This is a genomic window from Streptomyces javensis (genome assembly GCF_039525925.1).
GTDB classification, from domain to species: Bacteria; Actinomycetota; Actinomycetes; order Streptomycetales; family Streptomycetaceae; genus Streptomyces; species Streptomyces asiaticus.
On record NZ_BAAAIF010000022.1, the window covers coordinates 1 to 57671 of the forward strand.

Here is a 57671-nt window from a genome sequence, read left to right on the forward strand (position 1 = left end):
TCGACACCGGCCACGGTGTGTTCATCGAGGTGAGCCCGCATCCGGTGCTCACCCTTCCCGTTCAGCAGACCGTGGAGGCCGCCGAGGCCCAGGCCGTCGTCATCGGCACGCTGCGCCGTGACGAGGGCGGCCTGGAGCGGTTCCTGACCTCGATCGCCGAGCTGCATGTCCATGGGGCCGACGTCGACTGGCGGAAGGTGTTCGCCGGGCACGGCGCCCGCCAGGTGGATCTGCCGACGTACGCCTTCCAGCGGCAGCGGTACTGGCCGCAGGCGGCCGAGGACGGCGGGCTCGGCAACGGCCCCGTGTCCGAGGCCGACGCGGTGGACGCCAAGTTCTGGGAGGCCGTCGAGCGCGAGGACCTCGAAGGACTGGCGCGGACGCTGGAGCTGGACGGGGAGGCGCCGCTGAGCGCGGTGCTGCCCGCCCTGTCGTCGTACCGGCGGGGCAGGCGTGACCGCTCGACGGTCGACAACTGGCGCTACCGGATCAACTGGAAGCCCGTCATCGACCAGCCGTCGTCCGGCTCCGAGCAGGGGCAGGGCGCCCCGATCACCGGTACGTGGATGGTCGTCGTCCCGCCGGTCGACGCCGCTCGCGCACTGGCCGAGCGCATCGCGCGGGACGTGGAGCGCCACGGTGCCCGCATGGTGCGGGTCGACCTGGACGAGACGGAGCCGGAGCGGTCGTCGCTGGTCGGACTCCTGCGGGCCGCCGCCCCCGGCGCGCCGTCCGCGGACGGGGACGAGCAGGAGGGGACGCTCGCGATCGACGGAGTGCTCTCCCTGCTCGCGCTGGACGAGGAGGCGCTGGCCGAACACCCGGGCATTCCGCGCGGCTTCGCCGGCACCGTGGCCCTCGTCCAGGCGCTGAGCGACATCGACATCGATGTGCCGCTGTGGCTCGCCACCACCGGAGCCGTGTCCGTGGGCCGCTCCGACCGGGTCGACAGCGTCAAGCAGTCCCTGGTGTGGGGTCTGGGCCGAGTGGTCGGCCTGGAGTACGCACAGCGCTGGGGCGGTCTGGTCGACCTTCCCGAGTCGCCGGACGCGCTCGACGAGCGGGCGCTGAACCGCCTGGTCGGCCTGATCGGGCGCTCCGGTGACGAGGACCAGGTGGCGGTGCGCGCCTCCGGTGTCTTCGCCCGACGGCTCGTCCGGGCCCCCTTGGGCGACGCCCGGCCGGCCCGCGTCTGGGAGCCTCGCGGCAGCGTCCTGATCACCGGTGGTACCGGTGCGCTCGGTGGCCGTCTCGCCCGCTGGCTCGCCCGTGGCGGTGCCGAGCACCTGGTGCTGACCAGCCGTCGCGGCCTGGAGGCCCCCGGCGCGGCCGAGTTGAGGGACGAGCTGACCGCGCTCGGCGCGCGGGTCACCGTGGCGGCGTGCGACGCCGCCGACCGTGACGCGCTGCGGGAGCTCCTCGACGGGCTGCCCGCCGAGTACCCGCTGACCGCGGTGGTGCACGCGGCCGGTGTCCTGGACGACGGCCTCATCGACACCCTCACCATCCCCAGGACGCAGGGGGTCTTCCGGCCCAAGGTGGACGCCGTGGTGAACCTCCACGAGCTCACCCAGGACCTGGACCTCTCCGCGTTCATCCTCTTCTCCTCCTACGCCGGAACCGTCGGTGGTGCCGGTCAGGGCAGCTACGCCGCCGCGAACGCCTTCCTCGACGCCCTGGCGAAGCAGCGCCGGGCCCAGGGACTGGCGGCCACCTCGGTGGCGTGGGGCGCCTGGGGCGGCGGCGGTCTGGTGGACGACGCCACAGCGGCCCAGCTGAAGCGGCGCGGTATGCCGCCGCTGGTGCCCGAACTCGCCGTCGACGCCCTTCAGCAGGCGCTCGACCACGACGAGGTGGACATCACCGTCGCCGATGTGGACTGGGAGCGCTACGCGCCCGGCTTCGCCTCGGCCCGGCCGCGTCCGCTGCTGAACGAACTGCCGGAGGTGCGGGAGGCCCTGGAGGCGGCCGAGGCCGAGCTGGGCGCGGCGCTCACCGGGCTGGCCGTGCGCCTCGAAGGGCTGTCGGCCGTCGAACGCGAGGCGGAGGTGCTCGACCTCGTCAGGTCCCACGCCGCCGAGGTGATCGGATACCCGAGCGCCGACGCGGTGGAGCCCGAACGGGCCTTCCGGGACATCGGGTTCGACTCGCTGACCGCCGTGGAACTGCGCAACGGCCTCAGCGCGGCCGCCGGTGTGAACCTGCCGGTCACGATGGCGTTCGACTACCCGACGCCCACCGTGCTCGCCCGGTTCATCCTCGGCGAGGTGCTGGGCACCGCCCCCGCCCCGGCCGATGACCTGCCGGTGGTGACGGGCACGGTCGTGGACGACGACCCGATCGCGATCGTGTCGATGAGCTGCCGCTTCCCCGGCGGGGTGCGCACTCCGGAGGACCTGTGGCGACTGGTCTCCGAGGGCAGCGACGTGATCAGCGCCTACCCGACCAACCGTGGCTGGGACCTGGACGACCTCTACAACCCGGACCCTGAGAACACGGGCACCAGCTACGCGAGCGGCGGTGGCTTCGTCTATGACGCCGACGAGTTCGACCCGGCCTTCTTCGGGATCGCCCCGCGCGAGGCGCTGACCATCGATCCCCAGCAGCGGCTGCTGCTGGAGACCTCCTGGGAGGCGTTCGAGCGGGCGGGCATCGACCCCACGTCGCTCAAGGGGAGCCGGACCGGTGTCTTCGCGGGAAGCAACGGCCAGGACTACATCGGCCTGCTGCTGACCGCCCCGGGCGGACCCGACGGCTACCTCGGCACCGGCAACGCGGGCAGCGTCGTCTCGGGCCGTGTCTCCTACACCTTCGGTCTCGAAGGACCGGCGGTCACCGTGGACACGGCGTGCTCCTCGTCGCTGGTGGCGCTGCACATGGCCGTGCAGTCGCTGCGTCAGGGCGAGTGCTCGCTGGCGCTGGCCGGCGGTGTCACGATCATGTCCACCCCGGGCTCGTTCGTGGACTTCAGCCGCCAGAAGGGGCTGTCGTCGGACGGCCGGTGCAAGGCGTTCGCGGCCTCGGCCGACGGAACGGGCTGGGCCGAGGGCGTCGGTGTGCTGCTGCTCGAGCGGCTGTCCGACGCGCGGCGCAACGGCCACCCGGTGATGGCGATCGTGCGCGGCTCCGCCGTCAACCAGGACGGCGCGTCCAACGGTCTGACGGCGCCCAACGGCCCGTCGCAGCAGCGGGTGATCCGCCAGGCGCTGGCCAGCGCCGACCTCGCCGCCCACCAGGTGCAGGCGGTGGAGGCGCACGGCACCGGCACCAGGCTCGGTGACCCGATCGAGGCGCAGGCGCTGCTGGCCACCTACGGCCAGGGACGGCCGGAGGACCAGCCGCTGTGGCTGGGCTCCATCAAGTCCAACATCGGACACACACAGGCGGCCGCCGGTGTGGCCGGTGTCATCAAGATGGTGATGGCCATGCGCGAGGGCGTGCTGCCGCGGACGCTCCACGTCAACGAGCCCACGCCGCACGTGGACTGGACGGCGGGCCAGGTCCGGCTGCTGACCGCGCCGACCGCGTGGCCGGAGGACGGCGAGCCGCGCCGGGCGGGCATCTCCTCGTTCGGCATCAGCGGCACCAACGCCCACACCATCATCGAGCAGGCCCCGGAGCCGGAGGCGGTGGAGCGGGTCCGTACGGACGACACTCCCTCGACCGGTTCGGAAACGCTCCCCTGGACGGTCGCCGGCAAGGGCGCCGAGGCGCTGCGCGCCCAGGCCAGGAGCCTGTACGACTACGTGGCGGCCCACCCCGAGCTCGACCTGAACGACGTGGGCCACTCGCTGGCGGCCACCCGGTCCGTGTTCGACCACCGCGCCGTGCTCATGAGCGGCGACCGGGACGGGCTGCTGAGCGGTCTGGAGGCCATCGCCTCCGGTGGCACGGCACCCGGAGTCATCCAGGGATCCGTGGGCACGGCCGGCAAGACGGCGTTCCTCTTCTCGGGTCAGGGCGCGCAGCGTCCGGGCATGGGCCGCGAGCTGTACGACGGCTTCCCGGTGTTCGCCCAAGCTCTGGACGAGGTGTGCGCGTACCTCGATGTGCTGCTCGACCGGCCACTGCGGGACGTCATGTTCGCCGCCGAGGGCACTGCGGACGCCGAGCTGCTGAACCAGACGGCGTTCACCCAGCCCGCCCTGTTCGCCATCGAGGTGGCGCTGTTCCGGCTGCTGGAGCACTGGGGTGTCACCCCGGACGTGCTCATCGGCCACTCGGTGGGCGAGGTGGCCGCGGCCCATGTGTCAGGGGTGCTCTCGCTGGAGGACGCGTGCGCCCTCATCGCGGCGCGTGGCCGGCTGATGCAGGCGCTGCCGGAAGGCGGCGCGATGGTCGCGGTGCAGGCGTCCGAGGAGGAAATCGCGCCGTCGCTCGCCGGGCGGGAGGCCGAGGTGAGCATCGCCGCCGTCAACGGCCCCACGGCCGTGGTCATCGCGGGCGATGAGGCCGCGGCGCTGGAGATCGCCGAGGACTGGGCGGAGCAGGGTCGTAAGACCCGCCGGCTGCGGGTCAGCCACGCCTTCCACTCGCCCCGCATGGACGCGATGCTGGAGGACTTCCGCGAGGTCGTCTCCGGTCTGTCCTTCGAGGCACCGTCGATCTCGCTGGTCTCCAACCTCACGGGCGCGTCCGCGGGCGCGGCCGAGGTGTGCTCGCCCGAGTACTGGGTGCGGCACGTACGGGAGGCGGTCCGCTTCGCCGACGGCGTACGGGCCCTGGAGAAGCTCGGGGTGACCTCGTTCCTCGAGGTCGGTCCCGACGGTGTGCTCACCGCGATGGCCCAGGACTGCGTGACGGCCGACGAGGCCGGAGACGCTCTCACCCTCGTCCCCGCGCTGCGCAAGAACCGCCCCGAGGCCCAGGCGCTGACCACGGCGCTGGCCGAACTCCACGTCCACGGCACCACCGTGAACTGGTCGACGGCGTTCGCCGGGCTGGACGTCCGGCGGGTGGACCTGCCCACCTACGCCTTCCAGCGGCAGCGCTACTGGCCGAAGGCCGGCGGCCCGATGACCGGGGACATCTCCTCCGTCGGGCTCAGCTCTCCCAACCACCCGCTGCTGGGTGCCGGAGTGGAGCTCGCGGGCCGGGACGGATTCCTGTTCACCAGCAGGCTGTCGGTGCAGAGCCAGCCGTGGCTGGCCGACCACGCGATCGCGGGCGCGGCCCTGTTCCCCGGGACCGGATTCCTCGAACTGGCCATCCGCGCCGCCGACCAGGTCGGCTGCGGCCGGGTCGAGGAGGTCACCCTGGCCACCCCGATGGTCCTGCCGGAGAACGAACCGGTCCAGGTGCAGCTCTGGGTGGGTGACACGGACGAGACGGGCCACCGCTCGCTCAGCCTGTACTCCCGCCCGGCCGACGCGTCCTCGGACGAGCCGTGGACACAGCACGCGGCCGGTGCGCTGGCCCCGACCGGCCCCGAGCCGTCGTTCGACCTGGCCGCGTGGCCCCCGGCGGACGCGGAGGCGCTGGACATCAGCGACTTCTACGAGCGCTTCGCCGCCTCCGGCTTCGCCTACGGCCCGGTGTTCCAGGGCCTGCGGGCCGCCTGGCGCTCCGGCGACGACGTCTACGTCGAGGTCGGGCTCGGTGAGGAGCACGCGTCGGACGCGGCCGACTTCGGCCTCCACCCGGCGCTGCTGGACGCCGCCGTGCAGGCGGTGACCTTCGTCGCCCTGGAGGACGTCGGCCTCTCCCGGCTCCCGTTCTCCTGGAGCGGGGTGTCGCTCCACGCCGGTGGCGCGTCCACGCTGCGGGTGCGGCTCACCCAGCTGGGACCGGACTCCATCGCCCTCGCGGTGGCCGATGGAACCGGCCGCCCGGTGGCGTCGATCGAATCCCTCGTGCTGCGCCCGGTGTCGGTGGACCACATCGACACGGCCAGGACGTCGGCGTTCCGCGACTCGCTGTTCACGCTGGACTGGACCCCCGTACCGGCCGTCGCCGCGGCCGAGGCGGAGGCCGCGCGCTGGGCCGTGGTGGGCACCGACCACTACGGACTGGCCGCCGGCGCGATCGCCGGGGCCGAGGTGACCACCTACGCCGATCTCGACGCCCTGGGCGCCGCGATCGACGGTGGCGCCGCCGCCCCGGAGGCCGTACTGGTCTCCTACGCACCGGGCCTCGACGACGAGGCGGCCCAGGGCAGGCCCAAGAGCAAGGCGAAGAGCGGGGCCAAGGGCAAGAGCAAGGCCCAGCGGGGCCTGGAGCCGGCGGGCGCCATCCACGCGGTGACGCACCACACGCTCGGCATGATCCAGGGCTGGCTCGGCGACCGCAGGTTCGCTTCCTCCCGGCTGGTCTTCGTGACCTCGGGGGCCATGGCGCCCGAGGAGCGCGACGAGACCCCGGACCTGATCCACGCACCCCTGTGGGGCATGGTGCGGTCCGCGCAGTCGGAGAACCCGAACTGCTTCGTCCTGGTCGACCTGGACGAGGACGAGGCGTCCAAGGCGATGCTGCCGTCGGTGCTCGCCACCGACGAGCCGCAGGCCGTGGTCCGCGAGGGCACGGTGCTCGGCCAGCGCATGGCCCGGGTCTCCTCGGGCACCGCGCTGCTGCCGCCCGCCGGGGTGCGCGAATGGCGGCTGGACATGCACGCCAAGGGGACCTTGGAGAACCTGGCGCTGCTGCCCTGCCCCGACGCCACGGAGGAGCTGGGCGCGACCGAGATCAGGGTGGCGCTGCGCGCCGCGGGCCTGAACTTCCGCGATGTGCTCAACGCCCTGGGGATGTACCCCGGGGAGGCCGGGCCGCTCGGTGGCGAAGGCGCCGGTGTGGTGACCGAGGTCGGCTCCGCGGTCAAGGACCTCGTGCCGGGCGACAAGGTGATGGGCATCTTCAGCGGGTCGTTCGGCCCGGTCGCCATCACCGACTCGCGCGTCGTGGCCCGGGTCCCGCGGGACTGGACGTTCGAGCAGGCCGCCTCCACCCCCATCGTGTTCCTGACGGCCTACTACGCCATGCGGGACCTGGCGGGCCTGAAGGAGGGCCAGTCGGTGCTGGTGCACTCGGCGGCCGGTGGTGTGGGCATGGCCACGCTCCAGCTGGCGCGGCACTTCGGCGCCGAGGTGTTCGGTACGGCGAGCGAGGGCAAGTGGGACACCCTGCGGTCGCTGGGTCTGGACGACGACCACATCGCGTCGTCGCGGACGCTGGACTTCGAGAAGCGCTTCCTCGATGTGACCGGCGGGCGCGGCATGGACGTGGTGCTCGACTCGCTGGCGCGGGAGTTCGTGGACGCGGGTCTGCGACTGCTGCCGCGCGGTGGCTGGTTCCTCGAGATGGGCAAGACCGACATCAGGAACCCGGAGGAGGTGGCCGCCGAGTACAGCGGCGTCTCCTACCAGGCGTTCGACCTCATCGAGGCGGGCCCCGACCGCATCCACGAGATGTGGAACGACCTGATCTCGCTGTTCGAGCGCGGGGTGCTGCGGCCGCTGCCGGTGCGCACCTGGGATGTCCGCAGGGCGCCCGACGCCTTCCGGTTCATCAGCCAGGCCCGCCACACCGGCAAGGTGGCGCTGACCATGCCGAGGACGCTGGACGGCCCCGGCACGGTGCTGATCACCGGTGGTACGGGTGGTCTGGGTGCTCTGCTGGCCCGTCACTTGGTGGTGGAGCACGGGGTTGAGCGGTTGGTGCTGACGAGTCGTCGTGGTGCGGAGGCGCCGGGTGCGGCGGAGTTGGTGGCGGAGTTGGCGGGGCTTGGTGCCGAGGCGGAGGCGGTGGCGTGTGATGTCGCCGATCGTGCCGCGGTGGAGGGCCTGCTGGCGGGGATTGGTTCGGAGCGTCCGCTGTCGGCCGTGGTGCATGCGGCGGGTGTGCTGGATGACGGTGTGGTGGAGTCGCTGACGCCGGAGCGGGTGGACAAGGTGCTGCGTCCGAAGGTGGACGCCGCGCTGCACCTCCACGAGCTCACCCGCGATCTCGACCTCTCCGCCTTCATCCTGTTCTCCTCCGTCTCCGGTACCTTCGGCGGCGCCGGCCAGGCCAACTACGCGGCGGGCAACGCGTTCATGGACGCCCTCGCCCAGCACCGCAGGGCCGAGGGGCTCCCCGCGGCCTCGCTCGTCTGGGGTCCGTGGACACAGGACGGCGGTATGACCACCGAGCTGGCCGACGCCGACGTCACCCGCATGACCAGGACCGGCATGGTCGCCCTCACCCCCGAGGCCGGGCTCGCGCTGTTCGACGCGACCCGCGACCTCGACGGGGCCGTCCTGGTGCCCATGACGATGGACATGGCGTCGGTGGGCGAGCCGGTACCCGCGCTGCTGCGCGGCCTGGTGCGGGCACCCGCCCGCAGGACCGCCGAGTCGGGCGCCGCGAGCACCACGGCCGACCCGGCCGCCGCGCTCAAGCAGCACCTGGCCGGGAAGTCCGAGGCGGAGCGCGAGCGCATCCTGGTGGACCTGGTGTGCGACCAGGTGGCCGTCGTACTCGGCTACGCGTCGGGACAGGCGATCGAACCCGGACACGCCTTCAAGGACCTGGGCTTCGACTCCCTGTCGGCCGTCGAGCTGCGCAACCGGCTCAACGCGATCACCGGAACGCGGCTGCCGGCGACCCTGGTGTTCGACTACCCGACCCCGGCGTCGCTCGGACGATTCCTGCGGGAAGAGGTCACCCCCGCGGACGGGCCCGCGACCGAGCCCGTCTTCGGAGAGCTCGACCGGCTGGAATCCACCCTGTCGGCGCTCGACTCCGACACCGAGACGCACGCCCAGATCATGGCGCGGCTCCAGGGCCTGGTGGCCAAGTGGTCCGCGGGCGGCACCGGGCAGGTGTCCGGCACCGCTACGGCGCCGGACGACGACATGGACGACGACAGCGAGATCGAATCGGCCACCGCCGACGAGATCTTCAAACTCATCGACGACGAATTCGGAATGTCCTGACGTGGTGAGCTGGAACTCACAGAGTGTTTCAAGGGGCTGGGGATAGTGGCGGAAGACGAAAAACTCCTTGACTACCTCAAGAAGGTGACTGCTGACCTGCGTCAGGCCCGGCGGCGACTTCGACAGGTGGAGGAGCGGGACCGGGAGCCCATCGCCATCGTGGCGATGAGCTGCCGGTACCCGGGGGGTGTGCGGACTCCGGAGGACCTGTGGCGGCTCGTCGCCGAGGGCGGCGACGCCATCACCGAGTTCCCACCCGACCGGGGCTGGGACGTGGATGGCTTCTTCGACCCGGACTCGGACCGGTCCGGCACCTTCTCCGTCCGTGAGGGCGGATTCCTGGACGCGCCCGGCGACTTCGACCCCGGCTTCTTCTCCATGAGCCCGCGGGAGGCGCTCGCCACCGATCCCCAGCAGCGGCTGCTGCTGGAGACCGCCTGGGAGGCGTTCGAGCGCGCCGGAATCGACCCGGCGTCGGTGCGGGGCAGCCAGGCCGGTGTGTTCGTCGGCGCCTCGCCCTCCGGCTACGGCGCCGGGGTGAGCGAGATGCCCGAAGGCGTGGAGGGGCTGCTGCTCGCGGGCAACGCCACCTCCGTGGTCTCCGGGCGGGTGGCCTACACCCTGGGCCTGGAGGGGCCCGCCGTGACGGTGGACACCGCGTGCTCGTCGTCGCTGGTCGCGCTGCACTGGGCCTGCCAGGCGCTCCGTCAGGAGGAGTGCTCGCTGGCCCTCGCGGGCGGTGTCGCCGTCATGTTCACCCCCAGCATGTTCGTGGAGTTCAGCCGGCAGGGCGGCCTCGCTCCCGACGGCCGCTGCAAGGCGTTCGGCGCGGGTGCCGACGGCACCGGCTGGGCGGAGGGCGTGGGCCTGCTCCTCCTGGAGCGGCTCTCCGACGCCCGGCGCAACGGCCACCCGGTGCTGGCCGTCGTCCGTGGTTCGGCGATCAACCAGGACGGCGCGTCCAACGGTCTGACGGCCCCCAACGGGCCCTCGCAGCGCCGGGTGATCCGCCAGGCGCTCAAGAACGCCGGCCTGACCCCGGCCGATGTGGACGCGGTGGAGGCGCACGGCACGGGTACGTCACTGGGCGACCCGATCGAGGCGCAGGCGCTGCTCGCCACCTACGGCAAGGAGCGGCCGGAGGACAAGCCGCTGTGGCTGGGCTCGCTGAAGTCCAACATCGGCCACTCCCAGGCCGCCGCCGGTGTCGGTGGGGTCATCAAGATGGTGATGGCCATGCGGAACGGCGTGCTGCCCAAGACGCTCCACGCGGACGAGCCGTCATCCCAGGTGGACTGGTCGGAGGGGGACATCCGGCTGCTCAACGAGTCGACCCCCTGGCCCGAGAGCGAGCAGCCCCGGCGGGCCGGTGTGTCCTCGTTCGGCATCAGCGGCACCAACGCCCACGCGATCCTGGAGCAGGCCCCCGAGCCCGAGCCGGTCGAGGAGGCCGAGACCGAGGTCACCGAGGGTCCGGTGGCCTGGGTGGTGTCCGGCCGCAGCGCGGCCGGCCTGCGCGCACAGGCGGGCACGCTGCGGAACTTCCTGGCCGAGCGTCCGGAGCTGAGCGCCGCCGATGTGGCGTACTCGCTGGTGGCGACCCGGTCCGTGTTCGAGCACCGCGGGGTGGTGACGGGAGCCGACCGCGAGGAGCTCCTGGAGCGGCTGGGCGCGTTGGCCGGGGACGAGGTTGCCTCGGGCGTGACGCGTGGCGTGGCGGATGTGCGTGGCCGTTCGGTGTTCGTGTTCCCCGGCCAGGGGGCCCAGTGGATGGGCATGGCGGTGGACTTGCTGGAGTCCTCGCCGGTGTTCGCCGAGGCGATCGGCGAGTGTGAGACGGCCCTGTCGGCGTACGTGGACTGGTCGCTCACCGAGGTGCTGCGTGGCGTTGACGGCGCTCCGGGCTTCGACCGGGTGGATGTGGTCCAGCCGGTGCTGTTCGCGGTGATGGTGTCGCTGGCGAGGCTGTGGCGCTCGGTGGGCGTCCGGCCCGATGCCGTGATGGGCCACAGCCAGGGCGAGATCGCCGCGGCGTGTGTCGCGGGCGCGCTCTCGCTCCAGGACGCGGCGAAGGTGGTGGCGCTGCGCTCGCAGGCCATCGCCGCCGGTCTCGCGGGCCGTGGTGGCATGGTGTCCGTCGGACTGTCGGCGGACCAGGCCAAGGAGCGCATCGCCGCCTGGGACGGCGCGATCTCGGTCGCCGCGGTCAACGGCCCCGGCTCCGTGGTGGTGTCCGGCGACCCGAAGGCGCTGGACGAGATGGTCGCGCGGCTGGAGGGTGAGGAGATCCGTGTTCGCCGGGTTCCGGTGGACTACGCCTCGCACTCCGCGCACGTGGAGGCCATCCGCGAGGAGCTGCTGAAGGTCCTGGCGGACATCACGCCCCGTACGCCGGAGGTGCCGTTCTACTCCACGGTGTCCGGTGAGCTGGTGGAGACCGCCGGTCTGGATGCCGAGTACTGGTACCGGAACCTCCGGCAGACGGTCGAGCTGGAGGCCACCACTCGTACCCTCCTCGGCTCCGGCCACGCCACATTCATCGAGGTGAGCCCCCACCCCGTTCTTACCCTGCCCGTTCAGCAGACGGTTGAAGCCGCCGAGGCGCAGGCCGTCGTCGTCGGCACGCTGCGGCGCGACGAGGGCGGTCTGGAGCGGTTCCTGACCTCCGCCGCCGAGGTGTTCGCGCGCGGCACCAAGGTCGAGTGGATGACCACGCTGGAGGGCCGTGGCGGCAGCAAGGTCGAGCTGCCGACCTACGCCTTCCAGCGCGACCGCTACTGGCTCGACGGCTTCGGCCTGCCGCCCAGCGGAGGCGCCGCCGACGCCATCGGCTCCGTCGACGCGCGGTTCTGGGACGTGGTGGAGCGCCAGGACCTGGAGTCGCTGGCCGGAGCGCTGGCGGTCGACAGCGAGGCGCCGCTGAGCGCGGTGCTGCCCGCCCTGTCGGCGTACCACCGCAACAACCGCGACCAGTCCACGATCGACGGCTGGCGCTACCGAGTGTCGTGGAAGCCGCTCTCCGACGTCGCCGACGGCTCGCTGTCGGGGACGTGGCTGGTGGTCGTTCCGGCGTCCCGTGCCGGGGACGAACTCGTCTCGGACGTTGTCACCGGGCTCGAGCGGCACGGCGCGGGTGTGGTCTCGGTCGTGGTGGACGAGCGGGACCTGGACGCGGACGTGCTGGCGGAGCGGCTGCGAGAGCTGGCCGCCGAGACGCCCGAGCTGGGCGGCGTGCTGTCGCTGCTCGCCCTGGACGAGGAGCCCTGCCCGGGCCACCCGGCGCTGGCGGGCGGCTATGCGCTGACCCTGGTGCTGGTGCGGGCGATGGTGCTGGCCGACATTCCGGCCCGGTTGTGGTGCGGTACGCGCGGCGCCGTGTCGGTGGGCCGTTCGGACCGGCTCACCAGCCCGACCCAGGCGATGGTCTGGGCGCTGGGCCGGGTGGCCGGTCTTGAGCTGCCGCCGCTGTGGGGCGGTCTGGTCGATCTGCCCGAGTCGCTGGACCGGCGCGGCGCGGCGCGGCTGGCCGGTGTGCTGTCCGTCGAGGGCGGCGAGGACCAGGTCGCGGTGCGCGGCTCCGGTGTCTTCGTACGCCGTCTGGCGCGGTCCGCCCCGGCCGTCGGCGAGGAGACCTCGTGGCGGGCGCGCGGCACGGTGCTGGTCACCGGTGGCACCGGCGGGCTCGGCGGCCAGGTGGCCCGCTGGCTGGTCCGGAGCGGTGCCGAGCACCTGGTGCTGACCAGCCGCCGCGGTCTCGAGGCCGAAGGCGCCGCCGAGTTGAAGGCGGAGCTGGAGGGCATGGGCGCCGAGGTGACGGTGGCCGCGTGCGACGCGGCGGACCGCGACGCGCTCGCCGCCGTCCTGGACGCCGTACCGGAGCACCAGCCGCTCACCGGAGTGGTGCACGCGGCGGGTGTCACGATCGCGGCCTCCCTGCTGGAGACCGAGCTCGCGGACGCGGCCAGGGTGGTGTCGGGCAAGGTCGCGGGCGCCGTCAACCTGGACGAGCTGCTCGGCGACCGTGAGCTCGACGCGTTCGTGGTCTTCTCGTCCATCTCGGGTGTGTGGGGCGGCGGCAGCCAGGGCGTCTACGGCTCCGGCAACGCGTTCCTGGACGCGCTCGTGGAGCAGCGCCGGGCGCGGGGTCTCGCGGGCACCGCCGTCTCCTGGGGCCCGTGGGCCGAGGGCGGCATGGCCACCCGGGACGACGCGGGGGAGCAGCTGGCGCGGCGCGGACTGCCCGCGATGGCACCCGAGTTGGCGATCGCCGCTCTGGAGCGCGCGGTGGCCGGTGACGACGGGGTGGTGACGGTCGTGGACGTGGACTGGGAGCGGTTCGCCCCCTCGTTCACCGCGGTCCGCCCCAGCCCGTTGCTGAGCGACCTCGACGAGGTCCGGGCGCTGGAGACGAAGGGCGACGGTGGCGAGAACGCCGACGCCGCCGGGGCGCAGCTGCGCGAGCGGCTGAAGCCCCTCACCGAGGGCGAGCGGGACCGGGCGCTGCTCGATCTGGTGCGCAAGCACGCCGCTGCCGTGCTCGGTTACGCCTCCGCGGAGATGGTGGAGCCGAACCGGGCCTTCCGCGATCTGGGCTTCGACTCGCTGACCGCGGTCGACCTGCGCAACCGGCTGGCCGCCGAGACCGGTCTCAGCCTGCCCGCCACACTGGTCTTCGACTACCCCAGCGCCGGCACCCTCGCGGCGCATCTGCGCACCGAGGTGCTGGGCGCCTCGTCCACGGAGCTCGCCACCGGGTCCGGGGCCGTGGCCGGGCCCGGCGCGGACGACGACCCCATCGCGATCGTCTCCATGAGCTGCCGCTTCCCCGGCGGGGTGCGGAGCCCGGAGGACCTGTGGCAGCTGGTCGACGGTGGCGGCGACGCCATCTCGTCCTTCCCGTCGGACCGCGGCTGGGACCTGTCCGGCATGTACGACCCGGACCCGGACCGGCCGGGCACGTTCTACGCCCGTGAGGGCGGATTCCTCTACGACGCGGGCGAGTTCGACCCCGGCTTCTTCGGGATCTCGCCCCGTGAGGCCCTGGCCACCGACCCCCAGCAGCGGCTGCTGCTGGAGACCTCGTGGGAGGCGTTCGAGCGGGCGGGCATCAACCCCGCGTCGGTGCGGGGCAGCCAGATCGGTGTCTTCGTGGGCTTCTCGGGCTCCGGATACGGCACCAACCTGGAGACCGTCCCCGAGGACGTCGAGGGCCATCTGCTGACCGGCAACGCGGGCAGCGTCGTCTCCGGCCGTCTCGCCTACACCTACGGCCTGGAAGGCCCCGCCGTCACGGTGGACACGGCCTGCTCCTCGTCGCTGGTGGCCCTCCACCTGGCCTGCCAGTCACTGCGTCAGGGCGAATGCTCCATGGCGCTGGTCGGCGGTGTGGCGGTGATGGCCACGCCGATGGCGTTCGTCGAGTTCAGCCGGCAGGGCGGACTCGCGCCCGACGGCCGCTGCAAGCCGTTCTCGGCCGCGGCGGACGGTACCGGCTGGAGCGAGGGCGCCGATGTGCTGCTGGTGGAGCGGCTGTCGGACGCCCGGCGCAACGGCCACCAGGTGCTGGGCATCGTGCGCGGCTCCGCCGTCAACCAGGACGGTGCGTCCAACGGGCTGACGGCCCCCAACGGCCCCTCGCAGCAGCGGGTGATCCGCCAGGCGCTGGCCAGCGCCGGGGTGTCGGCCGCCGAGGTGGACGCGGTGGAGGCACACGGCACGGGCACCTCGCTCGGTGACCCGATCGAGGCGCAGGCGCTGCTGGCCACCTACGGCAAGGAGCGGCCGGAGGGCCGCCCGCTGTGGCTGGGCGCGCTGAAGTCGAACATCGGGCACACCCAGGCCGCGTCCGGACTCGCCGGCGTCATCAAGATGGTCATGGCGATGCGGCACGGCGTACTGCCGAAGATGCTGCACGTGGACGAGCCGTCGCCGCAGGTGGACTGGTCGGCGGGCGAGGTGCGGCTGCTGACCGAGGCCACCGCGTGGCCGGAGACGGGTCAGCCGCGCCGGGCGGGTGTCTCCGCGTTCGGCGTCAGCGGCACCAACGCGCACACCATCATCGAGCAGGCCCCGTCGGACGACCGGGACCCGCGCCCGGCCGAGGTCACGGATCCCGACGACCGTGGCGCCGCTCCCTGGACGCTGTCCGCCCGGAGCGCGGACGGGCTGCGCGCCCAGGCACGGCGGCTGCGGGCCCAGCTGACCGCACAGCCGGAGCTGAGCCTGAAGGACGTCGGCTACTCCCTGGTCGCCACCCGGTCGGTGTTCGAACACCGTGCCGTGCTGACGGGCGCGGACCGCGCGGAGCTGCTGCGCGGGCTCGAGGCCGTCGCCACCGGCGAGGAGGCCCCCGGGGTCGTGCGCGCGGTCGCCACTCCCACCGGGATCACCGCGTTCCTGTTCTCCGGCCAGGGCGCCCAGCGCCTCGGCATGGGGCGGGAGTTGTACGACGCCTTCCCGGTGTTCGCCCAGGCGCTGGACGAGGTGTGCGCACACCTGGACGTGACCCTGGACCGCCCGCTCAAGGACGTGGTGTTCGCGGCGGAGGGCAGTGCGGACGCCGAGTTGCTGGATCAGACGGCGTTCACCCAGCCCGCGCTGTTCGCGGTCGAGGTGGCGCTGTTCCGGCTGCTGTCCGCGTGGGGTGTGGCACCGGATGTGGTGATCGGCCACTCCATCGGTGAGATCGCCGCCGCCCATGTGGCCGGGGTGTTCTCGCTGGAGGACGCGTGCGCCCTGGTGGCCGCCCGTGGCCGGCTGATGCAGGCGCTGCCCGAGGGCGGCGCGATGGTCGCCATCGAGGCGTCGGAGGAGGAGATCGCGCCGTCGCTGACCGGTCGTGAGGCCGAGGTGAGCATCGCCGCGGTCAACAGCCACTCCTCCGTGGTCATCGCCGGTGACGAGGCCGCCGCGCTGGAGATCGCCGGGCAGTGGGCGGAGCAGGGCCGCAAGACCCGCCGGCTGCGGGTCAGCCACGCCTTCCACTCGCCCCGCATGGACGCGATGCTGGACGACTTCCGCAAGGTCGTCGAGGGGCTCTCGTTCGCCCCGCCGGCCATCGCCCTGGTGTCCAATGTGACGGGCAAGTCGGCGGGCGCCGACGAGGTGTGCTCGCCGGAGTACTGGGTGCGCCACGTCCGCGAGGCGGTGCGCTTCGCGGACGGGATGCGCTCCCTGGAGAACGCGGGAGCGACCAGGTTCTTCGAGGTGGGCCCCGACGGGGTGCTCTCGGCGATGGCACGCGAGTGCCTGACGGTGGAGGAGACTTCGGCCCCCGTCGTCGTGCCCGCGCTGCGCAAGGACCGCCCGGAGGTCCAGGCGCTGACGACGGCCCTGGCCGAACTCCACGTCCACGGCACCACCGTGGACTGGGAGGCACTGTTCGCGGGCGAGGACGTCCGGCGGGTCGAACTACCGACGTACGCGTTCCAGCGGCAGCGCTACTGGCTGGACGCCCCCGAGAGCGACGCCTCCGCAGCCCCCGCCGCCGCGGACGAAGGTGACGCCCGGTTCTGGGACGCGGTCGAGCGTGCGGACCTGGAGGCGCTGACCACCGCGCTGCACGTGGACGGAGACGCCACGCTGACCGAGGTGCTGCCCGCCCTGTCGTCCTACCGCAAGGGCCACCGCGAGCGGTCCACGGTGGACGGCTGGCGCTACGAGATCGCCTGGACCCCGGTGTCCGAGCTCTCGGAGCGGGCGCTGACCGGGACCTGGATGGTCATGGTTCCGGCCTCCTACGCCGACGACGAGCTGGTCACCTCCGCGGTGGCCATGCTGGAGCGGCAGGGCGCGGAAGTGGCGCGGATCGAGCTCGACGGCGCGGCGGACATCGACCGCGAGGCGGTCGCCGAGCGGCTGCGCACGGCGGCCGGGGCCGCGTCGGACGGGGCCGTCGGCGGGGTGCTCTCCCTGCTGGCCCTGGACGAGGCCCCCTGCGCCGGGCACACCGTGGTGCCGAGCGGGCTCGCGCTCAACCTCGTCGCGCTCCAGGCACTCGTGGACGCCGGCGTCGAGGCCCCGCTCTGGGTGGCCACACGAGGCGCCGTGTCGGTGACCGGATCCGACACCCTGCGCAGCGCCGTCCAGGCGCAGATGTGGGGCCTCGGCCGGGTCGCCGGCCTGGAACACCCCCGGCTCTGGGGCGGTCTGGTCGACCTCCCGGAGACGTTCGACGAGCGGGCCGCGGCCCGGCTGTCCGGTGTGCTGGGCGGCGGCGCGGGCGAGTTCGAGGACCAGGTGGCGGTGCGCACGTCCGGTGTGTTCACCCGGCGCCTGGTGCGGGCCACCGCGCCGCGGACCACGGCCCGGCCGTGGAGCGCGCGCGGCTCGGTGCTGGTGACCGGCGGCACCGGGGGAGTGGGCAGCCAGGTGGCCCGGTGGCTGGCGGGCGCCGGCGCCGAGCACCTGGTGCTGACCAGCCGCCGTGGCCTGGAGGCCGACGGTGCGGCCGAACTGCGCGACGAGCTCACCGCGTTGGGCGCGCAGGTGACCATCGCGGCCTGTGACACCGCCGACCGCGAGGCGCTGGCCGCCGTACTGGCCGCCATCCCGGAGCGGTACCCGCTGAGCGCCGTCGTGCACGCGGCGGGTGTCCTGGACGACGGTGTCCTGGACGCGATGTCGGTGGAGCGGGTCGCGGGCGTGCTGCGTCCCAAGGTGGCGGGAGCCCGCAATCTGCACGAGCTGACCGAGGGCCTCGACCTCTCCGCGTTCGTGCTGTTCTCCTCGCTCGCCGGAGCCATCGGCGGCGCCGGGCAGGGCAGTTACGCGGCGGCCAACGCCTACCTCGACGCCCTGGCGCAGCAGCGTCGCGCCCAGGGCCTGGCGGCCACCTCGGTGGCCTGGGGCCCGTGGGCCGAGGGCGGCATGGCGGTCGACGGGGCCCTGGAGGAGCGGCTGCGGCGCGGCGGCATGGCCGCGATGACCCCGGAGCTGGCGGTCAAGGCCCTCCAGCAGGCCCTCGACCTCCAGGAGACCCACCTGGCCATCGCCGACCTCGACTGGGAGCGATTCGTCCCCTCCTACACCGCCGTACGGGCCAGCCGGCTGCTGGACGAGGTGCCCGAGGCGCGGCGGATCCTGGAGGCCGCGACCAGTGGCGGCGCCGCCACGCAGTTCGAGACCGGTGGCTCGGAGCTGCGCGAGCGGCTCGCCGGAATGTCCGAGGCGGAGCAGGAACGAGCCCTGCTCGAACTGGTCACCACGCAGGTGGCGATGGTGCTGGGCTTCCCGTCGGTGGAGTCGGTCGAGTCCCAGCGGGCCTTCCGCGAACTCGGCTTCGACTCGCTGACCGCCGTCGAGCTGCGCAACCGGCTCGACGCGGCGACGGGCCTGCGCCTGCCCGCGACGATCGTCTTCGACCACCCGACGCCCGTGGCGCTCGCCCGACGGCTGCGGACCGACGTCGTGCGGGACGGGGTCTCGGCGGCCGCACCGATCCTCGGCGAGCTGGACCGGATCGAAGCGGCGATGGCCACGATCTCCGCCGACGACGTGGACCGGCCGAGGATCACCACGCGCCTGCAAACGCTCCTTCTGAAGTGGGGAGAGGCGGAACAGGAATCGCCCACCTCGGGCAAGAAGGCGGTTTCGGACAAGATTCAGTCGGCGACGTCGGACGAGATCTTCGACTTCATCGACAAGGAGCTCGGGATCTCCTGAGCTGGCGCGGTCGGTTCCCGAGGGTCGTTCCTTACTACTTCCATGGGTGACATAACAATGAACGAAGAGAAGCTTCTCGACTATCTCAAGCGGGTGACCGCGGATCTCCAGCAGACTCGCCAGCGCCTGCTCGAGGCCGAGTCAGCGGACCAGGAACCGATCGCGATCGTCGCCATGAGCTGCCGGTTCCCCGGAGGGGTGAACTCCCCCGAGGACCTGTGGCGCCTGGTGGCGGACGGCACCGACGCGATCTCGGAATTCCCCATGGACCGGGGCTGGGACATCGACGCCCTCTACGACGAGGACCCGGACCGTCCCGGCACCAGCTACACGACCGAGGGCGGCTTCCTGGAGAACGCCGACCAGTTCGACCCGGCGTTCTTCGGGATCTCGCCGCGTGAGGCGCTGTCGATGGACCCGCAGCAGCGGCTGCTGCTGGAGACATCGTGGGAGGCGATCGAGCGCGCGGGCATCGACCCGACGTCCCTGCGCGGCAGCAGGACCGGCGTGTTCGTCGGCACCAACGGCCAGGACTACTCCATGCTGATGCTCGGCGCGGCCGAGAGCCTGGAGGACGTCGAGGGCCACTCGGGCACCGGCAACGCGGCGAGCATCGTCTCCGGCCGGATCTCCTACACCATGGGTCTCGAGGGCCCCGCGCTCTCCGTGGACACGGCGTGCTCGTCGTCCCTCGTGGCCCTGCACCTCGCCGTTCAGGCCCTGCGCCAGCGCGAGTGCACCCTCGCACTGGCCGGTGGCGTCACGGTGATGTCCACCCCGTCGGCGTTCGTCCAGTTCAGCAGGCAGCGCGGCCTGGCGGCGGACGGCCGGTGCAAGCCGTTCGGCGCCGCGGCCGACGGCACCGGCTGGGGCGAGGGCGTCGGCATGCTGCTCGTGGAGCGGCTGTCCGACGCCGAGCGCAACGGCCACAAGGTGCTGGCCATCGTCCGGGGTTCGGCCATCAACCAGGACGGCGCGTCCAACGGACTGACGGCGCCCAACGGCATCTCGCAGCAGCGGGTCATCCGCCAGGCGCTGACCAGCGCCCGGCTGTCGGCCGCCGAGGTGGACGCGGTCGAGGCGCACGGCACGGGCACGACCCTCGGTGACCCGATCGAGGCCCAGGCGCTGATGGCCACGTACGGCCAGGACCGGCCCACCGACCAGCCGCTGTGGCTGGGCGGCATCAAGTCGAACATCGGTCATACGCAGGCCGCCGCCGGTGTCGCCGGGGTCATCAAGATGGTGATGGCCATGCGCGAGGGCGTGCTGCCGAAGACGCTCCACGCGGAGGAGCCCTCGCCGCACATCGACTGGACCGGCGGCGCCGTCTCCCTGCTGCACGAGACGGCCCCGTGGCCGGACCGGGACCACCCGCGCCGCGCCGCCGTGTCCTCGTTCGGCATGAGCGGCACCAACGCCCACACCATCCTGGAGCAGGCCCCGGAGTCCGAGGTGGCCGAGGCCACCGAGACCGAGGCCGCCGATGGTCCGGTGGCGTGGGTGGTGTCGGGCCGTGGCGCCGAGGCGCTGCGGGCGCAGGCCGGGCAGCTCCGCGCGTTCCTCACGGAGCGCCCGGAGTTGAGCACGGCGGACGTGGCGCTCTCGCTGGCCACGACCAGGTCCGCGTTCGAGCACCGGGCCGTGGTGACCGGGACCGACCGCGAGGAGCTCCTCCAGCGGCTGGAGGCGGTCGCCGAGGACACCTCCACGTCGAACGGCGTGGTGCGCGGGAGGACCGGCGACGCCGGCCGCTCGGTGTTCGTGTTCCCCGGCCAGGGTGCGCAGTGGATGGGCATGGCGGTGGACTTGCTGGAGTCCTCGCCGGTGTTCGCCGAGGCGATCGGCGAGTGTGAGACGGCCCTGTCGGCGTACGTCGACTGGTCACTGACCGAGGTGCTGCGCGGCGCCGAGGGCGCTCCCGGCTTCGACCGGGTGGACGTCGTCCAGCCGGTGCTGTTCGCGGTGATGGTGTCGCTGGCGAAGCTGTGGCGCTCGGTGGGCGTGGAACCCGACGCCGTGATGGGCCACAGCCAGGGTGAGATCGCCGCGGCCTGCGTGGCCGGTGCGCTCTCGCTCCAGGACGCGGCCAAGGTGGTGGCCCTGCGCTCGCAGGCCATCGCGGTCGGCCTCGCGGGCCGTGGTGGCATGGTCTCGGTCGGCCTGCCGGTCGAGCAGGTCAAGGAGCGGATCGCCGCCTGGAACGGCGCGATCTCGGTCGCCGCGGTCAACGGCCCCGGTTCCGTGGTGGTCTCCGGTGACCCGGGCGCGCTGGACGAGATGGTGGCCCAGCTGGAGGGCGAGGAGATCCGGGTCCGCCGGGTGCCGGTGGACTACGCCTCGCACTCCGCGCACGTCGAGGCCATCCGCGAGGAGCTGCTGAAGGTCCTCGCCGGTATCGAGCCGCGCGCCGCGGAGGTGCCGTTCTACTCCACGGTGTCCGGTGAGCTGGTGGACACGACCGGTCTGGACGCCGAGTACTGGTACCGCAACCTGCGCCAGACCGTCGAGCTGGAGGCCACCACTCGGAGGCTGTTGGACGACGGCCACTCCGTGTTCATCGAGGCGAGCCCGCACCCGGTGCTCACCCTTCCCGTCCAGCAGACGGTTGAGGCCGCCGAGGCTCAGGCCGTGGTCGTCGGCACGCTGCGGCGCGACGAGGGCGGTCTGGAGCGGGTCCTGACCTCCGCCGCCGAGGTGTTCGTCCGTGGCGTCACGGTGGACTGGACCGCCCTGCTCGAGGGCCGTGGCGCCCGCCGGGTGGAGCTGCCGACCTACGCCTTCCGCCGCCAGCGCTACTGGCTGGACGTGTCAGCCGCCGAGGTGGCCGCCACCGCCGACGGCCTGGCCGCGGACGCGGTGGACGCGCGCTTCTGGGAGGCCGTGGAGCGCGAGGACCTGGAGGCGCTGGTCCGCACGCTGGAGGTGGAGGACGAGGAGCAGCAGTCGTCGCTGACGGCGCTGCTTCCCGCGCTGTCGTCCTGGCGCCGTCAGCGCCGTGCGCAGAACACGGTGGACAGCTGGCGCTACAAGGTGGTCTGGAAGCCCCTGGCGGCCGCCACCGGGGCGGCCCTCTCGGGCACCTGGCTCGTCGTCCTCCCCGCGTCGCACGCCGACGACGCCCTGGTGTCCGCCACGGTGAACGGGCTGGAGACGAGCGGCGCCGACATCGTCCGGGTGGTGCTCGACGAATCGGGCAACGACCGCTGGACGGTGGCGGAGCGGCTGCGCGCGGCGCTCGACGGGGCCGGGGTGGAGCCCTCGGGCGTGGCGGGCGTGTTCTCGCTGCTGGGTCTTGACGAGTCCGGCCACACGACCTTCGAGGTGGTGCCCGCCGGCCTTGCGGCCATGGTGGCGCTCGTCCAGGGGCTGGGTGACGCCGGTGTGGTGGCCCCGCTGTGGTGCGGCACCCGGGGCGCGGTCTCCGTGGGCCGCTCCGACCGGCTGGTGAGCCCGGTGCAGGCGATGGTGTGGGGCCTGGGCCGCATTGTCGGCGTGGAGTACCCCCAGCGCTGGGGCGGTGCGGTCGATCTGCCCGAGACCATGGACGGCCGCGCGGTGGCCCGTCTGATCGGGGTGCTGGCGGGCACGGAGGGCGAGGACCAGGTCGCGGTGCGCGGCTCCGGTGTGTTCGCCAAGCGCATGACGCGCGCCTCCGCCGCCGAGGACGCCGAGGGCCTCGGCTCCTGGCAGAGCCGGGGATCGGTCCTGGTGACCGGTGGTACGGGCGCGCTGGGCGGCCATGTGGCCCGCTGGCTGGCGCGTACGGGTGCCGAGCATCTGGTGCTCACGAGCCGTCGTGGCATGGAGGCAGAGGGCGCCGCCGAGTTGAAGGCGGAGCTGGAGGGGCTCGGCGCCCGGGTGACGGTCGCCGCGTGTGACGCGGCCGACCGGGATGCGCTGGCCGCCGTGCTGGAGGCGATCCCGCGGGAGCTCCCGCTGACCGCCGTGGTGCACACGGCCGGTGTGCTGGACGACGGTGTGCTGGACGCCCTGACGGTGCGCCGTGCCGCCGGTGTGCTGCGCCCGAAGGTGGACGCCACACGCAATCTGCACGAGCTGACCGCCGGGATGGATCTGTCGGCGTTCGTGCTGTTCTCCTCCGGGGCGGCCACGCTGGGCGGCCCGGGTCAGGGCAGCTACGCGGCGGGCAACGCCTATCTCGACGCGCTGGCGTTGCAGCGGCGCGCGGACGGCCTTCCGGCCACCTCCATCGCCTGGGGTGCCTGGGCCGGAGGCGGCCTCGGCTCCGGCGAGGTCGGCGAGCGGATGGACCGCTCCGGCATGGTCGGGATGGTGCCCGAACTGGCCATCTCCGGAATGCAGCAGGCCCTGGAACTGGACGAGACCTTCCTGGTCATCGCCGAGATCGACTGGGACCGCTTCCAGCCGGACTTCGTCGGCTCACGTCCGAACGCGCTGTTCCGCGAGGTGCCCGAGCTGAACCGCCCGGCCGCCGCGAGTGGCGCGGACGCGGGCGACGGCGACGACGCGATTTCCGCGCTGCGCCGGGAGATGGCCGAACTGCCCGCCGCCGAGCAGCCCAAGCTTCTCCTTGAGCTGGTGCGCAACCAGGCCGCCGACGTCCTCGGCTACGACAGCGCCGACGCGGTGGAGGCCGACCGTGCCTTCCGCGACCTCGGCTTCGACTCGCTGACCGCCGTCGAGCTGCGCAACCGCCTCGGCGTGGTCACCGGCCTCCGACTGCCGGTCACCTGTGTCTTCGACTACCCGACCGCCACGGTGCTGGCCCGGTACCTGCACACCGAGATGTTCGGCGACCAGCCGGTCACCTCGGGCGCCACCGCCGCAGCGCCCCAGCGGCCGGAGGGGCTCGACAAGCCCCTGACCACCGATGAGCCCATCGCCATCATCGGCATGAGCTGCCGGTTCCCCGGCGGGGTGCGCAGCCCCGAGGAGCTGTGGGACCTGCTGATGGCCGAGGGCGACGTGATCTCCGCGTTCCCCGACGACCGCGGCTGGGACATCGACGGTCTCTACGACCCGGACCCCGAGAAGTCCGGCACCAGCTATGTCCAGGCGGGCGGCTTCCTCGACGAGGTGGGCCACTTCGACCCGGGCTTCTTCGGGATCTCGCCGCGTGAGGCGATGGCCATCGACCCGCAGCAGCGGCTGCTGCTGGAGACCTCCTGGGAGGCGTTCGAGCGCGCCGGGATCGACCCGGTGGCGCTGAAGGGAAGCCAGACCGGCGTCTTCGTCGGCTCCAACTACCACGACTACGGCTCGCGGATCCTGAGCGACAGCGAGGGAGTGGAGGGCTACCTCGGACTCGGCAGCGCCCCCAGCGTCTCGTCCGGCCGCATCTCCTACACCTTCGGCTTCGAGGGCCCGGCCGTCACGGTGGACACCGCGTGCTCGTCGTCGCTGGTCGCCCTCCACCTGGCCTGCCAGTCGCTGCGGCAGGGCGAGTCCTCGGTGGCGCTGGCCGGCGGTGTGACCATCATGGCCACGCCGGGCACGTTCATCGAGTTCAGCGCCCAGCGGGTGCTGTCGTTCGACGGCCGGTGCAAGGCGTTCTCGGCCGACGCAGACGGTACCGGCTGGTCCGAGGGCGTCGGCATGCTGCTCGTGGAGCGGCTGTCGGACGCGCAGCGCAACGGCCACAAGGTGCTCGCCGTCATCCGGGGTTCGGCCATCAACCAGGACGGCGCCTCCAACGGTCTGACGGCGCCCAACGGCCCGTCGCAGCAGCGCCTGATCGAGCAGACGCTGGCCGGCGCCCGGCTGGTCTCCGCCGATGTGGACGTGGTCGAGGCCCATGGCACCGGCACCCCGCTCGGCGACCCGATCGAGGCGCAGGCACTGCTGGCCACCTACGGCCAGGGCCGCCCCGAGGGCCAGCCGCTGCTGCTGGGCGCCATCAAGTCCAACATCGGTCATACGCAGGCCGCCGCCGGTGTCGCCGGGGTCATCAAGATGGTGATGGCCATGCGCGAAGGCACCCTTCCCAAGACGCTGCACGTGGACGAGGCATCGCCGCATGTGGACTGGTCGGCGGGCGATCTGGAGCTGCTCACCGAGGCCATGCCCTGGCCCGAGCGGGGCCACCCGCGCAGGGCCGCGGTGTCCGCCTTCGGTGTGAGCGGCACCAACGCGCACACCATCATCGAGCAGGCTCCGGTCTCCGACGAGCCGGAGACACCACGGACCGAGGAGGCCCCGGACACCACCGCGGCCCCGGTGCCGTGGCTCCTGTCCGGCCGGACCGACGCCGCCCTCCGGGGTCAGGCCGAGCGGCTGCGGGACCAACTGGCCACCGCCACCGAAGAGTTCATGCCCACCGTGGACGTGGGTTATTCCCTCGCGATGACCCGTTCGCTCTTCGACCACCGGGCCGCGCTCGTCGGTGAGGACCGCGCGGACCTGATGCGTGGCCTCGAGGCCATCGCGAAGGGCGAGACCGCGCCCGGCGTCGTACGCGGCGTGGCGGGGGCGGCCGGCAAGACGGCGTTCCTGTTCTCGGGCCAGGGCGCGCAGCGCCTCGGCATGGGCCGGGAACTGTACGACGCCTTCCCGGAGTTCGCCGACGCGTGGGACGAGGTGTGCGCCCACCTAGACGGTCTGCTGGACCGTCCGCTGCGGGACGTGGTGTTCGCGGCGGAGGGCAGTGCGGACGCCGAGTTGCTGGATCAGACGGCGTTCACCCAGCCCGCGCTGTTCGCGGTCGAGGTGGCGCTGTTCCGGCTGCTGTCCGCGTGGGGTGTGGCACCGGATGTGGTGATCGGCCACTCCATCGGTGAGATCGCCGCCGCGCACGTGGCCGGGGTGTTCTCGCTGGAGGACGCCTGCGCCCTGGTGGCCGCCCGCGGCCGGCTGATGCAGGCGCTGCCCGAGGGCGGCGCCATGGTGGCGGTGCAGGCGTCCGAAGACGAGATCGCGCCGTCGCTGGCCGGTCGTGAGGCCGAGGTGAGCATCGCCGCCGTCAACGGACCGGCCTCCGTGGTCATCGCGGGCGACGAGGCACCGGCGCTGGAGATCGCCGCCGAGTGGGAGCGGCAGGGCCGTAAGACCCGTCGGCTGCGGGTCAGCCACGCCTTCCACTCGCCCCGCATGGACGCGATGCTCGGCGACTTCCGCAAGGTCGTCGAGGAGCTGACGTTCACCCCGCCGGCCATCGCCCTGGTGTCCAATGTGACGGGCCGGCCGGCCGGTGCGGACGAGGTGTGCTCCGCGGAGTACTGGGTCCGCCATGTGCGCGAGGCGGTGCGGTTCGCGGACGGTGTGCGGGCGCTCGAAGCGCAGGGCGTGTCCCGGTTCGTCGAGGTCGGCCCGGACGGCGTGCTCACCGCGATGGCGCGGGAGTGCCTGACGGCGGAGGAGCCTTCGGCCCCCGTCGTGGTGCCGGTGCTGCGCAAGGACCGGCCCGAGACCCGGGCGCTGACCACCGCGCTGGCCGAACTCCATGTGAACGGCGTCGCGGTGGACTGGGAGCGGCTGTTCGCCGGACGTGACGCCCGGCGGGTCGAGCTGCCCACCTACGCCTTCCAGCGGGAGCGCTACTGGCTGGAGGCGCTGACGTCGTTCGCCAGCGATGTCACCGCCGTGGGGCTCATCCCGCCGACGCATCCGCTGCTGGGCGCCGCCGTCGAGCTGCCCGACGCGGACGGCTTCCTCTTCACCAGCCGCCTCTCGCCGCAGACGCACCCGTGGCTCGTCGACCACACCATCCAGGACACGATCCTGCTGCCCGGCACCGCCTTCCTCGAACTGGCCCTGTACGCCGCCGACCAGGTGGGCTGCGACCGGGTCGAGGAGCTGACCCTCACGGCGCCGCTGGCGCTGCCAGAACGCGGCGCGGTACACCTCCAGCTGGCGGTCAGCGGGCCGGACGAGAACGGCGCGCGCTCGCTGAACGTGTACTCCCGGCTGGAAGAGCCCGGCATGGAGCAGCCGTGGATCCAGCACGCCTCCGGCCTGCTCGCCCAGAACGGCGCACCGGACGAGACCGGCCAGGCCGACCTCGCCGTATGGCCCCCGGAGGGCGCGGAGCGGATCGACACCGAGGACGTCTACGACCGGATGGCCGCGGGCGGCTTCGCCTACGGTCCGGTGTTCCAGGGGCTGCGGTCGGTGTGGATCCGTGGCGACGAGGTCTTCGCCGAGGTGCGGCTGCCCGAGGAGAACGCCTCGGACGCCGGACGGTTCGGACTGCACCCGGCCCTGCTGGACGCCGCGGTCCAGGCCGTCATGTTCGTGCCCCAGGAGGAGGCGGGCCTCGCCCGGCTCCCGTTCTCCTGGACCGGAGTGTCGCTGCGGGCCACGGGCGCGTCGGAACTGCGGGTGCGCCTCACCTCGCGCGGGCCCGACTCCATCGGCCTCACGGTGGCCGACACCAGTGGCCGCTCCGTGGCCACCGTCGACTCCCTGGTGCTGCGGCTGGTCGCCGAGGGGCAGATCCAGTCGGCCGGCTCCCCGGCGGGCGGGCACGACTCGCTCTTCCGGCTGGACTGGACCCCCGTCCCCGTCGGGACGCCGGCCCCCGCCTCCGAGGGCACCTGGGCCGTGCTGGGCACCGACGACCTGGACGTGCGCGCCGGTTTCGAGGCCGCGGGCGCGGACGTGGTGGCGTACGCGGATCTGGCCGCGCTGCGCGAGGCGATCGACTCCGGGGCCACGGCGCCGGACGTCGTCATGGTGACCGGCGCCGCGGCGCCGGTCGGCATCGACGACGGCGCGGACCTGGCGGGACGGGTGCGTGGCACCACGTACCGCGCGCTGGAGCTGGTGCGGACATGGGTCACCGACGAGCGGTTCGACGACTCCTACCTGGTGTTCGTGACCCGCGGCGCGATGGGCGCACGCTCCTCCGCCGAGGTGCGCACCCCGGCCGAGGCCGCCGTATGGGGCCTGCTGCGCTCCGCGCAGACCGAGCACCCGGGGAAGTTCCTGCTGGTGGACCTGGACCCGGAGGAGCGCGGCGAGGTGTCCTCGGTGCTCCGGACGGCCCTGACCGCCGAGGAGCCGCAGGTGGCCGTGCGCGACGGACGGGTGCTCGCGGCGCGTCTCGCCCGGGTGGCCCCGGCCGAGGACCGGCCCGAGCCCGAGACCACGCCGTTCGACGGCCGTGGCACGGTGCTGATCACCGGTGGTACGGGTGGTCTGGGTGCTCTGCTGGCCCGTCACTTGGTGGTGGAGCACGGGGTTGAGCGGTTGGTGCTGACGAGTCGTCGTGGTGCGGAGGCGCCGGGTGCGGCGGAGTTGGTGGCGGAGTTGGCGGGGCTTGGTGCCGAGGCGGAGGCGGTGGCGTGTGATGTCGCCGATCGTGCCGCGGTGGAGGGCCTGCTGGCGGGGATTGGTGCGGAGCGTCCGCTGTCGGCCGTGGTGCACGCCGCGGGTGTGCTGGATGACGGTGTGGTGGAGTCGCTGACGCCGGAGCGGGTGGACAAGGTGCTGCGTCCGAAGGTGGACGCGGCGCTGCACCTCCACGAGCTCACCCGCGATCTCGACCTCTCCGCGTTCGTGGTGTTCTCCTCGGCCTCCTCCAACTTCGGTGGCGGTGGCCAGGCCAACTACGCGGCGGCCAACGCCTTCCTGGACGCCCTGGCGCACCAGCGCCGCGCACTCGGCCTCCCCGCGGTCTCCCTGGCCTGGGGCATGTGGGAGCAGCGCAGCGAGATGACCGGGGACCTCGGCGAGGCGGACCTCCAGCGCATCGCCCGGGCCGGGCTGAACGCGCTCAGCTCCGAAGAGGGCCTCGCGCTGTTCGACGACGCGCTCGGGACCGACGAGACCGTGCTCGTGCCGACCCATGTGGACCTCGCCGCCCTGCGCGTCCAGGCCCGCACCGGCGATGTGCCCGCTCTGCTGCGCGGCCTGGTGCGGATGCCCCGGCGCCGGGTCGTGGCGGCGGAGACCGCGCAGACCGGCACCGGGTCGCTGCGGGACCGTCTGACCGGTCTCTCCGCGGCCGACCAGTACCGGGCCCTGCTGGACCTGGTGCGGGTGCAGGTGGCGACCGTACTCGGGCATGGCTCGCCGGAGGCGGTGGAGCCCGACATGGCCTTCAAGGACATGGGCTTCGACTCCCTGACCACGGTGGAGCTGCGCAACCGGCTCAACGCGGAGACCGGGCTGCGGCTGTCGGCCGTGCTGGTCTTCGACCACCCGACCCCCACGGCGCTGGTGGACCACCTGCGGGAGGAACTCCTGCCGGACGGCGGCGCGGGCGAGCCCGTGGTCTTCGCCGAGCTCGACAAGCTGGAGCCGCTGCTCTCCAACGTGATGGACGACGGCGAGACCCGCACCAAGGTGGCCGACCGGCTGCGGGAGCTCCTGGAGAAGCTGGGCGAGGCGGCCGACTCCGGCTCCACCGCCGAGGTGGCCGAACGGATCGGAGCGTCGTCCAACGACGAGCTGTTCGCCTTCATCGACAACGAGCTCGGGCTGTCCTGAACCGTTGTCCGGCGCCCTCTGACCCTGACTGTAAAGAAAGTGACGGCAAACAGTGAGCGAGACGAAGCTCCGCGACTACCTCAACAGGGTGACGACCGATCTGCACCGCACCCGCCAGCGCCTTCGGGAGGTGGAGGCGAAGCAGCGTGAGCCCATCGCGATCGTCGCGATGAGCTGCCGCTTCCCCGGTGGGGTCAGCTCTCCCGAGGAGCTGTGGCGCATGGTCGCCGACGGCGCCGACGGACTCTCACCGTTCCCGAAGGACCGCGGCTGGCACGAGGAGGTGTACAACCCGGACCCCGACAGTCAGGGCACGAGCTATGTGAACGAGGGCGGGTTCCTGCACGACGCCGCGCAGTTCGACCCCGTCTTCTTCGGCATCTCCCCGCGTGAGGCGCTGGCGATGGACCCCCAGCAGCGGCTGCTGCTGGAGGTGTCCTGGGAGGTCCTGGAGCGGGCCGGCATCGACCCGCTGTCCGTCAAGGGCACCACCGGCGGGGTGTTCATGGGCGCCGCCTTCCAGGGTTACGGCGCGGCCGGCCCGATCGAGGCCGAAGAGGTCGAAGGCCATCTGATGACGGGGCAGACGCCCGCCGTCACCTCCGGCCGGATCTCCTACGTCCTCGGTCTCGAAGGACCCGCGGTGACGGTGGACACGGCGTGTTCCTCGTCCCTGGTGACGCTGCATCTGGCCGCGCAGGCGCTGCGCCAGGGCGAGTGCGACTTCGCTCTGGCCGGCGGCATCACCGTGATGGCCGGCCCTGGCACGTTCACCGAGTTCAGCCGCCAGCGGGGACTCGCCTCCGACGGCCGCTGCAAGCCCTTCGCGGCGGCCGCGGACGGCACCAACTGGTCCGAGGGCGTCGGCGTGCTGCTCGTGGAGCGGCTGTCCGACGCCCGCCGCCACGGCCACCCCGTGCTGGCGGTGGTGCGCGGCTCCGCGGTGAACCAGGACGGCGCCAGCAACGGCCTGACGGCCCCCAACGGCCCGTCGCAGCGCAGGGTGATCCGTCAGGCGCTCGACAACGCGGGACTCACCCCGGACGACGTCGACGTGGTGGAGGCGCACGGCACGGGCACGTCGCTGGGCGACCCGATCGAGGCGCAGGCGCTGATCGCGTCCTACGGCCAGGACCGGCCGGAGGACCGGCCGCTGTGGCTGGGATCCATCAAGTCCAACATCGGCCACGCGCAGGCGGCGGCGGGTGTCGCGGGGATCATCAAGATGGTGATGGCCATCCGGCACGGCGTCCTGCCGAAGACGCTGCACGTCGATCAGCCGACCCCGCATGTGGACTGGTCGGCGGGGGCCGTCGAGCTGCTGACCGAGGCCCGGCCCTGGCCGGAGACCGACCGCCCCCGCCGGGCGGCGATCTCCTCCTTCGCGATCAGCGGCACCAACGCGCACACCATCATCGAGCAGGCCCTCGAAGCCGAGGAGCCGGAGCAGGCCGATCCGGAGGCCGAGGCCCCCGCCCCGGTCGCCGCCGCCGTCGTGCCCTGGCTGGTCTCAGGCAAGGGCGAGGCCGCGCTGCGGGCGCAGGCCGAGCGGTTGCACGCCCGTCTGACGGCACAGGGCCCCGCCGAGGACGACGACCTCGCGGTGGCGTCGGTGGCGGACATCGGCTACTCCCTGGCGGTGTCCCGGTCGGCGTTCGAGCACCGCGCGGCGGTGATCGGCGACGATCGCGAGAGCCTTCTGCGGGGCCTGCTGGCCGTGGCCCAGGGCGAGGTGACCCCGGGCGTGGTCAGGGGGCAGGCGGCGAAGGGACGCAGGGCCGCCTTCGTGTTCCCGGGGCAGGGCGCCCAGTGGGCCGGGATGGCGGTGGGGCTGCTGGACTCCTCGCCGGTGTTCGCCGAGGCGATCGGCGAGTGTGAGACGGCCCTGTCGGCGTACGTCGACTGGTCACTGACCGAGGTGCTGCGTGGTGGCGAGGGCGCTCCCGGCTTCGACCGGGTGGACGTCGTCCAGCCGGTGCTGTTCGCGGTGATGGTGTCGCTGGCGAGGCTGTGGCGCTCGGTGGGCGTGGAACCCGACGCCGTGATGGGCCACAGCCAGGGTGAGATCGCCGCGGCCTGCGTGGCGGGCGCCCTCTCACTCCAGGACGCCGCGAAGGTGGTGGCCCTGCGCTCGCAGGCCATCGCGGCCGGTCTCGCGGGCCGTGGTGGCATGGTGTCCGTCGGGCTGCCGGTCGACCAGGTCAAGGAGCGCATCGCCGCCTGGGACGGCGCCATTTCCGTCGCCGCGGTCAACGGTCCCGGTTCCGTCGTGGTCTCCGGCGATCCGGGCGCGCTGGACGAGATGGTCCCCCAGCTGGAGGGCGAGGGGGTCCGCGTCCGCCGCGTTCCGGTGGACTACGCCTCGCACTCCGCCCACGTGGAGGCCATCCGCGAGGAGCTGCTGAAAGCCCTGGTGGACATCGAGCCGCGCTCCTCTCAGGTGCCGTTCTACTCGACGGTCTCCGGTGAAGTGGTGGACACGGCCGGCCTGGACGCCGAGTACTGGTACCGCAACCTGCGGCAGACCGTCGAGCTGGAGACCACCACCCGCGCCCTGCTGAAGGACGGCCTCACGGTGGTCGTCGAGGTGAGCCCGCATCCGGTGCTCACCCTGCCGGTGCAGCAGACCGTGGAGGCCGCTGAGGCGCGGGCGGTGGTCGTGGGAACGCTGCGGCGTGACGAGGGCGGCCCGGAGCGGTTCCTTACCTCGGCCGCCGAGCTTCACGTCAGCGGGGTCGGCGTCGACTGGCGGAAGGTGTTCGAAGGGCGTGGCGCCCGCCGGGTCGAGCTGCCGACCTACGCCTTCCAGCGCCAGCGCTACTGGCTCGACGCGACGGCTGCCGTCGGCGACGCGGGTTCGGTGGGCCTCGGCTCGGTGTGGCACCCGCTGCTGGGCGCCGTGGTCTCGCTGGCCGGTGGTGGCGGAGTGCTGCTCAGCGGGCGGTTGTCGATGGCCACACACGCCTGGCTCGCCGACCACTCGGTGGAAGGCGTGGCACTGGTGCCCGGGACGGCCTTCATGGAGATGGCCGTACAGGCGGGGGACCAGGTGGGGTGCGCCCGGGTCGAGGAGCTGGTGCTCGAGGCGCCCCTGGTGGTGCCCGAGCGGGGCGGGGTGCAGATCCAGGTCGAGGTGGGGGATGTCGACTTCGCGGGCCACCGCGAGGTGAGCGTCTACTCGCGGATCGAGTCCGACGAGGAGCGGGCCGACCTCGGGCACCCGTGGGTACGGCACGCACGCGGTGTGCTCACTCCGCCCGGCCCGGCGGCCTCCTTCGACTTCAAGAAGTGGCCGCCCTCCGGGGCCAAGCCCGTCGACATCTCCGGCGGATACGAGCACGCCGCCGAGCACGGGCTGCGCTACGGCCCCGCGTTCCAGGGGCTGCGGCGCGCCTGGCGGCGCGGCGACGCGGTTTTCGCCGACGTGGAACTGCCCGAGGAGCAGCTCGGCACCGCGAAGTACTTCGGTCTGCACCCGGCCCTGTTCGACGCGGCCCTGCACGCGATCGGCGTGAGCAAGGCGATGCGCGGAGGCGACGACGCGCCGAGCGCGGGCACTCTGCTGCCGTTCTCCTGGCGGGGCTTCTCCCTCGAAGCCGTCGGCGCGGGAGCCCTCCGGGTCCGGATGGTCCCGGACGGGCGGCAGGCGGTGTCCCTGGCGATAGCCGATACCTCGGGCCGCCCGGTGGCCTCGGTCGACTCCCTCGTCCTGCGGCCGATTCAGGCCGAGGCGTTGCGGAACGCGGGCCGGACGAACGGTGACGCGCTGTTCCACATGGAGTGGACGGCGGACGCGGTCAAGCCCGCCGAGAGCGTGGCGCCGGGCTGGTCGGCGGTGCTGGGCGACGACCTCCTCGGCATGGGCGCGGCGCTGGAGATGTCGGGCGTCACCGTCGACGTGTACACGGACGCGGTGGCGCTCGGCGACGCCGTGTCGTCGGGCACGCTCATGCCCGGCATGGTGGTGCTGCCGGTTGTCCCGGGCGGCTCCGGCGTGGTGGACGAGGTGCACACGCGGGTCGCCGAGGTGCTGGAGACCGTCCAGACGTGGCTGGCGGACGAGCGGTTCGCGGGGACCCGGCTGGTGTTGGTGACCCGCGGCGCCGTGGACACCGGTGACGGTGTGACGGATCTGGCGGGCGCGGCCGTGTGGGGGCTGGTGCGCTCGGCTCAGTCGGAGAACCCGGGCCGGGTGGTGCTGGTCGACACCGATGATGTCGAGGGGTCGGCGGGGCTTCTCGCGGGCGTGGCGGCCTCCGGCGAAGAGCAGGTGGTGGTGCGCTCCGGTGAGGTCCGCGTGCCGCGCCTGGCGCGATCGCTGCCCTCGGGCGACGCCCCCGAGTCGGGGACGTTCGGTTCCGGCGCGGTGCTGGTGACGGGTGGCATGGGTGTGCTGGGCGGTCTGGTGGCCCGGCATCTGGTGGCCCGGCACGGCGTCGAGAAGCTGGTGCTGCTGTCCCGTCGTGGCGCGGACGCGGACGGCGCGGCCGAGTTGCGGGCCGAGCTGGAGGCCGCGGGCGCCCAGGTGGTGATCGCGGCGTGCGACGCCTCGGACCGTGAGGCGCTCGCCGCGGTGTTGTCGGGGCTGCCCGAGGAGTTCGCGCTGAGCGCCGTGGTGCACGCGACCGGGGTGCTCGACGACGGGCTGTTCGCGTCCATGACGCGCGAGCGGGTCGAGCCGGTGCTGCGGGCGAAGGTGGACGCGGCGTGGAACCTGCATGAGCTGACGGCGGGGATGGACCTGTCGGCCTTCGTGCTCTTCTCGTCGGCCGCCGGTACGTTCGGCGCGGCCGGACAGAGCAACTACGCGGCGGCCAACGTGTTCCTGGACGGCCTCGCGTCATGGCGGCGCGCCCAAGGGCTGCCGGGCGTCTCGCTGGCATGGGGACTGTGGGAACAGGCCAGCGGCATGACCGGACACCTCGGGCAGGGCGACCTGCGCCGGGTGTCGCGTTCGGGCCTGGTGCCGCTCTCCTCCAAGGAGGGCCTGGAGCTGTTCGACGAGGGCATCGCCACCGGCCGGGCCGTGGTGATCCCCACCCGGCTGGACCTGGGTGCGCTGCGCGCCCAGGGCGCCGCGATGCCCGCCGTGTTCCGTGCCATCGTCCCGGAATCCGCCGTCCGGCGTACGGCCCGGACGGTCGAATCCGAGGCCGGCGACCAGCCCGGCCAGCTGCGGCAGCAGCTGGCCGGACTGTCGAAGGCCGAGACCGAGGAGGCGCTGCTCGAACTGGTGCGTACCCTCGCCGCCGCGGTGCTCGGGTTCGGGTCGCCCAATGACGTGGACACCAGCCACGAGTTCATGGAGATGGGCTTCAACTCGCTGACGGCGGTGGAGTTCCGCAACCAGCTCGCCACGGTCACCGGCCTCCGGCTGAACACCACGGTGGTCTTCGACCACCCGAGCCCCCTCGAGTTGGTGTCCTATCTGCGGCCCCGGCTCGCGGCCGAGATCGCGTCCGCCCCGGCCGGCAGGCAGGCCCAGGAGCCGTCGGCCCCGGTCGCTCCGGCCGCCGACCGGACCGCCCCTCCGGCGCCCGCCGACGCGGCTCCGGCGCCGCAGGCGGACGCGCCCGACACCCTCGGCTCCCTGTTCCGGCAGGCGGCGGAGCAGGGCAAGACCAAGATCGGTATGGATCTGCTGGTGAACGCGGCCCGGCTGCGTCCGACCTTCGAGGACCCGGCCGACTTCGAGGGGAGCATCAGGCCCGTGCGACTCTCCCGGGGTGCCGAGCGCCCCCGGCTGATGTGCTTCTCGTCGTACATGGCGCTGGGCGGTGTCCACCAGTACGCGCAGCTCGCCGCCCCGTTCCGGGGCAGCCGGGACGTCGCGGCCCTTCCCGCCGTGGGGTTCGTCCAGGGCGAGAGCCTTCCGGCCACCCCGGAGGCGTTCTTCCGCTTCCAGGCGCGGATCGTCTCCGAGTACGCCGACGGCGCCCCGGTCGTCCTCCTCGGCTCCTCGGCCGGAGGGATGATCGCCCACTCGGTGGCCGCCGCTCTGGAGAGCGAGGGCACACCGCCCGCGGGCGTCGTCCTGCTGGATACCTACCTTCCGTACAGCGCGAGCATCGGCCAGTTCGAGAACGCCATGCTGGACGAGATGTACGAGCGGGAGGCCCTCGTCTCCATGGAGGGTGTCCGGATGTCCGCCATGGGTTGGTATCTGCATCTGTTCGAGGGATGGAAGCCGCCGGAGAGCTCGGTTCCCAGCCTGCTCGTCCGTGCGGCGGACCCGTTGGGGGAGGTGGATCCGGACGCGTCGGCCACCAGCTGGCAATCGGACTGGCCCGCCGACTCCGCCGTCGACGTCCCCGGAAACCACTTCACGATGATGGAGAAGCAGGCGGGCACCACCGCACAGGCCATCGAGGACTGGGTGGCCAACCTCTAGCGACCACGCGCCCGCCCGCACCGATGACCGCGGGCGGGCGCCCACGCCGAAGCCGCGACCGGCGCGGCACCCACAGCTTTGACGCACGGTCTTTCCACAAGGCAGGAGTTAGGTGAGCACCATGTTGAACGGGTCCAGCGACTCGGGTGAGTCGATCGCGCAGTCTGGACCGGACCGTGACGAGGGTCCGGGCGAACTGCCCTCCCTCGGTCCGGATTTCAGGGAACTGCCGGACCTCGAACAGCGCAGGGTCCTGTTCGACCTGGTACGCGCACACGTCGCCGCGGCGCTGCGGTCCGAGTCACCGCGCACCCTCGACGCCGAGAGCTCCTTCCTCGACCTGGGTCTTGACTCGCTCGCGGCGGTCAATCTGCACCGCGGACTGGTGGCGGCCACCGGGCTCACGCTCGAGGTGTCGCTCGCCTACGACTACCCGACGCCCAGCGAGCTGGTGGACCACCTCCACCGGCAGATCTTCCCGGTGGCCACGGACGACACCGCCCCCGCGCGTGCCGTCGTGGGCTCCGACGACCCCATCGCGATCGTCGGGATGAGCTGCCGCTTCCCCGGCGGCGTCAACAGCCCCGAGGACCTGTGGAAGGTCGTCTCCGAGGGCGTGGACGCCATCACCCCGTTCCCCACCGACCGGGGCTGGGACCTGGAGGCGCTCTACAGCCCGGACCCGGACCAGCCCGGCACCAGCTACGCGACCGAGGGCGGCTTCATCCACGACGCCCCCGAGTTCGACGCGGAGTTCTTCGGCATATCGCCGCGCGAGGCGCTCGCCATGGACCCGCAGCAGCGACTGCTGCTGGAGACCAGCTGGGAGGTCTTCGAGCGGGCCGGTATCGACGTGACCAAGCTGCGGGGGAGCAGGACCGCCGTCTTCACCGGCGCGGAGCACCACGACTACGGTCCCCACCTCCAGAGCACCAAGAGCGGCCTCGAGGGCTACGCGCTGACCGGTATCGCGGGCAGCGTCGCCTCCGGGCGCATCGCCTACACCTTCGGCTTCGAGGGCCCGGCCTGGACCGTGGACACCGCGTGCTCCTCGTCGCTGGTCTCCCTGCACCAGGCGGCGCACTCGCTGCGCCAGGGGGAGTGCGACCTGGCGCTCGCCACCGGTGTCGCCACGATGCCGACCCCGGGTGACTTCATCCTCTTCAGCCGCCAGCGCGGACTCTCCTCCAACGGGCGCTGCAAGGCGTTCGGCGCCGAGGCCGACGGCACGTCATGGGCCGAGGGCGTCGGCGTCCTCCTGGTGGAGCGGCTCTCCGACGCCCGGCGCAACGGCCACGAGGTGCTGGCGATCGTGCGCGGCTCCGCCGTCAACCAGGACGGCGCGAGCAACGGTCTGACGGCTCCCAACGGCCGTTCCCAGCAGCGGGTCATCCGACAGGCGCTGGCCAACGCCGAACTGACCGCGGACCAGATCGACGTCATCGAGGCGCACGGCACCGGAACCTCGCTCGGCGACCCCATCGAGGCGCAGGCGCTGATCGCCACCTACGGCGAGAGCCGCCCGGAGGGGGATCCGGTGTGGCTGGGCTCCCTCAAGTCGAACATCGGCCACACCCAGGCGGCGGCCGGTGCGGGTGCCGTCATCAAGATGGTGATGGCCATGCGCCACGGCGTTCTGCCCAAGACGCTGCACGTCGAGGTGCCGACCCCGCACGTGGACTGGTCCTCGGGCGGCGTGGCGCTGCTCGCCGAGCAGCGCGCCTGGCCGGAGACCGGGCGGCCGCGCCGTGCCGGTGTCTCCTCGTTCGGCATGAGCGGCACCAACGCGCACGCCATCATCGAGCAGGCCCCGCCACTGGAGCCCGCCTCCGCCACGGACGACGACGCCGACGCGGACACGGCCGCCCAGCCCGTGTCGTGGCTGGTGTCGGCCAGGAGCGAGGAGGCGCTGCGGGCGCAGGCCGCGCGGCTGCGCGAGCATGTGGTGCGCAACCCCGACGCACGGCCGGTCGACGTCGGATGGTCGTCCGCCATGACGCGTGCCGCGCTCGAGCACCGTGGTGTGGTGGTCGCCTCCGACCGCGAGGGGCTGCTGCGCGGCCTCGCGGCGCTCGCCGAGGAGACCGACTCGCCGGGCCTGGTGCTGGGCAGGTCCATGGCGCAGCGGGTGGCGTTCCTGTTCACCGGCCAGGGCGCCCAGCGGCTGGGCATGGGCCGGGAGCTCTACGAGACCTACCCGGTCTTCGCCGATGTCTTCGACGAGGCGTGCGACTACCTCGAGGTGCGCCTCGGCACCTCCGTGCTCGACGTGGTCTTCGGCCCCGAGGACGACGACGCGGCCGCCACCGGTGACGAGCTCAACCAGACGATGTTCACCCAGGCCGGGCTGTTCGCCTTCGAGGTGGCCCTGTTCCGCCTGCTGGAGTCCTGGGGCGTGCGTCCCGACTTCCTGATGGGGCACTCGGTGGGCGAGATCGCCGCGGCCCACGTCGCCGGGGTGCTGTCCCTGGAGGACGCCTGTGCCCTGGTGGCCGCCCGCGGACGGCTGATGCAGGAACTGCCCGAGGGCGGTGCCATGGTGGCCGTCCAGGCGTCGGAGCAGGAGGTGGCGAAAAGCCTGGAGGGCCGCGAGGACAAGGTGTCGCTCGCGGCGCTCAACGGCCCCACCTCGGTGGTGCTCTCCGGCGACGAGGACGCGGTGCTCGAACTCGCCGGCCACTGGGAGGCCCAGGGCCGCAAGACCAAGCGGCTGCGGGTGAGCCACGCGTTCCACTCCCCCCGGATGGACGCCATGCTGGAGGAGTTCGGCCAGATCGCCGCCTGCCTCGAGTACTCGGCCCCCTCGATCCCGGTCATCTCCAACGTCAGCGGCGGGGTCGCGGGCGCCGAACTGGCCACCTCCGAGTACTGGGTCCGCCACGTCCGCGAGGCGGTCCGCTTCGACGACGGCATGCGGCAGCTCGCCGAACAGGGCGTGACGACCTGCGTGGAGCTCGGCCCCGACGCCGTGCTGACCGCGATGGGCCAGGACTGCCTCGACGCCGTCGGCGCCGACGCGGCCTTCGTGCCCCTGGCCCGCGCCGGGCGCGCCGAGGCCCAGACGCTGGCGGAAGCGGTCGCCACCCTGTACGCGAACGGCGTCGGCGTGGACTGGGACGCGGTGTACTCCGGGCGCGGCGCACGCCGCGTCGCCCTGCCGACCTACGCCTTCCAGCACAAGCGGTACTGGCTCGAGTCGGGCGCCGCCGTGACCGGCGACGCCCGGAGCGTCGGCCTCGGCAGGGTGGACCACCCGCTGCTCGGCGGCCTCACCGAACTGGCCGAGGGCGACCGTACGGTGCTGACCGGGCGCCTGTCGCTCCAGACCCACCCGTGGCTCGCCGACCACGCGGTGGCCGGCGGAGTGCTCTTCCCCGGCACCGGATTCGTGGAGCTGGGCCTGCTCGCGGGCACCGAGACCGGGGCCGGACGGCTCGGCGAACTCACCCTCGAGACCCCGCTCCTCCTGCCGGAGCAGGGCGGTGTCCGCGTCCAGCTCGTGGTCGGCCCCACCGATGAGTCCGGCGTACGGCCCCTCGGCGTGTACTCGCGCTCCGACAGCGACGAGCCGGGGGAGGAGTGGGTGCGGCACGCCCAGGGCGTCCTCGAGGCCGACAGTGGCGCCGCGGTCACCGACAGCCTGCTCCAGTGGCCCGTCCCGGGCGCCGAGCCGGTGCCGATGGAGGGCTTCTACGAGGGCCTGGCCCAGGTCGGTTACGGATACGGGCCGGTCTTCCAGGGGCTGGAGTCGGTCTGGCGGCTGGACGGCGATGTCTACGCCGAGGTGGCGCTGCCGGACTCGGCCGCCCAGGAGGCCGGACGGTTCGGTCTGCACCCCGCCCTGCTCGACGCCGCTCTGCACGCCATGGAGATGGGCGACTTCGGCGGCGAGAGCGGCCGCGTGACGCTGCCGTTCTCCTTCACCGGGGTGACCCTGCACGCGGTGGGCGCCGGACGGGTGCGGGTGCGGCTGCGCCCGCAGGGCAAGGACACGGTCGCGCTGCTGGTGACCGACGCCACGGGCGCTCCCGTCGCCTCGGTGGAGTCGCTGGTGGTGCGCGAGGTGGCGGCCGAGCGGTTCGCTTCGGGGCCGCGCGGCAACGGTGGCGACGGCACGCTGTTCCGGGCCAACTGGGATGTGTTCGGCGCCGCGCGCGGTGGCAACCACACCGTGGACGGCGTGTCCACGGCGGTGATCGGCGCCGACCGGGCGCGGGTGACCGAGCTGCTCACCGCCTCCGCCGTCGGACACACCGAGTACACCGGGGTGGACGCGCTCGTCGCCGCCGTCGACGAGGGCGCCGCGGTGCCGGACGTGGTCTGGGCCTGGTGCGGCACCGCACCGGAGGTCGAGAATCTCGCCGAGGCCGCCCGCAAGGCGACCCACCGGGCGCTGGCCCTGGTGCAGTCCTGGCTCGCGGAGGACCGGTTCGACGGGTCCCGGCTGGTGGTCGTCACCAGCGACGCGGTCGCGACGGGCCCGGGCGAGGGCGTCGCCGGACTGTCCAACGCCGCCGTCTGGGGACTGCTGCGCTCGGCCGCCACGGAGAACCCGGGCCGGATCCAGCTGGTGGACATCGACCGCCACGCCGAATCGGTCACCGCGGCCGCCGGTGCGGTGACGGCCGCGATCGCGGCGGGCGAGCGCGAGGTGGCGCTCCGCGCGGGCCAGGCGCTGATTCCCCGGCTCGCCAGGAACGCGGCCGGGCGGGTGCTCGAGGCCCCCGCCGACGGCGCGGCGTGGAAGCTCGGCACCACCGGCGGCGGCACCCTGGACAACCTCTCGCTGCTGCCCGACCCGGCCGCCGAGGCGCCGCTGGCCCCCGGGTACGTGCGGATCGCGGTGCGCGCCGCCGGTCTGAACTTCCGTGACGCGCTGATCGCCATCGGCATGTACCCCGACGACCACGCCACCATGGGCGGCGAGGGCGCCGGTGTGGTCCTGGAGGTCGGCCCGGGCGTGACCGACCTGGCCCCCGGAGACCGGGTCATGGGCATGATCAACGCCTCGTTCGGGCCCATCGCGGTCGCCGACCGGCGGCAGATCGTCCGCATGCCGCGCGGCTGGACGTTCGCGCAGGGCGCCTCGGTGCCGGTGGTCTTCCTGACCGCCTACATCGGCCTGGTGGAACTCGGCAAGCTCCAGGCGGGCGAGTCCATCCTGGTGCACACCGCCACCGGCGGCGTGGGCATGGCGGCCGTGCAGCTCGCACGCCACCTCGGCGCCGAGGTGTACGCCACGGCCAGCCCCGGCAAGTGGGACACCCTGCGGTCGATGGGATTCGACGAGAAGCACATCTCCTCCTCCCGTGACCTGGACTTCGAGCGGCGCTTCATGGAGGCCACCGAGGGCCGGGGCATGGACATGGTGCTGGACTCGCTCGCCCGCGAGTTCGTCGACGCCTCCCTGCGGCTGATGCCCAGGGGCGGGCGGTTCCTGGAGATGGGCAAGATCGATGTGCGCGACCCCGAGGTCGTCGCCCAGGACCACCCCGGGGTGAAGTACACCGCGTACGACCTGGTCGTGGCCGACTACGACTGGGTCCAGCGGATGCTCGTCGAGCTGGTCGAACTCTTCGACAGCGGCGCGCTGCACCCCCTCCCGGTGACGGCGTGGGACGTGCGCCGCGCCCCGGACGCGGTGCGGTACATCAGCCAGGCCCGGCACATCGGCAAGAACGTGTTCACCATGTCCCACGCCCTGGACCCCGAGGGTTCGGTGCTGGTGACCGGTGGCACCGGCGGCCTGGGCCGCGAGGTGGCACGCCACCTGGTGGCCGAGCGCGGAGTGCGCAACCTGGTGCTGGTCTCCCGGCGCGGGCCGGACGCGGAGGGCGCCGCCGAACTGAAGGCCGAACTGGCCGAGGCGGGCGCGTCGGTGACGCTGGCGGCCTGCGACGTGGCCGACCGCGCCTCGCTTGAGCGCGTGCTGTCCGGCATCCCCGCCGACCACCCGCTGACCGCGGTCGTGCACGCGGCGGGCGTACTCGACGACGGTGTCATCGACACCCTCTCGCCGAAGCGGATCGACGCGGTCTTCGAGCCGAAGGTCGACGCGGCGTGGAACCTGCACGAGCTGACGCGGGACATGGACCTGGCGGAGTTCGTGATGTTCTCCTCCGTCGCCGGTGTGTTCGGCAGCCCGGGTCAGGGCAACTACGCCGCCGCCAACTCGTTCCTGGACGCGCTCGCCGCACACCGGCGCGGCCTCGGCCTCCCGGCGGTATCGCTGGCCTGGGGTCCGTGGGAGCAGGCCGGCGGCATGACCGGCACCCTCAGCCAGGCGGACATGGTGCGCATGGCGCGCGAGGGCATGGCGGCCCTGTCCATGGCGGGCGGTCTGCGGCTGCTGGACGCCGGCGGTACGAGCGAGGACGCCCTGCTCGTTCCGATGCGGCTGGAGACCTCCGCGCTCAGCGGCCAGACCGACATCCCCACCCTGCTGCGCGGTGTGGTCCGGGTGCGGAGCAAGGCGGCGGCCGACGGGAAGTCGGCCGCTCCCGAATCGGCCAAGGTGCAGCTGGCCGGTCTGTCCGGAGCCGAGCTCGACCGGGCACTGCTCGACCTGGTGCGCGGCAGCGCGGCGATGGTGCTGGGGCACAGCGGCGCCCAGTCCATCGAGCCCGACCGCTCCTTCCAGAACCTCGGCTTCGACTCACTGGCGGGCGTGGAGTTCCGCAACCGCCTGAACTCGGCCACCGGACTCCGCCTCCCCTCCACGCTGATCTTCGACAACCCCACGCCCGCGGCGCTCGCCGAGTATCTGCGCGGCCGGGTGGCGACGGACAGCCCGGCCGGGCCGGACGTCGATCCGGAAGAGGCCAGGATCCGTGCCCTTCTGACGTCGATTCCGCTGGAGCGGCTGCGCCGCGCCGGTCTGCTCGACACGCTCACCGAGCTGGCGAGCGGCAAGGAGCAGGCCGAGAAGGACACCGAGGAGAAGGACACGGACTCCATCGACGCGATGGACGACGACGACCTGATCGACATGATGCTCGGGGATCTCGACTCCTGACGCCCCGCGAGTCCCCCCGGAGACCTCCGGGGGGACTCGCGGTCCGGGCCCACGTCTCGCAGAGCGTCGGCGTCGCGGGTGGCTCTCACCCCAAGAGACTTCAAGAAGAAGAAAGGCTCAGTGAAACCCGATGACCGCAAAGGTCTTTGCGACGGAAGCGGTGCATTCGCTTCCCGAGTTCGAACAGAGGGCCCTGGCCATCGCCGAAGCGCTCCGCGAGCGCGGAGTCAGCGACGGCACCCGGGTCATGCTGAAGGCGGGCAACTCCGCCGGCTTCGTCGGGGCCCTCCTCGCCCTGATGCACACCGGCGCGTCGATCGTCATGGTCGACCACCAGGAGCGGGCGGAGGCCACCCAGCGCATCTGCGACCGGGCCGGGGTCAAGATCTGCGTGGTCGACGACGACACCCCGATGCCCGACAGCGGCCCGGCCCGGGTCACCATCTACGAGCTGCTCGTGGCGTCCATGGAGCAGACCCCCGCCGAGCGGCGGCTGAACCTCGACACCTGGTGCGAGCTGCCGGACGGCCTGATCATGTGGTCCTCCGGGTCCACCGGGGAGCCCAAGGGCGTCGTCAAGACCGGGGCCAAGTTCCTGAAGAACCTGGAGCGCAACGCCCAGCAGGTGGGCCACCGCCCCGATGACGTCCTGCTGCCGCTGCTGCCCTTCTCCCACCAGTACGGGCTGTCCATGGTGCTCATCGCCTGGCTGGTCAAGTGCTCGCTGGTCATCGCGCCCTACCGGCGGCTGGACCGGGCGATGACCATGGCGGGCACCTGCGGGGCCACGGTGGTCGACGCCACCCCGGCCAGCTACCGCAGCATGCTCAACATGATCGGCCGCAAGCCCGCCCTGGCGGACGAGCTCTCCGGTGTCCGGATGTTCTGTAGCGGGGCGGCCCCGCTCGACCCCGGTTTGGTCGGCGACTACGTCCAGCGGTTCGGACTGCCCCTGCTGGACAGCTACGGCAGCACCGAGGCCGGGAACGTGGCCTTCGCGACCGAGGACAACGTGGTGGCCTGCGGGCGGGCCGTCGAGGGCCTGAAGCTGCGGATCGTCGACGACGAGGGCGCCGTGCTCACCTCCGGCGAGGTCGGGGAGATCCAGGTCCACTCGCCGGACCTGATGGAGGGCTACCTGGCGGAGGACGGCACGGTCGCCCCCGTCGACCCGGCCAAGACCGACTGGTACCCCACCGGCGACTTCGGCTATCTGGACGGCGGGGACAACCTCTTCGTGCTCGGCCGGAAGGCCGCGGTGCACCGCAACGGCCACACGCTCTACCCCGAGATCATCGAGCACAAGCTGGCCGCGGGCGGCTGTCTCGTCAAGGTCGTCCCCGTCCCCGACGAACAGCGCGGTTGCCAGCTCTGCTTCTTCGTCGAGGACGAGCAGCAGCGGGAGCCGCGGCACTGGCGGGAGCCGATCACCGCCCTGCTGCCCGACTTCGAGCACCCCAACCGCATTCACGTCCTGGAGCGATTCCCCCTGAACCGCAACGGCAAGCCCGACAAGAAGCAGCTCGAGCAGCTGGCTCTCGACCTGGTTCCGGGAGCGAAGGCATGACGGACCCACAGATCAACGAAACACAGGTCACCGAAACACAGACCACCGAGCCCGGGACCACCGAGCCCGGGACCACCGATCCGGAGACCAGCCGTACGGCGATGGTCTTCCCCGGAATGGGACCGTTCCGCTTCACCGACGTCGGCGAGTTCCTGCTGACCAACCCCCACGCCCGGCGCCGGCTGGCGATCGCCGACGAGGTGGTGGGGTACTCCGTGTTCGACCGGTACCGCCAGTCGGACGCCGATGAGGAGGCGCAGTACGCCGAGCACACCCAGATCGCCTTCCTGACGGTCTGTCTCTCCCTCGCCGACTGGGCGGAGGAGACGCTGGGGGAGCGTCCCGAGCTGTGCGCCGGACCGAGCTTCGGCCAGCGGGCCGCGGTGACCTACGCGGGGGCCCTGCCGTTCGAGGAGACCGTGCGGCTCACCGCCGAACTGGCGCGCTGCGAGGAGGAGTACTTCCGGCAGGAGCACCGTGAGGCGGTCACCCACTGCGTGATCCACACTCCCGAGGAGCGGCTCCAGGAGGCACTGGCCGAACTGGACGCCGAGGGGGAGTGGCACGACGTCTCCGGCTATATCGACCAGGGCTTCTACCTCGTGTCCCTGCGCGAGCCCGTGCTCGACCGGTTCAAGAAGCGGATCGGCGAGCTCGGCGGGTACAACATGTACACGATGTGGCCGCCCGTGCACGCCCCGGCCTTCGGCGCCCTGCGCCGCAAGGCGGAGGAGGAGGTCCTCGGCGGCTTCGAGGTGGCCGACCCCAAGCTGCCGGTCGTCGCCGACCAGAACGGTGAGCTGCTGACCGACGCGGACGGTGTGCGCACCATGCTGCTCGACACCTTCAACCGCCCGATCCGCTGGCCGGACATGGTGGACACGATGCGGGAGCACGGCATCACCAAGGTCTGCATCGCGGGTCCGGACAACCTCTTCGGCCGGGTGAACCGCACCGTGGACAACTTCGAGGTCGTGGCCATCGACGCCCGCAAGGCGATGCGCCCGCGGGTCCGGCAGAGGAGCGCCCGCCGGGCGAGGCGGTGACGGAGGCGCTGCCCCCGGGCAGCGCCCCCTGCGTAACCGACCGGTCGACTGTAATTGACTGATCGATCTCAAAAGGGTTAGCGTGCCGGTATGGCACGGAGGAAGGAATTCGATCCGGAGGTCGCGCTGGACGCCGCCATGCGGCTGTTCTGGCGCAATGGCTACGAGGGGACGTCCACCAGCGACCTGGTGGACGAGCTGGGCATCGCGCGGGCAAGTCTGTACGGGACCTTCGGGTCCAAGCGCGGACTGTACCTGGCCGCGCTCGACCGCTTCCTCTCCGGTGGCGCGGGGCCGAGCCCGGCCGACATCCTGGCGTCGCGCGCCTCGGCCCTGGACGCCGTCCGGGATCTCCTGGAGACCAGCGCCGCGGCCCCGAAACCGGACACGCCCCAGGGCTGCTTCGCGGTCAACGCCACGGTGGAGCACGGCGATTCCGACCCCGAGATCGCGCGGCGCCTCGAGGGCAACCGAAGCCGCCTCGAGACCGCGCTCTACGGCGCGCTGCTGAGGGCCCACGCGGAGGGTGAGCTGGCCCCCGGCGTCGATCCGAGGTCCGCGGCCACCATGCTGGCCTCGCTCAACAGCGGCCTGAAGGTGCTCTCGTGCGCGGGCGCGGATCAGCGCGACCGCATCGCCTCGTCCATTGACGCCGTCATGGCGATGCTGACCCCACCGGCGGCCGCCGGCACCGACTGACCCCGGCGATCCGCGGCCGCGCGCGCGGAGGACACCTGTGTTCGCCGGTGGCTCTTGCCTGCGCTCATTCGAGACTACTCAGTCCCGAAACCTCGAGATCGAACATGGAGAAGCAATGATTTCCGACCATCGTGGAGTACCTGTCCGCACCGGCCGCGCCGCCGTCAACGGGACGAAGCTGCACTACCGAACGGCCGGCTCCGGCCCGGTGCTGGTACTGCTGCACGGCGTGCCCAAGACCGGCTATCACTGGCGGCACCTGGTCCCGAAGCTGACGGCGCGGCACACCGTCGTCGTACCGGACCTCCGTGGTCTGGGCGACTCCGCCCACCCCGCGGACGGCTTCGACTGCGCCACGATGAGCGATGACATCGCCGCGCTGATGGCCCACCTCGGGCATGACACCTACACCGTGATGGGCGAGGACTGGGGAGCGGTGGTCGGCTATCAGCTCGCCGCCCGGCACCGCGATCACGTCGAGGCACTGGTGTTCGCCGAGGCGCTGCTGCCCGGGTTCGGCTTCGAGGACCACACCGCCCTGACCCACGAGAACGTCTCGGGCGGGATGTTCCTGTGGCATCTGGGCTTCTACTTCCAGCCGGACGTGCCGGAGATGCTGATCGCCGGGCATGAGCGCGAGCTCCTCACGTACATGCTCAAGGACGAGCGCAGCTACCCCGACACCGCCACCGCGGACGCGATCGAGGAGTATGTGCGCTGCTACTCCATGCCCGGCGGTATCCGCTCGATGCTGGCGATCTATCGGGCGATGCTCGTCGACGCCGAACAGAACCGGGAGGCGGCCCGGACGAGGCTGGACATCCCGGTGCTGGCGCTCGGCGGCGACGCGTTCATCGGCGACCGGAACGAGGCCCAGATGCGGCTCCTCGCCCATGAGGTCACCGGCCATGTCTTCGAGGCCGGACACGACCTCGCCGAGGAGGTGCCGGACGAGGTGGCCGATGTACTGCTGACGTTCCTGACCGACCGGCTCGCGTGACCCGAGTCGGCTCCCCGCGTCCGTGCTCTCTTGTGGTGACTCGGGAACTGTAGGAGAGTGAGTCCATGGGGACCAAGCAGTACACGGGCTCGCCCGAGGACGCCGATCTGATGCGCGCGGACTCATTGGCGCGGGAGATCTTCGCGGACGTCGCCAACAAGTGGGCGTTCCTGATCATCGAGTTCCTCGGTGAACGCACCCTGCGCTTCAGTGAGTTGCGGAACGAGGTCGAGGGCATCAGCCACAAGATGCTCACCCAGAACCTGCGCATGCTGGAGCGCAACGGCCTGGTCGAGCGGAAGGTGCACCCCACCGTGCCGCCACGGGTCGAATACACCCTCACGGAAGCGGGCCGGGGCCTGCGCGCGACGGTCGATGGAATGTGTGACTGGACGCATGCGTACCTCGGTCATATCGAGGAATCCCGCCGCCGCTTCGACGCCTGAGCGAGCGGAGCACCCTCCCGGGCCGCGCGGTGGCCCCATGAGAGGTGGGGGCCACCGCGCGGCCGCGCTCAGTCGAGGACCGCGGTGGCCTCGATCTCGACCAGATGCTCGGGTACGTCCAGCGCCGCGACCCCCAGCAGCGTCCCCGGCGGGACCGGGGTGACCCCCAGCTTCGCGGCCGCCCGGGCGGCCCCCTCCAGGAACTGGGGCATCTTGTCGGGGGTCCAGTCGACGACGTAGACGGTCAGCTTCGCCACATCGTCGAAGGAGCCGCCGGCCTCGGCCAGGGCGATGCCGATGTTGAGGTAGCACCGCTCGACCTGAGCGGCGAGATCACCTTCGCCGACCGTGACCCCATCGGCGTCCCAGGCCACCTGCCCGGCGATGTGGATCAGCCTCGACCCGGTCGCGATCGACACCTGTCGGTACGCGTCGATCTCCGGCAATCCGCTGGGGTCTACCAGGGTGATGGCCATGCTGCCTGCCTTTCCGTCATGGAGCCGTGCTCTCTGGTGGTTACTCGGGAACTGTAAGAGAGCGGCCTCTGACATGGAAGAACGCACTTTTCGGTGACTGAGGAACCTTTTGGTGACCGACGTGGTGAGGGGGTGCGCGTACCGGTCGCGCGGACGTCCGGCCTTCCGGGTTTGTCATGTACGGGCTACAGTTTGGAAGACGCGTGGGAGCGCTCCCAAACTCCAGGTGCTCCCGATCCTCCCGACCAGCCGAAGGATCTCCCATGACCTCCACACCACACCGCGCCCTGGCCGTCGCCGCGGTGGCCGTGGCGGTGGCAATGGCCGCCCCGGCCGCGCCACGGGCCTCGGCACAACCGGCGGCCTGCGCCGCCAACGGCTTCTGTGAGGACTTCGAGTCGCAGACCGGGACCACCCCCGCGGGCCGCTGGACCACGGCCGTCGCCAACTGCTCGGGCACCGGCACCGCCACCGTGGACACCACGATGGCGCACGGCGGCACCAAGTCGGTGCGGATCACCGGCAAGGCGGGGTACTGCAACCACGCCTTCGCCGGCACCTCGCTGTCCGGTCTGCCGTCCGGCGGCGACCTCTACGCCCGCTTCTGGGTCCGCCACACCACCGCGCTGCCCGCCCAGCACGTCACGTTCGGCGCGCTGCGCGACGCCAACGACAACGGCAAGGACCTGCGCATGGGCGGCCAGAACAAGGCGCTCCAGTGGAACCGCGAGTCGGACGACGCCACCCTCCCCGCCCAGAGCCCGGCGGGTGTCGCGCTGAGCACCCCGCTGCCCGTCAACACCTGGACCTGTCTGGAGTTCCGCCTGGACCGCACCGCGGGCCGCCTGGACACCTGGGTGAACGGCGGGCTCGTCACCGGTCTGGTGGTCGACGGCGCCCCGACCCAGGACGTCGACCAGCAGTGGCTGAACCGGGGCGGGTGGCGGCCCGCCCCGGCCGATCTGCGGCTGGGCTGGGAGAGCTACGGCGAGGGCGACGACACCCTCTGGTACGACGACGTGGCCGTGGGCACCACGCGTATCGGCTGCTGAAGGGCCGTCAGGGGGCGGGGCGCGGCTCCCGGTCGGATCAGGGGTTCAGGGGGAAGCCGACCGACCGGGACTTCTTCCACTCGTCGTGCTCCAGGTCCTTGGCCTCGGTGCCGTCCCCGTACAGGTCGGCCGAGCCGCCGTCGGTGATGACCTGGGCGCGGGCGCCGGGCGCCGCGAGGTCGGGCACGTCCACCACGATCTCCCAGCCGCCCGGGTCGGCCGTCGGCAGGTCGAGCCGCTTGACCGGCTGGTGCCCGGGGACGCCGTCCCAGGAGTAGAGCGCGTACGGGGCGCTGTTGTCCTCGGCCGCCCAGGAACCGGCCACGATCAGGTACTGGCCCTTGTCGTTGCGGCGGATGTCGCGGACGCTCAGGCCCCCGAGGTCGAGGGTGACGGGGTCGCCGAAGGGCGCGTGGGTGTCCTGTCGCCCACGGACCGGGCCAGCTTGTCGGCGTTGGTGACCGGGACCAGCAGCGCCTTGCCGCCGTCGGCGGGCGGCACCAGCGGCGCCCGGAAGCCGATGTACGCGGTGGAGCCGGAGCCGGGCGCGAACTCCAGGCCCTCGACGTTGAATCCGTCGATCTGCTTGGGCACCTGGCCGTCCGCGGTGCCCTTGGCGAAGGCGAGCCGGTCGCCGTTGGCCTTGTCCCGGTCCACCAGGTCGTCGCGCAGGCCCTGGTACGAGCCGTCCACCTCGAGGTCGGTGTCGGCGCCCGAACCGGAGACGGTATGGGACGGGACCATCGTGAGTACCCTTCGTCGGCTGCGGGGCCGGTCGGCGGACCGGCACACCGCCCTGACGATGGATCACCCAGATGGCGTGAGCATGAACGATCATCGAACATGAACCGCTCACGGCCCGTGGACTCCAGCGACCAGCGACCAGCGACCAGCGACCCGCGCCCACGGCCCCGCCGATCGTCAGCAGACGCCGTCGCCCGGCTTCGGGTTCCCGAGCCCGAAGAACGGCCGCAGCTTCAGCCCGGCCCAGGTGCCCAGGAGGGCGAAGGCGCCCCAGACCCAGCCGTGCAGGCTGCCGGAGGCGATGCCCGCGAGATAGGCGCCGATGTTGCAGCCGCCCGCGAACCGGGCACCGATGCCCATCAGCATCCCGCCGAGCACCGCCGCGGTCGCCGTACGCCACGGCACCCCGCGGTGCAGGGTCCAGGTGCCGCCGAGCGCCGCGGCGACCGCCGCGCCGATCATGATGCCGATGTCGGTGAGGCTGGTCTTGTCGGCGAGCACGGGCCCCGCGAGCATCTCCTTGTTCCCGGGCTGCTGCCACCAGCTCCAGCTCTCCGGGTGGCCGCCGAGCGCGCGCACCAGCTCCGCGCCCCACAGGCTGAAGGCGCTGGTGACGCCCCACGCGCCACCGGAGACGAGCAGCACACCGGCGCCCAGCACGGCCAGCGCCAGCGCGCCGACCGCCAGCGGCCAGGAGCCGCGCAGCACACGGGCGGCGGCACCGCGCGCGGAGGGCACCGGACCGGTCGGCGGCGGGTTGCGGCGGGCCTGGACGCGCCGGCTGACCAGGACGATGGCGGCGAGCACGAGGATGGTCACCGCCCACGAGCCGAACCAGCCGATGTGGTCCGCCATGACGACCGGCTCCAGCGAGGGCAGGTCCTTCCACAGGTCGAACTGCCAGGCGGCCAGGGTGGCGCCGCCGATGAAGCCGCCGAGCGTGAGCACGATCGACGTCTGCCCCGAGCCGACCGCGAAGAGGGTGCCGGAGGCGCAGGCCCCACCGAGCTGCATGCCGACGGCGAAGAGGAACGAGCCGATCAGCAGCCCGAGCCCCAGCGGTCCGCCCGAGGGCGCGGGCACGGAGCCGAACAGCCCGGTCCTCGTCCCGATGAGCAGGGCGAACAGCGTGGCCGTCGTGCCCAGCAGCAGGGCGTGGGCGCGCAGCCCGGTGCCGTTGCCGACGGCCACCAGCTGCCGCCAGGCGGAGGTGAAGCCGAAGCGGGAGTGGAAGAGGGCGACGCCCAGGGCGAGGCCGAGCAGCAGCAGCACGCCGGGCTTGGCCCCGTGGGCGGACCATACGTACGCGGTCAGCGCCGCGGCGAGCAGCCCGGACACGGCGAGCGGCACCCGCCGCACCGGCGGCGCGGCGGGCGCCTCCGGCCGTGGCGCGGAGGTGGGGGAGGGGGCCAGTAGTGCGGCGGTCTTCGCCGCCTCGGCGGGCGGGGCGGTGGTCACGTGCGGGCTCCGGAGATGGGGAGAGGGATGACGCTGGGCGGGAGGGCCCGGCCGGACGGCGCGGCGCCGAGGTGGCGGCGCGCGGCGGGGGAAACCGGCTGGTTCCGGCTCAGCGGCGACAGAGGCCGTCGTCGACGCACCACGCCGAGCTCGCGAACAGCGCGAGACAGAGCAGACGGGCGGGTGCGGACATGTACTCCAGGATATGGTCCGGGTTTCAAGAATTGGACCCCGGTCTCACCATGCGATCTGTGGGGTCAGCCACAGCCGCGGATGGCCCCGGATCAGCCGTCCTCGCCCCGCTCGGCGGTGTCCGCGAGGCCGACGTACATCGAGTGGTGCAGCTCGGCCACGTGGTCCCGGAGGAGGGCGGCCGCCGTGGCGGCGTCCCGCGCGGCGAGGGCGGCCCGGATCGCCTTGTGCTGCTCGTTGCTGCCGCGGAGGTAGTCCAGCGGATACGGCAGGAAGTACGCGTACAGCTCCCCGGTGACCCGCTCGTACATCCCCAGCGCTGAGGGCAGCCCGGCGCCCTCGGCGAGGGCCAGGTGGAACCGCTTGTCGCTGGCGTGGAACTCGGCCCAGCTCTCGGCCGCGTCCATCTCCCGGACGCACTCGTCCAGCCGCTCGAGCCCCGGTCGGCCGAGCCGCTCGGCGGCCAGCTGCGCGAAGCCGGCCTCCAGCACGATGCGCTCGTCGATCAGCCGGTGCACCCGTTCGCTGTCCTCCCGGTACGCGGCCACCTGCGCCACGGTGCGGCGGCTGGGCCGCTCCGCGATGAAGGTGCCGCCCGTACGCCCCGGGCGCCGCTGGACGACGCCCTCGCGTTCCAGGGTGCCGAGCGCCCGGCGGACGGTGATCTCGCCGACCCCGAGCGCCGCCGCCGTGGCCCGCACGTTGGGCAGCCGCTCGCCGGGCGCCAGCAGGCCCAGGTCCACCGCCAGCGAGATCCGGGCCCGTACGGTGTCGACGGCGCTGGTGCGGCGGATCGCGGCGAGGGCGCTGCTGGTCAGGGCGCTCGGTGCGCCGGACGGTTCCTGGGTCGCCATTCCCACAGCGTAGGCACCCCCGCCCCACGGCCTCCCCACGGTCCTCGGACGAAGCCCGGTGCTTTGCGGAACCGTGACCTCCGGGGGTTTACGTGATCAAAGTGAGCATGTTTTCATGGCTCGAATTCACCCCTGGACGCCCACTGTCGAAGGCACTGATGAAGATCTCCGGACTACAGACGGCGGGAACGCCCGGCGACGTCGACGCCAACCTCCGCGAACTGGACGCGGCGTGCCGTCGGGCCCGTGCCGAGGACGCCGAACTCCTGATCACCACCGAGCTGTTCATCACCGGCTACGACATCGGTGACGCCGTTCGGGACCTGGCCCGCACCGATCTGCTCTCCCCGGCCCAGGAGATCGCCGCCGCCCACGGCATCGCACTCGTCCTCGGGGCCCCCGAGTACGACGACGGCGCCTACTACAACAGTGCCTTCTTCATCGACCCGGCCGGAGCGATCCTCGGCCGCCACCGCAAGACCCATCTCTTCGGCGACCTCGACCGCAGGTACTTCACACCGGGCGACCGGACCGCCCCCGTCATCGACTACGCGGGCGTCCGGATCGCGATGCTGATCTGCTACGACGTGGAGTTCCCCGAGAACGTACGGGCCGCCGCCCTCGCCGGCGCGGACCTCGTGGCGGTCCCGACCGCCCAGATGCAACCGTACGAGTTCATCGCCGAGCACCTGCTGAGGGTGCGCGCCTGGGAAAACCAGATCTACATCGCCTACGTCAACCATGACGGCGACGAGGGTTCACTGCGCTACGTCGGCCGAAGCTCCATCGTGAGCCCGTCGGCGACCGTGCTGGACAGCGTCGAACACGGCAACCGGCTGCTCTTCGCCACCGTGGAACCGCACACGGTCCGGACAGCGCGCAAGGCCAATCCGTATCTGGCCGACCTCCGGCCAGACCTCTTCACCCCGTCCGCCCGCGCCACCAAGGACCCGTCATGCTGACCGACCCCGAAGTGCACGCATCCGCCCCGCAACAGGCCAAGACGAATCTTTCGGGGCGGCTCGGCACCGGTGCCATCGTCTTCATGGTGATCGCCGCCGCCGCGCCGCTGACGGTGGTCGGCGGCAACGTCCCGCTCGCCATCGCCGGCGGCCCCGGCGCCGGAGCCCCCGTCGGCTTCGCCCTCGCCTCCCTGATCCTGCTGGTGTTCGCGGTCGGCTTCGTCACCATGACGCCCCACGTTCCGCAGGCCGGAGCCTTCTACGCGTACGCCACCCGTGGCCTGGGGGGCCGGGTCGGAGTGGGCACGGCCGCCGTCGCTCTCGTCGCGTACACGGCGATCCAGGTCGGCGTGTACGGCTATCTGGGATGGGCCGTGAACGATGTCCTCCACACCTTCGGCGGGCCGTCCCTGCCCTGGTGGGTGTGGGCGCTCGCGGCGCTCTCCATCGTGGCCCTCCTCGGCTACCGCCATATCGACCTCAGCTCCAAGGTCCTCGGTGTGGCACTCGTCCTGGAGATCGCGGTGGTGCTCGTCCTGGACGCCGGGATCTTCGCCCGGGGCGGCGCCCACGGGGTCAACGCCGAGTCGTTCACCCCGCATGCGGCGTTCTCCGGACCGCTGGGCGTGGCCGTGCTCTTCGCCATCACCGGATTCATCGGTTTCGAGGCCACCGCCGTCTTCCGGGACGAGGCCCGCGATCCGGAGCGGACCATCCCCCGGGCCACCTACCTCGCCGTCCTGATCATCGGTGGGTTCTACACCCTGTCCTGCTGGGCGCTGGTCCTGGCGGCGGGCACCGATGACGCCCCGGCCGTGGCCCAGAAGACCCTGGACGGGCAGGGCAACATGCTCATGGACACCGCACAGGCATACGTCGGCACCGCGCTCCGGGACGTGATGCAGGTGCTGCTGCTCAGCAGCCTCTTCGCCTGTGTGCTCTCCTTCCACAACGTCATCGCCCGCTACACCTTCACCCTCGCCCGCAAGGACCTCCTTCCCGCGCGGCTCGGCGTCGTCCATCCGCGCCACCACTCGCCGTCCGTCTCCTCGGTCGTCCAGACCGTCACCGCGCTGGTCCTGGTCGTCTGCTGCGCGGTCGCCGGACTGGATCCGCTGGTGGGCGTCTTCGGCTCCATGGCGGGGGTGGCGACGGTCGGCATGATCCTGCTCATGCTCATCACCTCCATCGCCGTGGTCGCCTTCTTCGCGCGCGACGCCCGGCTCGCCTCGGGCAGGGCCTGGCAGACCCGGGTCGCGCCGGTGCTGGCCGTGGCCGGACTGCTGACCGCGCTGTGGCTGGTGTTCTCCAACTTCACCCTCGTCACCGGCGTAGGTGTGGGCGCGAGCGTCGTCCTCGGCGTCATTCCCTTCCTCGCGCTCCTCGCGGGCCTGGTCCGAGGGGACCGCGGCGCGCGGGAGCGTATCTGACAACCGCCCGGTCCGGCCGCCCGGGCGAGGCACGGGCGGCCGGACCGGACCACGCTGCGGAGCGTCAGACCGCGGTCCGCTCCACGGGGATCCACAGCTCCGCGTCCGCCCGCGCCCCGTCCTGCGACAGCCGGGTGCGCAGGATCTCCGGACCCGGCCTGCTCTGGTACGGGTTGGACGGGAACCACTGCGTGAAGACGTCCCGCCACAGGAACTGGAGCGCCCGCGGGAACGGCCCGGAGTTCTCGAAGACGGCCCATGTCCCCGCCGGGACGGTGAGCGCGTCCAGGTCCTCCGGGGCGGCGGCCCCGGTCACCACCCCGTGGTAGTAGTCGAGTTCGGTTCCCTCGGCCCGGCTCGGGTCGAGGTTGTCGCTCACCCCCAGGATCCCCTCCGGCTCCTGATCGGACAGGGCGGCGATCCGCCGTACCGTCTCCTGGCCGAGTCCCCGGATGAACTCCGCGATCGCCGGATTCACCCCCTCGTGCACAAGCGGAACCCGGACCTTCTTGCCGACCACCTGGAACCGCTCCTTCTCCACGACCCGGTACCGCATACTGCTGCTCCCTTCGACGACGAGGCGGAAGGACATCCGCGGCTGGGAGTTCAGCGAGGCACCCGCCCGCCGGGCCTCACCCGGGCCCACACCGTGCATGGCCCGGAACGCCCGCGCGAACGCCTCCCCCGAGCCGTAGCCGTAGCGCACCGCGATCTCCAGGAGCGTCCGCTCCCCGGCGAGCACCTCGGCCCCCGCGAGGGTGAGCCGTCTGCGCCGGACGTACTCCGACAGCGAGATCCCCGCCAGCGCGGAGAACAGCCGCCGGAAGTGGTACTCCGACGTCATCGCGATCCGCGCCAGCTCGGCCACCTCGATCCGCTGGTCCAGCCGCGAATCGAGGTGGTCCAGGGCCTCGTTGAGCCGCTCCAGCACCTCGGTCTCCTTCCTTGACGCCGCTCACGTTAGGAAACCGGCACCCCGCCGGACCCGACATCCCGTGCCCGGTCCGGTCGGGTACGGCGGTCCGTCACCGACGTCCCGGCCATCGCTTTGCCCTGGGTACGGTCGGGGTTCATCCATACGTCCGTTCGATCACCGTTTCATCACAACGCATACATGGCTCTCCCACTTCGCGGTCGCCGCGCCGCATGATGCACCCCACCGTCCACGCACCGGGGAGACACATGGGCACCCGCACCGTCCAAGCCGCGGCAGTCATCGCCATCACCCTGCTCCTGACCGGCTGTTCCACCGGCGGTGACGTGCGCGACAAGAGCACACCGAGCGGCACCCCCGCCGCCGCGGAGAAGGCCGAGACCACCCGGGCCTGTGTCGACGCCATCGCCGACCGGGCCGCCGCCCACAAGGGCGGAGCGGTCCGCTCCCACCCCGTCCCCGCGCCCTGCGCCCGGCTGTCGGACGCCGACTACCTGGACGCCTATATGAAGGGTCTCGAGCAGGCGCACCGCGCGGCCCGGAAGACCTCTCAGGGGGAGACCGCCACGGCGACCGGCGGCGGGGGAAGCTGACCCGAGGCCCGGTCCGCCCTCCGGTCCGGATGGTCGGCGCAGGAGACCCGTGCGCTCGACCGGGAGCCGTCCGGGCAGAGGACGTTCTCCCAACTCGTCGTCGAGATATCGGCACCCCGCAGCCGCGCGCCACGGAGATCGGAGTCGGACACCGTGGCCCCGGCCAGATCGGCGCCGCTCAGATCCGCTCCGTTGAGGCCGACATGGGTGAGGGACGCCGCCCGCAGATACGCGCCGTCCAGCCGTGCGCCCTCGAAGCTGACATCGGTGAGCAGACCCCTGCCGAGCCTGGCGCCGCTCAGATCGGCGCCGCGCAGATCGACCTGCGAGAGGGTGGCGGAGGTGAGGTCCGCCCGGCGGAGGTCGGCGCCGCGCAGATCGACGTTCTCCAGCGACACCGCGGCCAGCCGTGCCGCGTAGAGATTGCCGCGGCGCAGATTGGCCTCGGACACCAGTCCGGTCAGCGTGGACCGTTCGAGGTTCACGCACCGCAGCTTCTTCTGCCACAGGTCGCCACCGGCCACGGTGCGGCTGGAGAGATCCCTGCCCGTACGGCCGGAACAGCTCCGGCCGTGGTCGTCGTCCTCCCCGCACCCGGCGAGCAGGGCCGTGGACAGGGCGGTCACGATGAGGCAGGAGAGCGAGCGGGGCCACCGCGCGGTCATGGGCCGGCCCATCATGGGTGTCAGACGCCGATCAGATCCACCAGATCGTCGGCGTGCTCCTCCTCTTCCTCGAGGATCGACTCCATCAGCCGGCGGGTGGTCGGGTCGTGTTCACCCAGCCAGCGGATGATCTCCTGATAGCTGGCGATCACGATGCGCTCGGCGAGCAGATTGTGCTCCAGCATCGTCTTGAGGTCGTTGTCGGCCGGGGTGGTGTAGTCGGTGTGGGAGCGCTGGGTCAGCGAGTCGGGGTCGAAGTCGGGGTCGCCGCCGAGCTGCGAGACGCGTTCGGCGGCGCGCAGCGCGTGCTGCATCTCCTCCTTGGCGTGCTCGGTGAACTCCGAGGACACCTGGGCGCGGTCGATGCCGCTGGCCGAGATGGCGTGGCGGGTGTAGCGCAGCCAGCACACCACCTCGGTCGCGATGACGTCATTGAGGATGCCGATGACCCGGTTCTTGTCCAGACCGTAGGTGTCCGTCACCGGGCCCGCCGCCATCTTCCGGCGGGCGTCGTCGCGGATCCTGGTCACGTCCAGCACGAAGTCGTCGCTCATCGGTGCCCTCTCTGCTCTCCTCGGCTTGGGCGAGTGGTTCCCCGCCGGGGCCCGGAGGGGAGCGGGCGGAGCGGGAAGATGACTGGATCGCCGCACAGCGCCAGCCGATCGGCGGTATCCGGCGCCGGTGCGGCGTCAGACGCGTCTGGCGGCCGGGTTCACGCGGCGTGCACGGTGATGTCGTCGTAGGACTCCAGACGGGTCCAGCGGGGCGCGGCGCGCCGTCCCGCGGTCAGCCGGTCGGCCGCCGGGAGCGGGCCCAGGTCCAGGGCGGTGAGGCGGGCGATGTCGGCGACCGGCACCTGGAAGGTGCGGAACGCCCCGAGCGGGGGCGGGTCTCCGGCCCGTGCGGCCTCCGCCATGACCCGGGCGGCGGCGTCCCGGCTGAGGTCGGGGCTCTGGTCGAGCACATAGGCGGTGGACGCCAGCTCCCCGTCCTGCATGAACGCGGCGACCTTCCAGAACCGGAGCGGCACCTGGATGCCCCGGTAGGGCGGATCGGAGTTCTCGAGCACGGGCCCGGTGAACACCGTCAGCTTCCTGTCGAACTCCTCGGCGTGGTCCAGCAGGAAGTTCTCCAGCCCCTGCCAGAGCTGTTTGCCCTGGTT

The 57671-nt window shown here is 72.5% G+C and carries 21 protein-coding genes and 1 pseudogene (1 of these 22 running past the window's edge); 14 read left to right on the top strand and 8 right to left on the bottom strand.

What is annotated here, in order from left to right:
- From ABD329_RS20920 to ABD329_RS20965, 10 genes are all read left to right on the top strand, one after another.
- The coding region (locus ABD329_RS20920) for an SDR family NAD(P)-dependent oxidoreductase (protein WP_344316742.1) at positions 1-8909 on the top strand (8909 nt) is incomplete at its 5' end.
- 45 nt (positions 8910-8954) lie between these two features.
- Positions 8955-18572 (top strand): type I polyketide synthase, encoded by a 9618-nt coding sequence (locus tag ABD329_RS20925; RefSeq protein ID WP_198274814.1) that lies wholly within the window; start codon positions 8955-8957, stop codon positions 18570-18572.
- Between the two features lie 57 nt (positions 18573-18629).
- Entirely contained in the window at positions 18630-28985 is a 10356-nt protein-coding gene (locus tag ABD329_RS20930) for a type I polyketide synthase (RefSeq protein ID WP_198274820.1), read from the top strand.
- A gap of 52 nt (positions 28986-29037) precedes the next feature.
- Positions 29038-35376, top strand: a complete 6339-nt coding sequence (locus ABD329_RS20935) for a type I polyketide synthase (RefSeq protein ID WP_198274813.1) — start codon at positions 29038-29040, stop codon at positions 35374-35376.
- 112 nt (positions 35377-35488) lie between these two features.
- Entirely contained in the window at positions 35489-42391 is a 6903-nt protein-coding gene (locus ABD329_RS20940) for an SDR family NAD(P)-dependent oxidoreductase (protein WP_425574361.1), read from the top strand.
- A gap of 130 nt (positions 42392-42521) precedes the next feature.
- Positions 42522-43958: a class I adenylate-forming enzyme family protein gene (locus ABD329_RS20945; protein WP_198274812.1), complete on the top strand. Its 1437-nt coding sequence runs from the start codon at positions 42522-42524 to the stop codon at positions 43956-43958.
- A complete protein-coding gene (locus ABD329_RS20950) occupies positions 43955-45004 on the top strand; it encodes an ACP S-malonyltransferase (RefSeq protein WP_246618082.1) in 1050 nt (349 codons plus the stop codon). The genes ABD329_RS20945 and ABD329_RS20950 overlap by 4 nt, the downstream gene beginning before the upstream one ends.
- A gap of 90 nt (positions 45005-45094) precedes the next feature.
- Positions 45095-45703: a TetR/AcrR family transcriptional regulator gene (locus tag ABD329_RS20955; RefSeq protein ID WP_198274811.1), complete on the top strand. Its 609-nt coding sequence runs from the start codon at positions 45095-45097 to the stop codon at positions 45701-45703.
- A 115-nt stretch (positions 45704-45818) separates the two neighbouring features.
- Positions 45819-46703, top strand: a complete 885-nt coding sequence (locus ABD329_RS20960) for an alpha/beta fold hydrolase (RefSeq protein ID WP_198274810.1) — start codon at positions 45819-45821, stop codon at positions 46701-46703.
- 65 nt (positions 46704-46768) lie between these two features.
- The gene (locus ABD329_RS20965) at positions 46769-47149 is read left to right on the top strand and encodes a winged helix-turn-helix transcriptional regulator (RefSeq protein ID WP_198274809.1); all 381 of its coding nucleotides are present in this window, start codon (positions 46769-46771) and stop codon (positions 47147-47149) included.
- A 68-nt stretch (positions 47150-47217) separates the two neighbouring features.
- On the opposite strand, the gene ABD329_RS20970 is transcribed toward ABD329_RS20965, so the two are convergent.
- The gene (locus ABD329_RS20970; RefSeq protein WP_198274808.1) at positions 47218-47625 is read right to left on the bottom strand and encodes a RidA family protein; all 408 of its coding nucleotides are present in this window, start codon (positions 47623-47625) and stop codon (positions 47218-47220) included.
- A gap of 263 nt (positions 47626-47888) precedes the next feature.
- Between ABD329_RS20970 and ABD329_RS20975 the strand changes: the two genes are divergently transcribed.
- Entirely contained in the window at positions 47889-48677 is a 789-nt protein-coding gene (locus tag ABD329_RS20975; protein ID WP_198274807.1) for a hydrolase, read from the top strand.
- 37 nt (positions 48678-48714) lie between these two features.
- Here ABD329_RS20975 and ABD329_RS20980 read toward each other — a convergent pair.
- The 3 genes and pseudogenes from ABD329_RS20980 to ABD329_RS20990 all read right to left on the bottom strand — a co-directional run.
- Positions 48715-49406: pseudogene (locus tag ABD329_RS20980) on the bottom strand (hypothetical protein); the annotation flags it as partial.
- A gap of 192 nt (positions 49407-49598) precedes the next feature.
- Positions 49599-50879 carry a YeeE/YedE family protein gene (locus tag ABD329_RS20985; RefSeq protein WP_344316745.1) on the bottom strand — a complete coding sequence of 427 codons (1281 nt, stop codon included), beginning with the start codon at positions 50877-50879 and terminating at the stop codon, positions 49599-49601.
- Positions 50880-51163: 284 nt separating this feature from the next.
- Entirely contained in the window at positions 51164-51925 is a 762-nt protein-coding gene (locus ABD329_RS20990) for a FadR/GntR family transcriptional regulator (RefSeq protein WP_198278887.1), read from the bottom strand.
- A 158-nt stretch (positions 51926-52083) separates the two neighbouring features.
- On the opposite strand from ABD329_RS20990, the gene ABD329_RS20995 reads away from it, so the two are divergent.
- On the top strand, positions 52084-52887 hold the full coding sequence (locus tag ABD329_RS20995) for a carbon-nitrogen hydrolase family protein (RefSeq protein ID WP_198278886.1): 804 nt from the start codon (positions 52084-52086) through the stop codon (positions 52885-52887).
- A complete protein-coding gene (locus ABD329_RS21000; RefSeq protein ID WP_198278885.1) occupies positions 52881-54317 on the top strand; it encodes an APC family permease in 1437 nt (478 codons plus the stop codon). The genes ABD329_RS20995 and ABD329_RS21000 overlap by 7 nt, the downstream gene beginning before the upstream one ends.
- Before the next feature lie 64 nt (positions 54318-54381).
- Here ABD329_RS21000 and ABD329_RS21005 read toward each other — a convergent pair whose 3' ends face one another.
- The gene (locus tag ABD329_RS21005) at positions 54382-55248 is read right to left on the bottom strand and encodes an AraC family transcriptional regulator (protein ID WP_198278884.1); all 867 of its coding nucleotides are present in this window, start codon (positions 55246-55248) and stop codon (positions 54382-54384) included.
- Between the two features lie 251 nt (positions 55249-55499).
- Between ABD329_RS21005 and ABD329_RS21010 the strand changes: the two genes are divergently transcribed.
- Entirely contained in the window at positions 55500-55844 is a 345-nt protein-coding gene (locus ABD329_RS21010) for a hypothetical protein (protein ID WP_198278883.1), read from the top strand.
- On the opposite strand, the gene ABD329_RS21015 is transcribed toward ABD329_RS21010, so the two are convergent.
- From ABD329_RS21015 to ABD329_RS21025, 3 genes are all read right to left on the bottom strand, one after another.
- Positions 55802-56509 carry a pentapeptide repeat-containing protein gene (locus tag ABD329_RS21015; RefSeq protein ID WP_198278882.1) on the bottom strand — a complete coding sequence of 236 codons (708 nt, stop codon included), beginning with the start codon at positions 56507-56509 and terminating at the stop codon, positions 55802-55804. The two genes, ABD329_RS21010 and ABD329_RS21015, sit on opposite strands and share 43 nt — an antisense overlap.
- A gap of 20 nt (positions 56510-56529) precedes the next feature.
- On the bottom strand, positions 56530-57063 hold the full coding sequence (locus tag ABD329_RS21020; RefSeq protein WP_198278881.1) for a ferritin-like domain-containing protein: 534 nt from the start codon (positions 57061-57063) through the stop codon (positions 56530-56532).
- Positions 57064-57221: 158 nt separating this feature from the next.
- Positions 57222-57671 carry the 3' portion of a DNA/RNA non-specific endonuclease gene (locus ABD329_RS21025; protein ID WP_198278880.1) on the bottom strand. 435 nt of this gene lie beyond the right edge of the window, so only the last 450 of its 885 coding nucleotides appear in the window; its start codon lies beyond the right edge, outside the window; its stop codon occupies positions 57222-57224.

Bases quoted from the DNA above. Each gene is read 5' to 3' on its own strand.
- ABD329_RS20990 (WP_198278887.1), bottom strand. From the start codon at position 51,925: ATGGCGACCCAGGAACCGTCCGGCGCACCGAGCGCCCTGACCAGCAGC.
- ABD329_RS20975 (WP_198274807.1), top strand. From the start codon at position 47,889: ATGACCTCCACACCACACCGCGCCCTGGCCGTCGCCGCGGTGGCCGTG.
- ABD329_RS20995 (WP_198278886.1), top strand. From the start codon at position 52,084: ATGAAGATCTCCGGACTACAGACGGCGGGAACGCCCGGCGACGTCGAC.
- ABD329_RS20955 (WP_198274811.1), top strand. From the start codon at position 45,095: ATGGCACGGAGGAAGGAATTCGATCCGGAGGTCGCGCTGGACGCCGCC.
- ABD329_RS20970 (WP_198274808.1), bottom strand. From the start codon at position 47,625: ATGGCCATCACCCTGGTAGACCCCAGCGGATTGCCGGAGATCGACGCG.
- ABD329_RS20950 (WP_246618082.1), top strand. From the start codon at position 43,955: ATGACGGACCCACAGATCAACGAAACACAGGTCACCGAAACACAGACC.
- ABD329_RS21015 (WP_198278882.1), bottom strand. From the start codon at position 56,509: ATGACCGCGCGGTGGCCCCGCTCGCTCTCCTGCCTCATCGTGACCGCC.
- ABD329_RS20930 (WP_198274820.1), top strand. From the start codon at position 18,630: ATGAACGAAGAGAAGCTTCTCGACTATCTCAAGCGGGTGACCGCGGAT.
- ABD329_RS20960 (WP_198274810.1), top strand. From the start codon at position 45,819: ATGATTTCCGACCATCGTGGAGTACCTGTCCGCACCGGCCGCGCCGCC.
- ABD329_RS20965 (WP_198274809.1), top strand. From the start codon at position 46,769: ATGGGGACCAAGCAGTACACGGGCTCGCCCGAGGACGCCGATCTGATG.
- ABD329_RS21010 (WP_198278883.1), top strand. From the start codon at position 55,500: ATGGGCACCCGCACCGTCCAAGCCGCGGCAGTCATCGCCATCACCCTG.
- ABD329_RS21000 (WP_198278885.1), top strand. From the start codon at position 52,881: ATGCTGACCGACCCCGAAGTGCACGCATCCGCCCCGCAACAGGCCAAG.
- ABD329_RS21020 (WP_198278881.1), bottom strand. From the start codon at position 57,063: ATGAGCGACGACTTCGTGCTGGACGTGACCAGGATCCGCGACGACGCC.
- ABD329_RS20945 (WP_198274812.1), top strand. From the start codon at position 42,522: ATGACCGCAAAGGTCTTTGCGACGGAAGCGGTGCATTCGCTTCCCGAG.